The organism is Janibacter sp. HTCC2649 (genome assembly GCF_000152705.1).
GTDB lineage: Bacteria > Actinomycetota > Actinomycetes > Actinomycetales > Dermatophilaceae > Knoellia.
Map to the genome: position 1 here is coordinate 2,060,527 of NZ_CH672413.1, position 55,272 is coordinate 2,115,798.

Annotated in this window: 55 protein-coding genes, 2 tRNA genes and 1 other RNA gene (2 of these 58 cut by a window edge); 20 read left to right on the top strand and 38 right to left on the bottom strand. The window is 69.0% G+C overall.

Going from position 1 to position 55,272, the window contains the following annotated elements:
• Positions 1 to 1,297, top strand: the 3' portion of a protein-coding gene (acs, locus tag JNB_RS09845; protein WP_083784463.1) for an acetate--CoA ligase. It extends 686 nt beyond the left edge of the window; only the last 1,297 of its 1,983 coding nucleotides appear in the window; its start codon lies beyond the left edge, outside the window; its stop codon occupies positions 1,295 to 1,297.
• Positions 1,298 to 1,372: 75 nt separating this feature from the next.
• Here acs and JNB_RS09850 read toward each other — a convergent pair whose 3' ends face one another.
• The 3 genes from JNB_RS09850 to JNB_RS09860 form a co-directional block, all read right to left on the bottom strand.
• The gene (locus JNB_RS09850; RefSeq protein ID WP_009776304.1) at positions 1,373 to 2,905 is read right to left on the bottom strand and encodes a long-chain fatty acid--CoA ligase; all 1,533 of its coding nucleotides are present in this window, start codon (positions 2,903 to 2,905) and stop codon (positions 1,373 to 1,375) included.
• 4 nt (positions 2,906 to 2,909) lie between these two features.
• Positions 2,910 to 4,037: a DUF5938 domain-containing protein gene (locus JNB_RS09855; protein WP_009776305.1), complete on the bottom strand. Its 1,128-nt coding sequence runs from the start codon at positions 4,035 to 4,037 to the stop codon at positions 2,910 to 2,912.
• An 88-nt stretch (positions 4,038 to 4,125) separates the two neighbouring features.
• Positions 4,126 to 4,917, bottom strand: coding sequence for an SDR family NAD(P)-dependent oxidoreductase (locus JNB_RS09860; RefSeq protein WP_009776306.1), 792 nt, complete (start codon positions 4,915 to 4,917; stop codon positions 4,126 to 4,128).
• A 160-nt stretch (positions 4,918 to 5,077) separates the two neighbouring features.
• Here JNB_RS09860 and JNB_RS09865 point away from each other — a divergent pair, with 160 nt between their 5' ends.
• Entirely contained in the window at positions 5,078 to 5,701 is a 624-nt protein-coding gene (locus JNB_RS09865) for a TetR/AcrR family transcriptional regulator (protein ID WP_009776307.1), read from the top strand.
• 78 nt (positions 5,702 to 5,779) lie between these two features.
• On the opposite strand, the gene JNB_RS09870 is transcribed toward JNB_RS09865, so the two are convergent.
• Complete coding sequence (locus JNB_RS09870; protein WP_009776308.1) at positions 5,780 to 6,238, bottom strand: MarR family winged helix-turn-helix transcriptional regulator; 459 nt, start codon at positions 6,236 to 6,238, stop codon at positions 5,780 to 5,782.
• Between the two features lie 142 nt (positions 6,239 to 6,380).
• Between JNB_RS09870 and JNB_RS09875 the strand changes: the two genes are divergently transcribed.
• The gene (locus JNB_RS09875; RefSeq protein ID WP_040884559.1) at positions 6,381 to 7,553 is read left to right on the top strand and encodes an MFS transporter; all 1,173 of its coding nucleotides are present in this window, start codon (positions 6,381 to 6,383) and stop codon (positions 7,551 to 7,553) included.
• Here JNB_RS09875 and JNB_RS09880 read toward each other — a convergent pair.
• Positions 7,519 to 8,322, bottom strand: coding sequence for a glycerophosphodiester phosphodiesterase family protein (locus tag JNB_RS09880; RefSeq protein ID WP_050766698.1), 804 nt, complete (start codon positions 8,320 to 8,322; stop codon positions 7,519 to 7,521). The genes JNB_RS09875 and JNB_RS09880 overlap by 35 nt on opposite strands.
• Positions 8,323 to 8,494: 172 nt before the next feature.
• Between JNB_RS09880 and nhaA the strand changes: the two genes are divergently transcribed.
• Together nhaA and JNB_RS09890 are read left to right on the top strand one after the other, a co-directional pair.
• Positions 8,495 to 9,850 (top strand): Na+/H+ antiporter NhaA, encoded by a 1,356-nt coding sequence (nhaA, locus tag JNB_RS09885; RefSeq protein ID WP_009776311.1) that lies wholly within the window; start codon positions 8,495 to 8,497, stop codon positions 9,848 to 9,850.
• A gap of 47 nt (positions 9,851 to 9,897) precedes the next feature.
• A complete protein-coding gene (locus JNB_RS09890; protein WP_009776312.1) occupies positions 9,898 to 10,284 on the top strand; it encodes a phage holin family protein in 387 nt (128 codons plus the stop codon).
• 135 nt (positions 10,285 to 10,419) lie between these two features.
• Here the strand turns inward: JNB_RS09890 and JNB_RS09895 are convergent, their stop codons facing one another.
• Positions 10,420 to 11,100: a CoA pyrophosphatase gene (locus tag JNB_RS09895; RefSeq protein WP_237700640.1), complete on the bottom strand. Its 681-nt coding sequence runs from the start codon at positions 11,098 to 11,100 to the stop codon at positions 10,420 to 10,422.
• Positions 11,097 to 11,888 carry an endonuclease III gene (gene nth / locus JNB_RS09900; RefSeq protein ID WP_009776314.1) on the bottom strand — a complete coding sequence of 264 codons (792 nt, stop codon included), beginning with the start codon at positions 11,886 to 11,888 and terminating at the stop codon, positions 11,097 to 11,099. Before nth ends, JNB_RS09895 begins: the two co-directional genes overlap by 4 nt.
• 80 nt (positions 11,889 to 11,968) lie before the next feature.
• On the opposite strand from nth, the gene JNB_RS09905 reads away from it, so the two are divergent.
• A complete protein-coding gene (locus tag JNB_RS09905) occupies positions 11,969 to 12,646 on the top strand; it encodes a Crp/Fnr family transcriptional regulator (protein ID WP_009776315.1) in 678 nt (225 codons plus the stop codon).
• Positions 12,647 to 12,649: 3 nt separating this feature from the next.
• Here JNB_RS09905 and JNB_RS09910 read toward each other — a convergent pair whose 3' ends face one another.
• The gene (locus tag JNB_RS09910; protein WP_009776316.1) at positions 12,650 to 13,441 is read right to left on the bottom strand and encodes an MBL fold metallo-hydrolase; all 792 of its coding nucleotides are present in this window, start codon (positions 13,439 to 13,441) and stop codon (positions 12,650 to 12,652) included.
• Between the two features lie 182 nt (positions 13,442 to 13,623).
• On the opposite strand from JNB_RS09910, the gene JNB_RS09915 reads away from it, so the two are divergent.
• A complete protein-coding gene (locus tag JNB_RS09915; protein ID WP_148232374.1) occupies positions 13,624 to 14,526 on the top strand; it encodes a hypothetical protein in 903 nt (300 codons plus the stop codon).
• Positions 14,527 to 14,634: 108 nt separating this feature from the next.
• Here JNB_RS09915 and JNB_RS09920 read toward each other — a convergent pair whose 3' ends face one another.
• The 3 genes from JNB_RS09920 to JNB_RS21140 are packed head-to-tail and all read right to left on the bottom strand — an operon-like array spanning position 14,635 to position 15,983.
• Entirely contained in the window at positions 14,635 to 15,333 is a 699-nt protein-coding gene (locus tag JNB_RS09920) for an NUDIX hydrolase (RefSeq protein WP_083784464.1), read from the bottom strand.
• A gap of 15 nt (positions 15,334 to 15,348) precedes the next feature.
• On the bottom strand, positions 15,349 to 15,822 hold the full coding sequence (locus tag JNB_RS09925; RefSeq protein ID WP_009776319.1) for a RidA family protein: 474 nt from the start codon (positions 15,820 to 15,822) through the stop codon (positions 15,349 to 15,351).
• A 2-nt stretch (positions 15,823 to 15,824) separates the two neighbouring features.
• Positions 15,825 to 15,983: a DUF4177 domain-containing protein gene (locus JNB_RS21140; protein WP_009776320.1), complete on the bottom strand. Its 159-nt coding sequence runs from the start codon at positions 15,981 to 15,983 to the stop codon at positions 15,825 to 15,827.
• Between the two features lie 38 nt (positions 15,984 to 16,021).
• Here JNB_RS21140 and JNB_RS09930 point away from each other — a divergent pair, with 38 nt between their 5' ends.
• Both JNB_RS09930 and JNB_RS09935 read left to right on the top strand, forming a co-directional pair.
• Positions 16,022 to 17,041 (top strand): ArsA-related P-loop ATPase, encoded by a 1,020-nt coding sequence (locus JNB_RS09930; protein WP_009776321.1) that lies wholly within the window; start codon positions 16,022 to 16,024, stop codon positions 17,039 to 17,041.
• Entirely contained in the window at positions 17,041 to 18,201 is a 1,161-nt protein-coding gene (locus JNB_RS09935) for an ArsA family ATPase (RefSeq protein WP_009776322.1), read from the top strand. Before JNB_RS09930 ends, JNB_RS09935 begins: the two co-directional genes overlap by 1 nt.
• A gap of 91 nt (positions 18,202 to 18,292) precedes the next feature.
• Here JNB_RS09935 and JNB_RS09940 read toward each other — a convergent pair whose 3' ends face one another.
• Positions 18,293 to 18,595, bottom strand: coding sequence for a WhiB family transcriptional regulator (locus JNB_RS09940; RefSeq protein WP_009776323.1), 303 nt, complete (start codon positions 18,593 to 18,595; stop codon positions 18,293 to 18,295).
• A gap of 211 nt (positions 18,596 to 18,806) precedes the next feature.
• On the opposite strand from JNB_RS09940, the gene JNB_RS09945 reads away from it, so the two are divergent.
• Positions 18,807 to 21,242 (top strand): penicillin-binding protein, encoded by a 2,436-nt coding sequence (locus JNB_RS09945; RefSeq protein ID WP_009776324.1) that lies wholly within the window; start codon positions 18,807 to 18,809, stop codon positions 21,240 to 21,242.
• A gap of 86 nt (positions 21,243 to 21,328) precedes the next feature.
• Here the strand turns inward: JNB_RS09945 and JNB_RS09950 are convergent, their stop codons facing one another.
• Entirely contained in the window at positions 21,329 to 21,790 is a 462-nt protein-coding gene (locus tag JNB_RS09950; protein ID WP_009776325.1) for a GatB/YqeY domain-containing protein, read from the bottom strand.
• A 42-nt stretch (positions 21,791 to 21,832) separates the two neighbouring features.
• On the opposite strand from JNB_RS09950, the gene JNB_RS09955 reads away from it, so the two are divergent.
• A complete protein-coding gene (locus JNB_RS09955; protein ID WP_009776326.1) occupies positions 21,833 to 22,774 on the top strand; it encodes a metallophosphoesterase in 942 nt (313 codons plus the stop codon).
• Here JNB_RS09955 and JNB_RS09960 read toward each other — a convergent pair.
• A complete protein-coding gene (locus tag JNB_RS09960; protein WP_148232375.1) occupies positions 22,755 to 23,774 on the bottom strand; it encodes a hypothetical protein in 1,020 nt (339 codons plus the stop codon). The two genes, JNB_RS09955 and JNB_RS09960, sit on opposite strands and share 20 nt — an antisense overlap.
• A gap of 96 nt (positions 23,775 to 23,870) precedes the next feature.
• On the opposite strand from JNB_RS09960, the gene JNB_RS09965 reads away from it, so the two are divergent.
• Both JNB_RS09965 and JNB_RS09970 read left to right on the top strand, forming a co-directional pair.
• Positions 23,871 to 23,944, top strand: a tRNA-Pro gene (locus JNB_RS09965).
• A gap of 211 nt (positions 23,945 to 24,155) precedes the next feature.
• Complete coding sequence (locus tag JNB_RS09970) at positions 24,156 to 24,845, top strand: TMEM165/GDT1 family protein (protein WP_009776328.1); 690 nt, start codon at positions 24,156 to 24,158, stop codon at positions 24,843 to 24,845.
• Here JNB_RS09970 and JNB_RS20450 read toward each other — a convergent pair.
• The 10 genes from JNB_RS20450 to JNB_RS10020 all read right to left on the bottom strand — a co-directional run bounded on the left by JNB_RS20450 (position 24,820) and on the right by JNB_RS10020 (position 37,002).
• Positions 24,820 to 25,848, bottom strand: coding sequence for a hypothetical protein (locus JNB_RS20450; RefSeq protein WP_009776329.1), 1,029 nt, complete (start codon positions 25,846 to 25,848; stop codon positions 24,820 to 24,822). The two genes, JNB_RS09970 and JNB_RS20450, sit on opposite strands and share 26 nt — an antisense overlap.
• Before the next feature lie 91 nt (positions 25,849 to 25,939).
• Entirely contained in the window at positions 25,940 to 27,139 is a 1,200-nt protein-coding gene (locus tag JNB_RS09980; RefSeq protein ID WP_009776330.1) for a pyrophosphate--fructose-6-phosphate 1-phosphotransferase, read from the bottom strand.
• Between the two features lie 106 nt (positions 27,140 to 27,245).
• Positions 27,246 to 28,238: a LytR C-terminal domain-containing protein gene (locus JNB_RS20455; protein WP_009776331.1), complete on the bottom strand. Its 993-nt coding sequence runs from the start codon at positions 28,236 to 28,238 to the stop codon at positions 27,246 to 27,248.
• Positions 28,239 to 28,640: 402 nt separating this feature from the next.
• Positions 28,641 to 29,711 (bottom strand): aspartate-semialdehyde dehydrogenase, encoded by a 1,071-nt coding sequence (locus tag JNB_RS09990; RefSeq protein WP_009776332.1) that lies wholly within the window; start codon positions 29,709 to 29,711, stop codon positions 28,641 to 28,643.
• A 28-nt stretch (positions 29,712 to 29,739) separates the two neighbouring features.
• On the bottom strand, positions 29,740 to 31,032 hold the full coding sequence (locus JNB_RS09995) for an aspartate kinase (RefSeq protein WP_009776333.1): 1,293 nt from the start codon (positions 31,030 to 31,032) through the stop codon (positions 29,740 to 29,742).
• 188 nt (positions 31,033 to 31,220) lie between these two features.
• A complete protein-coding gene (locus JNB_RS10000) occupies positions 31,221 to 32,606 on the bottom strand; it encodes a hypothetical protein (protein ID WP_009776334.1) in 1,386 nt (461 codons plus the stop codon).
• A gap of 72 nt (positions 32,607 to 32,678) precedes the next feature.
• Positions 32,679 to 33,290, bottom strand: a complete 612-nt coding sequence (locus tag JNB_RS10005; protein ID WP_009776335.1) for a DUF5063 domain-containing protein — start codon at positions 33,288 to 33,290, stop codon at positions 32,679 to 32,681.
• Positions 33,283 to 33,882 (bottom strand): recombination mediator RecR, encoded by a 600-nt coding sequence (gene recR / locus JNB_RS10010; RefSeq protein WP_009776336.1) that lies wholly within the window; start codon positions 33,880 to 33,882, stop codon positions 33,283 to 33,285. Before recR ends, JNB_RS10005 begins: the two co-directional genes overlap by 8 nt.
• Positions 33,883 to 33,934: 52 nt before the next feature.
• Positions 33,935 to 34,615, bottom strand: a complete 681-nt coding sequence (locus JNB_RS10015; RefSeq protein ID WP_009776337.1) for a 1-acyl-sn-glycerol-3-phosphate acyltransferase — start codon at positions 34,613 to 34,615, stop codon at positions 33,935 to 33,937.
• Positions 34,612 to 37,002, bottom strand: a complete 2,391-nt coding sequence (locus JNB_RS10020; protein WP_040883685.1) for a DNA polymerase III subunit gamma and tau — start codon at positions 37,000 to 37,002, stop codon at positions 34,612 to 34,614. The genes JNB_RS10015 and JNB_RS10020 overlap by 4 nt, the downstream gene beginning before the upstream one ends.
• A gap of 93 nt (positions 37,003 to 37,095) precedes the next feature.
• Between JNB_RS10020 and JNB_RS10025 the strand changes: the two genes are divergently transcribed.
• Complete coding sequence (locus tag JNB_RS10025) at positions 37,096 to 37,743, top strand: ATP-binding cassette domain-containing protein (RefSeq protein ID WP_009776339.1); 648 nt, start codon at positions 37,096 to 37,098, stop codon at positions 37,741 to 37,743.
• Positions 37,744 to 37,748: 5 nt separating this feature from the next.
• Positions 37,749 to 39,140, top strand: coding sequence for a hypothetical protein (locus tag JNB_RS10030; RefSeq protein WP_009776340.1), 1,392 nt, complete (start codon positions 37,749 to 37,751; stop codon positions 39,138 to 39,140).
• An 11-nt stretch (positions 39,141 to 39,151) separates the two neighbouring features.
• On the opposite strand, the gene JNB_RS10035 is transcribed toward JNB_RS10030, so the two are convergent.
• Genes JNB_RS10035 through JNB_RS10045 form a run of 3 tightly spaced genes read right to left on the bottom strand, consistent with a single transcriptional unit; the run spans position 39,152 to position 41,570 of the window.
• The gene (locus JNB_RS10035) at positions 39,152 to 39,586 is read right to left on the bottom strand and encodes a membrane protein (protein ID WP_009776341.1); all 435 of its coding nucleotides are present in this window, start codon (positions 39,584 to 39,586) and stop codon (positions 39,152 to 39,154) included.
• 23 nt (positions 39,587 to 39,609) lie between these two features.
• Positions 39,610 to 40,269, bottom strand: coding sequence for a response regulator transcription factor (locus JNB_RS10040; RefSeq protein ID WP_009776342.1), 660 nt, complete (start codon positions 40,267 to 40,269; stop codon positions 39,610 to 39,612).
• A gap of 5 nt (positions 40,270 to 40,274) precedes the next feature.
• A complete protein-coding gene (locus tag JNB_RS10045; RefSeq protein WP_158306134.1) occupies positions 40,275 to 41,570 on the bottom strand; it encodes a sensor histidine kinase in 1,296 nt (431 codons plus the stop codon).
• A gap of 164 nt (positions 41,571 to 41,734) precedes the next feature.
• Here JNB_RS10045 and JNB_RS10050 point away from each other — a divergent pair, with 164 nt between their 5' ends.
• From JNB_RS10050 to JNB_RS10060, 3 genes are all read left to right on the top strand, one after another.
• Positions 41,735 to 42,361, top strand: a complete 627-nt coding sequence (locus JNB_RS10050; protein ID WP_009776344.1) for a hypothetical protein — start codon at positions 41,735 to 41,737, stop codon at positions 42,359 to 42,361.
• A gap of 98 nt (positions 42,362 to 42,459) precedes the next feature.
• On the top strand, positions 42,460 to 43,668 hold the full coding sequence (locus JNB_RS10055) for an alpha/beta-hydrolase family protein (protein WP_009776345.1): 1,209 nt from the start codon (positions 42,460 to 42,462) through the stop codon (positions 43,666 to 43,668).
• A gap of 57 nt (positions 43,669 to 43,725) precedes the next feature.
• Positions 43,726 to 44,427 carry a DsbA family oxidoreductase gene (locus JNB_RS10060; RefSeq protein WP_009776346.1) on the top strand — a complete coding sequence of 234 codons (702 nt, stop codon included), beginning with the start codon at positions 43,726 to 43,728 and terminating at the stop codon, positions 44,425 to 44,427.
• An 89-nt stretch (positions 44,428 to 44,516) separates the two neighbouring features.
• Here the strand turns inward: JNB_RS10060 and ffs are convergent.
• Positions 44,517 to 44,613: signal recognition particle sRNA small type (gene ffs, locus JNB_RS20940), an RNA gene on the bottom strand.
• Positions 44,614 to 44,687: 74 nt separating this feature from the next.
• On the opposite strand from ffs, the gene JNB_RS10065 reads away from it, so the two are divergent.
• Positions 44,688 to 45,242 carry a hypothetical protein gene (locus JNB_RS10065; protein WP_009776347.1) on the top strand — a complete coding sequence of 185 codons (555 nt, stop codon included), beginning with the start codon at positions 44,688 to 44,690 and terminating at the stop codon, positions 45,240 to 45,242.
• A 74-nt stretch (positions 45,243 to 45,316) separates the two neighbouring features.
• On the opposite strand, the gene JNB_RS10070 is transcribed toward JNB_RS10065, so the two are convergent.
• The 10 genes from JNB_RS10070 to JNB_RS10110 form a co-directional block, all read right to left on the bottom strand.
• Positions 45,317 to 46,270, bottom strand: coding sequence for a BadF/BadG/BcrA/BcrD ATPase family protein (locus JNB_RS10070; RefSeq protein ID WP_009776348.1), 954 nt, complete (start codon positions 46,268 to 46,270; stop codon positions 45,317 to 45,319).
• Positions 46,270 to 47,175 carry an N-acetylmuramic acid 6-phosphate etherase gene (locus tag JNB_RS10075; RefSeq protein WP_009776349.1) on the bottom strand — a complete coding sequence of 302 codons (906 nt, stop codon included), beginning with the start codon at positions 47,173 to 47,175 and terminating at the stop codon, positions 46,270 to 46,272. The genes JNB_RS10070 and JNB_RS10075 overlap by 1 nt, the downstream gene beginning before the upstream one ends.
• Before the next feature lie 48 nt (positions 47,176 to 47,223).
• Positions 47,224 to 48,108 carry a MurR/RpiR family transcriptional regulator gene (locus tag JNB_RS10080; protein ID WP_009776350.1) on the bottom strand — a complete coding sequence of 295 codons (885 nt, stop codon included), beginning with the start codon at positions 48,106 to 48,108 and terminating at the stop codon, positions 47,224 to 47,226.
• Positions 48,109 to 48,117: 9 nt separating this feature from the next.
• Complete coding sequence (locus JNB_RS10085; protein WP_009776351.1) at positions 48,118 to 49,842, bottom strand: serine hydrolase; 1,725 nt, start codon at positions 49,840 to 49,842, stop codon at positions 48,118 to 48,120.
• Positions 49,839 to 51,167: an exo-beta-N-acetylmuramidase NamZ domain-containing protein gene (locus JNB_RS10090; protein ID WP_009776352.1), complete on the bottom strand. Its 1,329-nt coding sequence runs from the start codon at positions 51,165 to 51,167 to the stop codon at positions 49,839 to 49,841. The genes JNB_RS10085 and JNB_RS10090 overlap by 4 nt, the downstream gene beginning before the upstream one ends.
• A 77-nt stretch (positions 51,168 to 51,244) precedes the next feature.
• On the bottom strand, positions 51,245 to 53,050 hold the full coding sequence (locus JNB_RS10095; protein WP_009776354.1) for a glycoside hydrolase family 3 protein: 1,806 nt from the start codon (positions 53,048 to 53,050) through the stop codon (positions 51,245 to 51,247).
• A gap of 152 nt (positions 53,051 to 53,202) precedes the next feature.
• A complete protein-coding gene (locus JNB_RS10100; protein ID WP_148232376.1) occupies positions 53,203 to 53,649 on the bottom strand; it encodes a hypothetical protein in 447 nt (148 codons plus the stop codon).
• Positions 53,595 to 53,780: a hypothetical protein gene (locus tag JNB_RS21510; RefSeq protein WP_009776356.1), complete on the bottom strand. Its 186-nt coding sequence runs from the start codon at positions 53,778 to 53,780 to the stop codon at positions 53,595 to 53,597. The genes JNB_RS10100 and JNB_RS21510 overlap by 55 nt, the downstream gene beginning before the upstream one ends.
• 172 nt (positions 53,781 to 53,952) lie before the next feature.
• Positions 53,953 to 54,040, bottom strand: a tRNA-Ser gene (locus tag JNB_RS10105).
• 43 nt (positions 54,041 to 54,083) lie between these two features.
• Positions 54,084 to 54,950, bottom strand: coding sequence for an AraC family transcriptional regulator (locus tag JNB_RS10110; RefSeq protein WP_202795225.1), 867 nt, complete (start codon positions 54,948 to 54,950; stop codon positions 54,084 to 54,086).
• Positions 54,951 to 55,008: 58 nt separating this feature from the next.
• Between JNB_RS10110 and JNB_RS10115 the strand changes: the two genes are divergently transcribed.
• Positions 55,009 to 55,272 carry the 5' portion of a VOC family protein gene (locus JNB_RS10115; RefSeq protein ID WP_009776358.1) on the top strand. The gene runs 105 nt beyond the window's last position, so only the first 264 of its 369 coding nucleotides appear in the window; its start codon is at positions 55,009 to 55,011; its stop codon lies off the right edge, out of view.

The following is a 55,272-nucleotide window of genomic DNA, read 5'->3' on the forward strand; positions in this document are numbered from 1 at the left end:
CACCGACTCCGAGGTCGAGTGGACCGACGGCCGTGACGTCTGGTGGCACGACGTCGTCGACAAGCAGAGCCCCGAGCACACGGCCGAGCCGATGGACGCCGAGCACCCGCTCTTCATCCTCTATACGTCCGGGACCACGGGGAAGCCGAAGGGCATCCTGCACACGACGGGCGGCTACCTGACGCAGACGGCATACACGAACTCCGTCGTGCACGACGTGCATCCGGAGTCGGACGTCTACTGGTGCACCGCCGACATCGGTTGGGTGACCGGTCACTCCTACATCGTCTACGGGCCGCTGGCCAACGGTGCGACACAGGTCCTCTACGAAGGCACGCCGGACACCCCGCACCAGGGGCGTTGGTGGGAGCTCATCGAGAAGTACAAGGTGTCGGTCCTCTACACCGCACCCACCGCGATCCGCACGTTCATGAAGTGGGGCGATGACATCCCCGCGAAGTTCGACCTGTCGTCGGTCCGCGTCCTCGGCTCGGTCGGTGAGCCGATCAACCCCGAGGCCTGGCTCTGGTACCGCAAGAACATCGGTGGCGGCGAGGCCCCCATCGTCGACACCTGGTGGCAGACCGAGACCGGCGCGATCATGATCAGCCCGCTGCCGGGTGTGACCACGCTCGAGCCGGGTTCGGCGCAGCGCCCGATCCCCGGCATCAGCGCCGAGATCCTCGACGACGAGGGGAAGCCCTTCACGGAGGCCGAGAAGGTCGGCTACCTCGTGCTCACCAAGCCTTGGCCGTCGATGCTGCGCGGCATCTGGGGCGACCCGGACCGCTACAAGGAGACCTACTGGAGCCGGTTCGGCGAGAAGTACTACTTCGCCGGTGACGGCGCCAAGTACGACGCCAAGGGCAACATCTGGCTCCTCGGTCGCGTCGACGACGTCATGAACGTCTCGGGCCACCGCCTCTCGACCGCCGAGATCGAGTCGGCTCTCGTGTCGCACCCGTCGGTGGCCGAGGCCGCTGTCGTCGGCGCCTCGGACGAGACGACCGGTCAGGCGGTCGTGGCCTTCGTCATCCTGCGCGGAGGGGCGCAGGACAACGGGGACGAGACAGTGCAGGAGCTGCGCAACCACGTCGCCAAGGAGATCGGGCCGATCGCCAAGCCGCGCTCGATCATGGTCGTTCCCGAGCTGCCCAAGACCCGTTCGGGCAAGATCATGCGCCGCCTGCTCAAGGACGTCGCCGAGAACCGCGACATCGGCGACGTCACCACGCTGGCCGACTCCTCGGTCATGAACCTCATCCAGCAGGGCCTGTCCAAGGACTCCTCCGACTGAGAAGCCGACTTATTGCGCAATCCGTCGGAGCGAGCGCAGCGAGTGACGACGGATTGCGCAATAAGTCGGTGTAGGTCAGGCGAGGAGGGTGGTCTTGATCTCGGACTTGAGGACCTTGCCGACCTTGGACCTCGGCAGGTCCTCCCAGACCCAGACGTCCTTGGGGGTCTTGACGCTGCCGATCCGTTCCTTGACGAAGGCGATGATGGCGGCGGGCTCAGGCTCGGCGTCGGGCTGGGCCTGGACGACGGCGACGACCCGCTCGCCCCACTTCTCGTCGGGGAGCCCGACAACTGCACAGTCGCGTATGCCGGGGTGCGCCATGAGCGCCTGCTCGACTTCCGTGGAATAGACGTTGAAACCGCCCGTGATGATCATGTCCTTGGCGCGGTCGACGATGAACAGGTAGTTGTCGTCGTCGAGGTAGCCGATGTCACCGGTGTGGTGCCAGCCGTGGCGCGACGCCTCGGCCGTCGCCTCGGGGTTGCGGTGGTAGCCGCGCATGACGAGCGAGCCGCGCACGACGATCTCGCCGCGCTCCCCCGCCGGCAGCAGCGTGCCGTCGTCGTCCATGATCGCGACGGTGACCAGGGGCGCGGGGCGTCCGGCCGAGGCCAGGCGCGACTCCGCGATCTGGCCATCGGGCGTGAAGTGCTCGCGGGGTGGCAGGAGCGAGACCATCATCGGCGCCTCGGTCTGTCCGAAGAGCTGGGCCATGACCGGCCCGATCCGGGTCAGCGCCTCCCGCAACCGGTCGACCGACATGGGCGCGGCGCCGTACCAGAAGCATTGCAACGAGGACAGATCCGCGCCGTCGAGCGACTCGTGGCCGAGCACCATGTAGATCAGCGTCGGCGGCAGGAAGGTGTGCGTCACGCGATGCTTCTCGAGGTTGGTGATGAAGCCGCCGACGTCCGGGGCACGCATGATGACGATGGATCCGCCGCGGCAGAGGATCGGAAAGCACAGGACACCGGCGGCGTGGGTGAGTGGTGCGAGGGCGAGATAGGTCGGCACGCCCTCGAACGGATAGCCCATCAGCGTGATCGCGGTCATCGCCTCGAGGTTGGCCCCGGTGAGGACCACCCCCTTGGGCCGGCCCGTCGTGCCACCGGTGCCGACAATCATGGCGACGTCATCGACAGCGGGGCGATCGACGGTCTCGACCTCGCCACCTCGCCTCAGGAACTCGTCCCAGGTCAACGATTCCGGGACCTCCCCGTCGAAGCACACCCAGGTGTGCACCTCTGGCAGGGAGTCCCGGATGGCCGCCACCATCGGCGCGAACGACTGCTGGTGGATGACCACCACGCAGTCGAACAACGCCAACAGCTCCGCGTTCTCGGCGGCCTCGTTGCGTGGGTTGATCGGACACCAGACACCCCCGGCCCGGCTGATCCCGAACACTGTCGAGAAGCCGAGGGGGTCGTTCGCGGAGAGAATGGCGACGGACTGGCCCGGTGCGACGCCGGACCCGACCAGAGCGGCAGCGACGGCATACGACGTCGCCTGCACCGCGGCATACGACATGGTTGTGTCGTCCGTGACGAGGCACGGCGCAGCCGGGTCGAGCGAGGCGCCCTTGTCGAGGAAGCTGACGAGGCGCATGGGCTCAATCCTGAACTGTGAGAACGGGTTCCGAGACGAGACCGAAGGTCCGGAGCACCCCGAGCAGCTCGCGGTGGCCGAACGCCTGGCAACCCGACGCGAACCCGACGCGCTTGGGCGGAGCCTGAAGGAGGCTGTATGCCGCGTAGGCCTGCAGCAACCCCGTCTGCTTGTAGTTGCTGTTGCCGTGGATGACGCAGTGCGCCCGACCGAGCGGCCCGGAGGCGTGCACCGAGTCGAGGGACTTGTTGACGCGGGGGTTCTCGCGCGGCGGCATCTGGTTCATGACCTGAGCGGCTGTGGCCGTCAGCGCGGCGTCGCGATCCTCCTCGGACATGTCCTTGGTCGCCTCGAGGGCAGCCGCGACGATCTGGGGCACGCCGTGCATGAGGGCCGTGTTGAAGACGCCGCCCTGGGCCTTGACGTTCGCCACCCGAGGGTCGCGCCTGAACCAGATCGGGTGCGACGTGCCACCCCAGGGCAGCGAGAGCGCGAGCTCGTGCTGCCCGGGGACGACGAGGGGAACGAGCCCGGCCGCAGCGTCAAAGGCCACGAGCTGGTTCTGCTCGAGGTAGTGCGCAGTGGACGTCGCGGCGTTGACGAGGATGGTCTGGGTCGAGGCGATCGTCGGGCTGCCACCCCAGAAGACTGCGATGTCGAGGGTGTCCAGTCCCGGCTTCTCGAGGGCGACCTGAGCCGCGATCTCACCGGTCGTGTACATCTGCGCGATGCCCGGCGAGAGCAGCAAACCCTTGTCGGCAAAGGCTTCTCCCCACTTCTCGTCACAGGTGATGAGCCAGTCCTGCTCACCCGTGGTGTCGGTGTAGTGAACCCCCGCGGCGAGAGCTGCCTCGACGACCGGCGGACCCCACTTGCTGAAGGGCCCCACCGTGTTGAGGACGACCTTGGCGCCCTTGAAGAGTTCGGTGAGGGCCTCGACGTCGTGGTCGACGACTGTGACTTCGTAGTCAGCGGTCTCGATGCCGGCGACGTGGGAACTCATCGACTCGTTGAGTCGGTCCTCGTTGCGACCGGCCGCGACGAACGGCACGCCGTATTCGCGGAGGTACTCACAGACGAGGCGTCCGGTGTAGCCGGAGGCGCCGTAGACGACGACGGGCTTGTCACTCATGGTGTGCCTTTCGTGTTGCAAGAGAAAAGAATTCGGGTATGCCGTCCGCCCACCGCGGCGTGTCGCGCACGGTGGGCGGAGGCGTCCTTTACATCCCCATGCCGCCGTCGACAGCGAGGCCGGCACCGGTGATGAACTTCGAGGCGTCCGAGGCGAGGAAGACGACGGCGTCCGCCATGTCGTCGACCTGGCCCAACCGCCCGCTGGGGGTCTGGTCGATGACCGCGGCGACGGCCGCGTCGGCCGACTCGAACAGCCCGATCGCCGCGACGTCGTTGGCCAGGCCGGCGCCCATGGCGGTGGGGACGAGTCCGGGATAGATGCAGTTGACCCGCACGCCGTAGCCGAGCTTGCCGGCCTCCATGGCGGCCACCCGGGTGAGCCGGTCGACCGCCGACTTCGTGGCCGAGTAGACACCGATGCCGGGGAAGGCGATGGTCGCGGCGACCGACGCGATGTTGATGATCGAGCCGCCCTTGCCTGCGGCGCCGTCGGGTCGCATCGCGCGCAGGCCGTGCTTGATGCCGAGCGTGGTGCCGAGGATGTTGACGTTGAGCATCGCGCGGACGTCGTCGGCCTTGATCTCGGTGAAGAGCGACGTGATCTCGACACCGGCGTTGTTGACGAGGATGTCGAAGCCGCCGAGCTGCTCGACGGTCGCGGCGACGGCGGCCTCCCACGCGCCGTCGTCGGTGATGTCGAGCTTGACGAAGCCGTGGCCCTCACCGAGAGCGGCTGCGGTGTCGGCTCCGGACTCCTGGAGGTCGGCGATCATCACGCGGGCACCGGCGGCGGCGAGCGCCTGGGCCATGCCTTCGCCCAGTCCCTGGGCTCCACCGGTGACGAGGGCAACGCGACCAGTGAGGTCGATCGAAGTCATGGGCTTCTCGCTTCTTCAAGAGTTGGCGGTGGCCCGGGTCCATCACGTCGATGGGCGGACCCCGACCCCTCAGGGGGCCGTGGGCTCACCCTTGCCCAAAGTCTTGACACTCGTCAAGACCATCTGGTCAGAAAACTTTGCGCACCGTAGAGTGGCGCCCATGTCCGTCCACGCGACCACGTCGAAGCCAGGGCGCAGCCGTGCCCAGAAGTCGGCCAACCGCCGCGACGAGCTTGTCGACTCCGCCCTCGTCACCCTCGGGGAGCTCGGGTTCGCGCGCACCTCGCTGCGAGAGATCGCGGCCAACTCGACGTTCAGCCACGGAGTCGTGCACTACTACTTCAGCGACAAGGCGGAGCTGATCATTGCCAGCGTGCGCCGCTACAAGGCCACGTGCGTTACCCGCTACGACGACGTCGTCGCCTCGGCCACCACCCCGGACGAGCTGGTCACCGGATTCGCCGCCAAGCTCGCCGAGACCATCGTCGACGACGCGGCGATGCACCGCCTCTGGTACGACCTGCGCACCCAGAGCATGTTCGACGAGGCCATGCGTCACGACGTCCTCGAGATCGACGCGAGCCTCGAGTCCATGATCCAGCGGGTCCTCGCGCGTTATGCAGAGCTCAGCGACACGAGCCTCACCGTGCCCAGCGCCACGGCCTACGCCATGCTCGACGGCATCTTCGAACGCGCCCTGCTCCGGCACATCGCCGGCGTCGACGGCGTCCTCGACGACCTGAAGGCGACGACGATCAAGCTCCTCCCCCGCCTCTTCGCCTGACTCCACCCCCCGACTTCGTGCCCCGCACGGACACGCGAGCGCAGCGAGCGTGTCCGTATCGGGCACGAAGTCGGTCGTTCAGCTGGCGGTCAGCGCTCCGGTGAGCTCGGGGAGGGCGGCGACGAGATCGGTGAGCTCAGGTGTCACCTCGGCCGCCTCCACTGCGGCGGCCAGCGCGCGATCGTGCGTCGGTCGGGCCTTCTTGAGCAGGGCCCGACCGGGCGCCGTGAGCTCGGTGTAGATCCCCCGCCGGTCGTCATCGCAGAGGATTCGTGTGAGCAGTCCGCGATCCTCGAGTCGGTTCACCAGACGCGTCGAAGCGCTCGGCGAGAGTGCCGCGGCGCGGGCAAGCTGGGACATGCGCATGTGCCAGCCGTCCTGTCGCGAGAGCGAGTCGAGGACGCTGAACTCGACGACCGAGAGAGCGTGCTTGTCCTGCAGCGCGCGCTCCAACTCGGACTCGATCATCTGGTGCAGCGCAGCGAGCCGCCGCCAGCCCTGGGACCGGATCTGCACCGCGTCATCGGAGATACCCATGGCCCAATAGTAGCGCTTGCAATATCCCGCGTGTGCAACTAACGTCCTCTTGGTAGTTGCACACGCGCTATATTTCGTTTGGGAAGGAACCGCAGTGGCGTCCACGCTCGCACTGCCCGAGGACACGACCACACAGCGGCGTATGCCGCTCGGCCTGCTTGCGCTCGCCGTCGGCGGCTTCGGCATCGGACTCACCGAGTTCGTCATTGCCGGCCTGCTCCCCGAGGTGGCCCGTGACTTCGACGTCACCGAGACCGCGGCCGGCTGGCTCATCTCCGGCTACGCGCTGAGCGTCGCCGTCGGCGGTGTCGGCCTCACCCTCGCCGCGGCCAGGCTCCCCCGCAAGCAGGTCCTCATCGGCCTCATGGTGCTCTTCATCATCGGCAACCTGCTCTCTGCCGTCGGCACGAACTACACGCTGATGATGATCGGCCGGATCGTCGCCGCCCTGTGTCACGGCGCCTTCTTCGGCATCGGCTCGGTCGTCGCCGCGAGCCTCGTCACCAAGGAGCGCGCGGCCAGCGCCATCGCGCTGATGTTCGCCGGGCTCACCACCGCCAACGTCCTCGGCGTCCCACTCGGCACCCTTCTCGGTCAGGCCTACGGCTGGCGCTCGACCTTCTGGGCCATCACCGCCATCGGCATCCTCGCGCTCGTCGCCATCGCCACCCTCGTGCCCGCCTCGGTCAACGACCACGCCCACGAAGGCGCAGCCGACGGCGCAAGCCAGCCGACCGGCATACGCCATGAGCTGTCTGCTTTTGCGAACCGCCAGGTGTGGTTCTCGCTGCTCGTGACCGTCCTCGGCTTCGGCGGGATGTTCGGGGCCTTCACCTACATCGCGTTCACGCTCACCGAGGTCTCAGGCTTCTCGAGCGGCGCGGTGCCGTGGCTGCTCATCCTCTTCGGGGTCGGCCTGTTCGTCGGCAACCTGCTCGGCGGACGCGCCGCCAACCGCTCCGTGCCGCGCACCCTCATCACGGTGCTCGCGATCCTCACCGTCGTCATGATCGGCTTCGCGCTCACAGCCGAATCGCAGGTCGCCACAATGGTTTCGCTCGTGCTCATGGGTGCCTTCGGGTTTGCCACCGTGCCCGGTCTGCAGCTGCGGATCATGACGTATGCCGGCTCCGCACCCACCCTGGCGAGCGGTGCCAACATCGCGGCGTTCAACGTCGGCAACGCCCTGGGCGCCTGGCTCGGCGGCGTGACGATCGCGGCCGGACTGGGCTACGTGTCGACGATCTGGGCCGGTGCCGCGATGGCTGCGGCCGCCTTGGTCACCCTGCTCGTCGCGGAGCGGGTTCGGACCTGAGGGTGGGAAACGTTGGCATTGGCTCCCAGATGCCGCGGCGAATGTAGTTCTCCCGCAACAGGTCTGGGCGATCGGTGATGATGCCGTCGACACCCGCATCGAGGAGCCGGTCCATGAGCGCCGGCTCGTCGACGGTCCAGACGATGACGCGTATGCCGTGTGCGTGCGCCTTGTCGACGAGCCGGTCGACGAACACCGGCACCCGGCCGAGCGACACGGGCACATGCGCGAACTCCGCGGTGCGCACCCACCGCGGAGCGCTCACGCCGGCCCGGGCACAGGAGATGAGGGTCGTGAGCGAGCGCCAACCCAGGGCAGTGTGCGCATGGGGTGCGAGCTCGCGCAGACGACGCAACCAGCCATCCCATGCCCCCGCGACACAGACACGCTCACCGACGGAGCGGCTGGTGAGCACCCGTGCCATCGGCACGATCGCCTCCGCCTCCTTGAGGTCCACCGTGAACCTCGAGTGAGGGAAGGCCTCCAACGCCTCGGACAGGGTGACGACGGGTTCACCACCGACGCCGAGGCGGCGCAGGTCGGCCATGGTGTGGCCCCGCACCGGACCACGCGCCGTCGTCACCCGGTCGAGTGTCTCGTCGTGGAAGCACGCGAGCTGGCCATCGCTCGTGAGGCGGACATCGGTCTCGAGGTAGCGGATGCCGAGGGCGGTCGACCGCGCGAACGCCGCCAACGTGTTCTCTGGTGCGAGTCCTGCGCCACCGCGGTGGGCGATGGCGAGCGGGCCGACCTGCGAGGGGTACGCCATGACAACCATGGTCGCGAGGCGAGATGGACCACGGATGACGGGCACACGGCATACCGCCGACTGTTCACCCACAGTTCAGCGGAGCAGACCTCGGCGACCCGCCGCTAGAATGGACGTCAGGTGCGCCGGGAAGTCTGGTCGGCAACGTTGCCATCGACCCCGAAAGGGCCTCATGACCACCCGCAAGCACCAGGATCGCCTCTTCCGTCGACCGACCTGGGTCGAGAACCAGGCCGTCACCAAGGCCTTGCGCACCGAGACCGTCGGCGGCGCGATCCTCCTCGTCGCAGCGGTTGCCGCGCTCGTCTGGGCGAACTCACCCTGGCGTGAGGCGTATGCCGCGTTGCGCGAGTTCCGCGTGGGGTTCGAGCCGTGGCACCTCGAGCTGTCGCTCGGGCAGTGGGCGGCGGACGGGTTGTTGGCGATCTTCTTCTTCGTCGCTGGGCTCGAGCTGAAGCGCGAGTTCCTCGTCGGTGACCTGCGGAGTCCGGCCAAGGCGGCCGTGCCCGTCATCGCCGCGGCTGCTGGCGTGGCGGTGCCGGCAATCGTCTTCACCGTGGTCGTGCTCGTCGGTGGCGGCGACGCGGAGGCGCTGCGCGGCTGGGCGGTCCCGACGGCGACGGACATCGCGTTCGCCCTCGCCGTGCTCGCGGTCATCGGGTCACACCTGCCCTCGGGGCTGCGCTCGTTCCTGCTGACCCTGGCCGTCGTCGATGACCTCATCGCCATCACGATCATCGCGATCTTCTACACGTCCGGGCTCGACGTCACCGCGCTGCTCTTGGCGTTGGTGCCGCTGGCGGCGTTCGGGTTCCTCGTGCAGCGGCGGATCGCCATCGCGTGGTTGCTCGTGCCCTTGGCGTTGGCGACCTGGGCGCTGGTCCACGCGTCGGGGATCCACGCGACCGTGGCCGGAGTGCTCCTCGGCCTCATCGTCCCGGTCAAGCCGCGGGCGAGTGTGCCGTCGGTGTCGACGTTGTCGGCGGAGACGGATGTGGCCCAGCGGTTCGAGCACCGGCTCCGGCCCCTGTCGGCGGGGGTGGCGGTACCGGTCTTCGCCTTCTTCGCAGCCGGTGTGACCGTCGTCGGCGGAGGGGTGGGCGAGGTCCTGCGTGACCCGGTCGCGATCGGGATCGTCCTGGCCCTCGTCCTCGGCAAGGTCATCGGCGTGCTGGGCAGCACCTACGTCATGGCCCGCTTCACCCGCGCCGAACTCGACGACGACCTGTCCTGGAGTGACGTCGTGGGGCTGTCGTTGCTCACCGGCATCGGGTTCACCGTGTCGCTCCTCGTGGGCGAGTTGGCCTTCGGGCCGGGGTCGCCGCGTGACGAGCACGCGAAGCTCGCGGTCATCGCCGGCTCCGTGTTGGCGGCTGTCCTGGCCTCGATCGTGCTGCGCCGACGCAACGCCATCTATCGCCGGATCGCGCAGGAGGACACCGTCGATGACGACGGCGACGGCGTCCCCGATGCCTTCCAGGACCGGTCCGAGGTGGACGGCTCACCCCGGCCGGATACCACTCGGTAAGGTCGGGGCAGTCGCACCAGCCCGTCACAACCTGCAAAGGTGAGCGCATGACAACCGAAACCGGACCCGAGCGGACCATCGGCCAGCTCGTCGCCGATGCCACCCATGACGTGCAGGGCATCGTCCGCAGCGAGATCGCCCTGGCCAAGGCCGAGGTCTCCTCCGGCGCCAAGGTCATGGGCAAGGGTGTCGGCCTCCTTGCAGGAGCGGGCTTCATCGGCCTGCTCGGCCTGATCTTCCTGTTCCACACCCTGGCCCGCGTCATTGCCGTGTGGCTGCCCGTGTGGGCCGGCTACGGCATCGTCACCCTCATCATGTTCATCGTCGCGGGAGTGCTCGGCCTCCTCGGCAAGAACGCCCTCGCCAAGGCCAAGCCCGCGCCGAGCCGCGCGATCGCCGAGGCCCAGCAGACGATCGCCACCCTCAAGTCCTGACGGTGCGTGCGGCACTTCGGCGGGTATGCCGTTGAGTCGCCGGACGTTGTCACCGCACCTTCGTCTTCGTGCCCCGCACGGACATGAGGAGCGCAGCGACGACGTGTCCGTGCCGGGCACGAAGTCAGGCTGTGGTCAGGTGCGCTTGCGCATCCAGTCGGACAGGACGTGCTCGGGGATCGGGCGTTCGACCTTCGCGTCCCACGGCTGACTCAGCTCGGCGAGGTCGAAGACCGCACCGAGCAGCAACGCGGTGAAACCCCACACGAACAGCCCGCCCGCCTCGAACCCGGGCCCGCGATAGCCCGACGGGTGCGCCACGGTGAACCTGCGCGCAGGGTCCACCAAATCGGCTACCGGCACTCGCTCGACCCGCTCGACCTCGGCCGGGTCCACGACGCGAACTTCACCGGGTGTCGGCCACCAGCCGAGCACCGGTGTCACGGCGTTGCCGCTCGGGGTGAGGAACAGGGCGGGCATCTCGACCACGACATCGACCGTCGCCGGATCGACCCCGACCTCTTCCTCCGTCTCGCGCAGTGCCGCCTCGACCGGCCCGGCATCCGTGGCATCCACACGTCCTCCGGGGAACGACACCTGCCCCGGGTGGGCGCGCAGGTCACGCGATCGCGCGGTCAGCACGACGTCCGTACCCCCGTCGGTCGAAGGCGCAAAGAGCATGAGCACAGCGGAGCGACGGTCCGGGTCCTCCGGCGGCTTGAACGTGGCGAAGGCCGCGGGCAGCTCGTCGCCGACGGAGGCGAGCACCCGGGCCATCCACTCGGGCCGCGGCGCACCCTCTGGCGCTGCTCTCACGCCGTCTCCACGCGCTGTTCACCAGGCAACGGACCGGGCGGCGGGGTGGGCAGCTCGGCGCCGGGAGCCAGTTCGTACTTGAGCAGCTTCAACGCCGTCGCCGGGTCCGTCTCGCCCTCGCCATAGGACGGGCACCACTGCGACACCGGGCAGGCCCCACACGCCGGCCGCCGGGCGTGACACGTGCGCCGCCCGTGGAAGATCAGGACGTGACTGAGCATGACCCAGTCCTTGCGCGGGAAGAGCGCACCGATGGCGTGCTCGACCTTGACCGGGTCGGTCTCCTCGGTCCAACCAAACCGGCGCACCAACCGTCCGAAGTGCGTGTCCACCGTGATGCCCGGCACCTCGAAGGCATTGCCCAGAACCACATTGGCCGTCTTGCGACCCACGCCGGGCAGAGTCACCAGGTCCTTGAGCCGCGGCGGCACCTCCCCGCCAAAGCGATCCACCAGGGCCTGGCCCAACGTGATGACCGAGTTGGTCTTGGCCCGGAAGAAGCCGGTCGGCTTGAGCACGGCCTCCATCTCCTCGCGGTCCGCGGCCGCGAGCGCCTCGGCGGTGGGCCAGCGTCGGAACAGTTCCGGTGTCACCTTGTTGACCGTGACGTCCGTCGTCTGGGCCGACAACACCGTCGCGAGCAGCAACTGGAGCGGCGTCTCGAAGTCGAGCTCGGCATGCGCGTAGGGATAACGGTCGACGAGCGCTCGGTAGATCTTGCGGGCCCGCCGCGTACGAGCGACAGGTGACTCAGCGGCATACGAAAGGGTGGTGGCAGGCACGCCCATCACCCTACGGCGAGGCTCTGACGACGACCGGACCTCGGCAGACCCCCCGGCACACCCGCCGCTCGTGGCACACTGGCGCCGTGAATCACGACGTCGTGCGCAAAGCCCCGCTCTTCGCGGCTCTCGATGACGAGACCGCCGACAGCCTCATCGCGTCCATGACGCCTCAGCACATGGAGCGCGGTGACGTCCTCTTCCGCGAGGGCGATTCCGGCGACCGTCTGTATGTCATCGGAGAGGGCAAGATCAAGCTCGGCCGCTCGTCGCCGGACGGTCGCGAGAACCTCCTCGCCATCCTCGGCCCGGGTGAGATGTTCGGTGAGCTGAGCCTGTTCGACCCGGGCCCCCGCACCGCCACCGCGACGGCCGTGGCCGAGACGCAGATCGTCGGCTTCACCCACGACCAGCTCAAGTCGTTCCTCGCGGAGCGACCCGGTGTCGGCACCACGTTGCTTGCAGCCCTGGCTCGACGCCTTCGCCGCACCAACGAGTCGCTCGCCGACCTCGTCTTCACCGACGTCCCCGGTCGGGTCGCCAAGGCCCTGATCGACCTGGCCGAGCGGTTCGGTCGTCCGGTCGACGGTGGCGTGATGGTGAGCCACGACCTCACGCAGGAGGAGCTCGCCCAGCTCGTCGGCGCCTCCCGTGAGACGGTCAACAAGGCGCTCGCCGACTTCGCGACTCGCGGTTGGCTCAAGCTCGAGGCCCGCGCCGTGCTCGTCCAGGACATGGAGCGTCTGCAGCGCCGCGCGCGCTGACGCTCACACCCCCAGGTAGTCCAGCTGGGCTCGAATGCTCATACGTGCCGCCGGCCACACAGCCGGCGGCACGTCTGCATACACGCGCGTCAGCACGCCCTCGACCGGGTCTGACTCCTGTGCCGCGCCGTCCCTGAGCGCCTGGCGCACCTGCTCGAGCCGCTCCCGCCGGTGGGTGCGATAGAACGCGACCATCGCTGCTGCGTCGGACACGACGGGACCGTGGCCGGGAAGGATGCTCGTCACCTCTCCGTTGCCCGTCAGGTTCGCGAGCTTTTCCAAAGACGCGAGGTATGCCGTGAGCTCACCGTCCGGGTGCGCCACCACTGTCGTGCCCCTCCCGAGGACGGTGTCGCCGGTGAGCAGGGTGTGGTCCGCGGCGAGGGCGAAGGACACGGAGTCGCTGGTGTGACCCGGGGTGGCGACGACGCGGATCTCGAGACCGCCGGCGGTGATGAGGTCGCCGTCGGCGAGGTCGTCGTGGCCACGGCCGACAGCACGGGTTGGTGCGCCGGTGAGCTCGGCGAAGCGCGGGGCAGCCTCGGCGTGGTCGTGGTGGCCGTGCGTGAGGATCGTGTGCGTGACGCGAGCGCCGGCGTCGGCGACCACACGGCATACGCGCTGGAGGTGGCCCTCGTCGAGCGGGCCCGGGTCGATGACGATGGCCTCGGTGGAGCCGGGCTCGAGCAGCACCCACGTGTTCGTGCCGTCAAGTGTCATCGGCCCCGGGTTGGGCGCGAGGACACAGTGGGCCCGGGTCGTGATCTGCCCACCGGCCCAGCTCAGTTCAGCCATGCCCCCACCCTGCCACCCTCGCCGCGTCGCCCACGAGCACCATGCGCAGCAATGGACACCATGCACCTCACCGCTGAGCGTGGGTTCCGCGGCCATCGGACCGCTTGCTGCGCATGGTGCCCGCGTTCTTCCTCTGTGGAAAACCAGACAGTCGATTCCGGCGATTCGGTCAGGCTGAGCAGGTGACAGTGGGACGGACGGTGGAGCGACTGGGCGGCTTCGCGACATGGCGGGAGCTGCGCCGTCAGCATTCTCGTCGCGCCATCGAACGCGGCATGCGCGAAGGCTCAGTCATCCGCGTGGCGCACAACAGCTACACCGTGCCCGGCACGGTCCAGGCCGTGCAGACGGCATTGCGCGTGGGCGGCATCGTGAGTCACCTCAGTGCGGCCCTCCACCACGGCTGGAAGGTCAAGACGGTCCCCGAGCAGACCTGGATCACGCTGCCACGCACGCGAGGAGCGCTGCGGAAGAGCACCCATGGCGTCCATGTCCACCACAGCGATCTGCCCGCCGACCAGATGCGGGACCGTGTCACCACACCGCTCAGGACGGTCATTGACTGCGCCCGGACCCTTCCCTTCGACGAGGCTCTGGCGGTCGCGGACTCGGCCCTGCGCTCGCGCAAGGTGTCCCGGTCGGAGTTGATCGCCGCTGGCGCCGCCGCTCGTGGGCCGGGGTCAGTTGCCGTGAAACTCGTCGCCAAGCACGCGAGCGACAAGGCCGACAACCCGTTGGAGTCCGTGCTGCGGGCACTGACGATCGAGGTGGGGCTCGAACTGACGCCGCAGCTCCACGTGGCCGAGCCGGGGGTGTTTGCCGTGGTCGACCTGGGCAGCGAACACCTGCGACTCATCATCGAGGCCGAGGGGTACGAGACCCATGGGACGCGCAAGGGGTTGAGGCGGGATTGCTGCCGGCACACCGAGTTCGCCATCTTCGGCTGGACGTCCCTGCGCTATGCCTACGAGGACACGATGTTCGAGCAGGACTGGGTGCGCTGGACGTTGTTGGCCTGGTTGGCCCACCGAGCCGGAACGAAGATTCCCGCCTGCCCGAAGCACGTTCTGCCGCGCGCCGCCTGAGCACCCTGCGCAGCAAAGGCCCGACGACCCGCGCTTCCCGCCAGGTTCTGGGCACGAATGCCCGTGTGGCGCGACTGTTTGCTGCGCACCGTGCCCGGGCGGACCGCGTCAGGGGATGTGGGAGCGCATGACGAGGCGGTCGCCGAGGTCGACGAGCTCGGGTGCGACCAGGGTCAAGGCTGGACGATCCATCAAAAACGCGGCCGCCGTGGCGAACTGGGCCAGCTGCTCGAGCATCACGACGGTCGGCGGCAGCATCACGGCCCTGCCTTCGGCGTATGCCGCGAGCAGACTTTGCGGGGTCACCCACGCATCGTGGTCGGTCTCCCCAGAGACCCCCACCGGAGTTTGCCCCTCCGGCATGAGGGCCGCGAAGAACCACGTGTCGTAGCGCCGCTTCTCGAACGCAGGCGTCACCCAGTGGGCACGTGGTACGAGCTCGGTCACGGACAGCTGCAGCCCGCACTCCTCCTCGACCTCACGGATTGCGGCTGCCACCAACGGTTTCGCGTCGATGGCCGGCAACTCCATCCGCGCAGCCAACGCCTCGAGCGCACCGGCGTCGAGATCGACGTCGGCATCACCGGCATCGACGCCACCGCCGGGGAAGACGTACATCGACGGTGCGAACTCCATCGTGGGCACCCGCCGCTGGACGAACACCGACGGGCCATCGGACGTGTCGCGCACGACGAGCACCGTGGCGGCCCTCCGGGGCACCAAGGGCTCACCCGGCGACGCGAGCCAGGCCCGGGCGTTCTCCACCCACGCACTCGAGAGGGGAGCAGGGAACTCGCGTAGCGGCATACCCGAACGGTCTGGTCAGTTAACGACGTGGACGATGACCTCGACCTCGACAGGCGCGTCGAGGGGAAGCACCGCGACACCGACGGCGGAACGGGCGTGGATGCCCTTGTCGCCGAAGGCATGGCCGAACAGCTCACTGGCGCCGTTGATGACACCCGGCTGACCGGTGAACGACGGGTCGGACGCGACGAAGCCGACGACCTTGACCACGCGCTCGACCTTGTCGAGGTCACCGACGATGGACTTCACGGCGGCGATGGCGTTGAGGGCGCAGATCTGGGCGAGCTCCTTGGCGCGCTCGGGCGACACCTGCCCGTCGCCCTCGCCCACCTTGCCGGTCTCGGCGAGCGCACCCGACACCATCGGCAGCTGGCCCGAGGTGAAGATGCGCGACCCGTCCTGGATGGCCGGCACGTAGGCCGCAACGGGCGCAGCCACATCCGGCACGGTCAGGCCCAGCTCGGCCAGACGATCCTCGACAGCACTCATGGTCAGGCTCCCTTCGGGCGCTTGAAGTAGGCCACGAGACCATTGCCGTCCGGACCTGTCACCACCTGGACGAGCTCCCAGCCGTCTTCACCCCAGTTGTCGAGGATCTGCTTCGTGGCGTGGATCATCAGCGGCACCGTTGCGTACTCCCACTTCTGCATGTGGCCCACCATAGTGCCGGTCACCGTACGCTGAGCCCGTGCCCTCACCGACCCTTCCCGCCGAGTTCGCGGGCGCCCGACTGCACGTCGTCACGGGCAAGGGAGGCGTCGGCAAGACCACCGTCGCTGCCGCCCTGGCCCTCGCCCTCGCGAGCACCGGCAAGCGCGTGCTCATCGTCGAGGTGGAGGGGCGCCAAGGGCTCTCGCAGACCTTCGACGTCCCGCCGCTCGGCACCGGCGAGGTCCGCCTCGTCGCCCACAAGAGCGGCGGTGAGCTGTGGGGGCTGTCGGTCGACGCGAAGGCTGCACTGCTCGAATACCTCCAGATGTTCTACAAGCTCGGGCGCGCGGGCTCGGCCCTCGAGAAGATCGGCGCCATCGACTTCGCGACGACGATCGCGCCGGGCGTGCGCGACGTCCTGCTGATCGGCAAGGTCTACGAGGCGGCCGGGCGACCCAGGGGCGGGCGCGGCAGTGGCAAGAGCAGCGGACTGCACTACGACGCCGTCGTCCTCGATGCGCCGCCCACGGGCCGCGCCGTGCGCTTCCTCAACGTCAACGCGGGGGTCGCCGATGTTGCCAAGATGGGCCCGATCAAGACCCAGGCCGACTCGATCACCCGGATGCTGCGCGACAAACGCACTCTCATCCACATGGTCACGCTGCTCGAGGAGATGCCGGTCCAGGAGAGCCTCGACGGACTGCGCGATCTCGCCGACGTCGGCCTCCACATCGGCGCGCTCATCGTCAACCAGATCCGCGAGCCGCGCCTCACGCCCGCCCACGTCGAGGCCCTCAGCGGCAGCGATGCCGAGCTGGACGAGCTGCTCCGCACCCAGCTCACCGCCGCCGGCCTGCGCCCCACCAACCCCATGGTGCGAGGGCTCATCAGCGAGGGCCGCGACCACGCCCAACGCCTCGCCCTCCAGGACGACATGGCGCGTGAGATTGCTGGCGCCGGGCCGCCCGTCATCGAGCTGCCCGCCCTCGTCGGCGGCATCGAGGACGGCGGCGTCGCGGTCCTGGCCGACGAACTCCTCGAGCAAAGGATCGTCTGATGGCCACCACCAAGAGTCCCGAGCACCCGCGGCTCGACATCGACGCGCTGCTCGCCGACCCCGGCGTCGGCATCATCGTGTGCTGCGGTGCCGGCGGCGTCGGCAAGACGACGACCGCCGCAGCGCTGGGCATCCGCGCTGCTGAGGCCGGTCGCAAGGTCGTCGTCCTCACCATCGACCCCGCCCGCCGCCTCGCCCAGGCCCTCGGCCTCACCGAGCTCGACAACACGCCCCGCCCGGTGGCCGGAGTCGACCTCTCCAGCGGTGGCTCGCTCGACGCGATGATGCTCGACATGAAGCGGACCTTCGACGAGGTCGTCGAGGCTCACGCCACGCCCGAGAAGGCTGCGCAGATCCTGGAGAACCCCTTCTACCAGGCGGTGTCGAGCTCGTTCGCGGGCACGCAGGAGTACATGGCGATGGAGAAGCTCGGCCAGCTCCGCGCTCAGGCCGAACACGAGGGCACCTGGGACCTCATCGTCGTCGACACTCCCCCGTCACGCTCGGCGCTCGACTTCCTCGACGCACCGAAGCGGCTCGGCTCCTTCCTCGACGGTCGCTTCGTCCGGCTGCTCATGGCGCCGGCCAAGGTCGGCGGTCGCGCCTATCTCAAGGTGTTCAGCGTCGGCGTCGACCTGGCGCAGCGCACGCTCAGCCGGGTGCTCGGTGGCCAGATGCTGCAGGACGTGCAGACGTTCGTCGCCGCGCTCGACACGATGTTCGGCGGGTTCCGCGAGCGCGCCGACGTCACCTACGCGTTGCTCAAGGAACACACGACGGCCTTCGTCGTCGTCGCCTCCCCCGATCGGGATGCGCTGCGCGAGGCGGCGTTCTTCGTGGACCGTTTGGGCGAGGAGCGTATGCCGCTCGCCGGGGTTGTCGTGAACCGTCTCCAGTCGCTCGGGGCGGCTGCGTTGTCCGCGTCGCGCGCGGAGGATGGTGCCCAACAGCTGGCCGACGATGGTGCCGACGACGCCCTCACGGCTGGCCTGCTGGCCCTGCACGCCGACCTGGCTTCGACTGCATCGCGCCAGCACGCCGTCGTCACCCGCTTCGCGGCGGCCCACCCCGACGTCGAGCTGTCTACGGTGGCCGCGTCGGCGACGGACGTGCACGACCTCGACGGACTGCGAGAGGTCGGTCGACTGCTCGCCGGCTGACCCGGCACACGCCGGTTGTTTCTTTGCCCAGACACGCGAAAACCGGGCCTTCACCACGAAGGTGACGACCCGGCATACGCAGCAGAATGTGTCAGAGCGGCGGACGGCCCATCGTCTTGCTGAGGACCTCGCGCCAGGAGCGAACTCCGGGGTGGCGACGCAGCAGAGCGCGGCGCTCACGCTCGGTCATGCCGCCCCAGACCCCGAACTCGGTGCGGTTGTCGAGGGCGTCGGAAAGACATTCGAGAGCAACGGGGCACTCGCGGCACACGACCTTGGCCGTGCGCTGTTCCTTCCCCTGCACGAACAGCGCGTCCGGGTCGGTTCCGACGCACGTGCCGCGCGTGGACCAGTCGGATGAGCTCTGGGCGAGTGGTGCTGTGGTGATCGTCATGCGTATTTTCCCTTTGGCTGGTGGCCGGTCCCTCCCGACTGGCGCTAAACGAAAACTAGGCAGTTGGTGAAATCGACACCATGACGAATTTGGGACTAGTTATATGGCTAAAAGTAACTAGTTATTGGGCTAGACACCACCCCAGACCCCGCCCGGACCGCCTCCGGTGCGGCTCGGTAGCCCTCACGGATTCGGCGGTTACCCTGATGGTATGGAAGGTCGCGCCCACAACTTGCCCCATGTCCTCCGTCTGCTGACGGGGCTCGTCGTCCTGAGCGCGCTCATGGGCCTGCTCATGGCCGGGCTGGCGATCCCCGCGATCGGGGCCGGCGGCAGCGCGACCAAGAGCGGGGTCCAGGCCTTCAACGACCTGCCGAGCGAGTTCACCGTCTCGCCCCTGGCGCAGCAGTCGCGGATCGTCGACGCCAGCAACAAGCTCATTGCGAACCCCTACGACGAGAACCGCATCATCGTTCCGCTCAAGAACATCTCGCCGTGGATGCGCAAGGCGCAGATCGCCATCGAGGACTCACGCTTCTACGAGCACGGCGGCCTCGACGTTCGCGGCTTCACCCGTGCGATGGTCTCCAACTTCTCCAGCGGTGACGTCCAGGGCGCCTCGACGATCACGCAGCAGTACGTCAAGATCACCGTGCAGGAGAACGCCCTGCGCCGAGACGACAAGGAAGCCGCCAAGGCCGCGGTCGAGAAGACCTACACCCGCAAGCTCCAGGAGCTGAAGTACGCCCTGGATGTCGAGCGCAACTACACCAAGGACCAGATCCTCACCGGGTACCTCAACCTCGTCTACTACGGCGACCAGGCCTACGGCGTGGAAGCGGCGGCGCAGAACTACTTCGGGATCAGCGCCGGCAAGCTCAACCTCGGCCAGGCCGCTCTCCTCGCCGGCATCGTGCAGCAGCCGACCAAGTTCAACCCGGTCCTGAACCCCAAGGACTCGCAGGCTCGACGCAACGCCGTGCTCGACCGCATGCAGGTCGTCGGCTCGGCGACAGCCGCCGAGGTCGCTGCTGCCAAGAAGGTCCCAGTGGCCGCCATGCTGGGCAACCGCAAGCCACCCAAGGGCGTCTGCCAGCGTTCGAGCGAGCCGTTCTTCTGCGCGTACATGATGGAGTACCTCCAGAAGTCGCCGCAGATGGCCGTCCTCGGCAAGACGCCGGCGGAGCGTCTCAAGAACATCAACCAGGGCGGACTCGTCATCAAGACGACCCTGAACCCCACCCTGCAGAAGGCCACTCTGGCCGAGCTCACCAAGGCCGTGCCCATCGGCAACAGGAGCAACCTCGGGGCCGCCTCGACCGTCCTCGAGCCCGGCACCGGCAAGATCCTCGCGATGGCCCAGGCCACCGACTTCGCCAAGAGCCAGCTCAACCTCAACGTCGACCAGAAGTACGGCGGTAGCCAGTACGGCTTCCAGTTCGGGTCGACGGCCAAGATGTACGCCCTCGTCACCGCGCTGGAGTCGGGAATGCCGCTCAGTGGCACGGTGGATGCACCGACGGCGTCCCCCAGCAGCCCCTACCTCTTCACGCCCAGTGTGATGAAGGACAAGTGCGGCACCTCCCCGCCCGGGTGGAAGGTCGAGAACGACTACAAGAGTGGCGGCGACCTGTCCTTGGCCAAGATGACGGCCGAGTCCATCAACACCGCGTTCGCCCAGCTCGTCATCGACCTCGGCGGCTGCAAGGTCCACGAGACGATGAACCGCATGGGCCTGCACCAGGGTGATGGCAAGCCGATCGACACGGCGATCCCGGCCATCGCCCTCGGCGCCGGCGTCGTCACGCCGATGACGATCGCCAACTCCTACGCCACCCTTGCCGCACGCGGCAAGTTCTGCGAGCCGACCCCGATCGACTCGATCACCACGTCGAACGGCAAGGCCATCAAGGTTCCGCCGACCACGTGCAAGCAGGTCATCCAGGCCGATGTCGCCGACGGCGTCAACGCGCTGCTGCAGGGCCCCCTCCGCGACCCCCGCGGCACGGCCAAGGGCTCGTGGACGAGCAGCCGTCCGGCCGCCGGCAAGACCGGCACGACCAACGCCCACAACCAGTCGTGGTTCGTCGGCTACACCCCGCAGCGCGCCGCGGCAGTGTGGGTCGGAAACCTCAAGATCAGCAAGCCCAATGGCGATCTCACAACCCTCAACGGCAAGTGCTTCGGCACCTACGGCTGCAAGAAGAGCGTCTTTGGTGGCACGATCGCCGGTCCGGTCTGGGGCAAGATCATGACGGCCGCGACCAACGGGCTGCCGATCGTGCCGTTCACGACCCCGTCGGAGCGGGTCAAGAACGGCAACTACGTCGCGATCCCCGACGTCATCGGCAACAGCATCGGCACCGCCACCTCCAAGCTCGAGGGCGCCGGCTTCAAGGTCAAGGTCGGCTCGCGCGTCGACAGCTCCGTCACGGAGGGCCGCGTCGCGAGCACCAGCCCCGGCAGCCGGGCCATGGCGGGCGGCACGATCACCCTGCTGATCTCCCGCGGATTCACGGCGCAACCGCAGACCCAGACGCAGTCGAAGCCGCGGACGAACACGCCCAAACCCACGGTTGCCGTCCCGACGATCCCGACCTTCCCCAAGCCCACCAAGGGGCCCAAGCCACCCAAACCCACGGGCTGAGCCGCAGCGCAGGAGCGACGGGCCGGAGTGACTCACCTGAGTCCCTCCGGCCCGTCGCTCGTTGTCAGGGTTTGCGTGCCAGGCGTTCAGCCTGCGAGGACCTGCTTGACGATGGCTGCGACCCGGCCACCGTCGGCGCGGCCGGCGATCTCGCCCTGGGCGGCCTTCATGACCTGCCCCATCTGCGCCATGCCCGTCGCCCCCGTCGACTCGACGGCGGCCCGCACGATGCGCTCGAGCTCGGCATCGTCGAGCTGCTTCGGAAGGTAGGCCTCGAGGATGACCAGCTCGGCCTCCTCGATGGCGGCCAGCTCGGGCCGATCCGCATCCGTGTATGCCGTGAACGACTCCTTGCGCTTCTTGGCCTCCTTGGCGATGACCTTGAGGACCTCGTCGTCGCTGAGCTCCTTGGCCTCGACCCCGGCCACTTCGGCGTTGGTGATGGCGGTGAGCGTCATGCGCAACGTGCCGGCGCGGACCTTGTCCTTGGTGCGCATGGCGTCGTGGAGGTCGCTCCGGAGCGTGCCCTTGAGAGTCGTGTCGGTCATGGCTCCAGTCTCGCACTCAGGGTCAACCGGGATACTGGGTCGATGACGTCGACGACCCGGGCAGTCCTGCAGACCCTTGCCGGGGTCACGGCCGCCGGAGTGGCGGGCGTGGCGTATGCCGGGCTCGTCGAACGCAACCTCTTCACCCTGCGTCGCTTCGAGGTGCCGGTCCTGCCGTCGGGTTCCGCTCCGTTGCGCATCCTGCAGGTGAGCGACTTGCACCTGACACCGGGCCAGCGCCGCAAGATCGAGTGGGTTCGTGAACTCGCCTCTCTCACACCGGATTTCGTCGTCAACTCCGGAGACAACCTGGCCGCAGTCGACGCCGTCCCCGGGTTGCTCCGGGCCATGGAGCCGCTCATGGACTTCCCCGGAGCGTTCGTCCTGGGGTCCAACGACCGCTACGGCCCCGTCCCCAAGAACCCGGCCCGCTACCTCACCCGCGACCACGCCCGCGCTCCGCGCGCGACCCGGCCGAACCTCCCCGTCGACGACCTCACTGCGGGCCTGCGCGCCGGCGGATGGCTCGACCTCGACAACGCCAGGACCACCGTGGCCGTCGGCCCCCACCGCATCGAGCTCGTCGGAGTCGACGACCCACACATACAACGCGACAGGTATGCCGCGGTGTCGGCTCCCGCTGCCGCGGACGTTGCGCTCACCCTGGGTCTCGTGCACGCGCCCTACCAGCGGGTCCTCGACGCGATGACCGCCGACGGGGTCGGTCTCATCCTCGCCGGGCACACCCACGGCGGGCAGCTGGCGCTCCCCTTCTACGGCGCACTCGTGACCAACTGCGATCTCGACACGGGCCGGGCCAAGGGACTGTCCCGGTGGTGGCCCGGAGCGGGAGGCGACGTGCCGACGCAACCGGAGCGGGCGGCATACCTCCATGTTTCTGCGGGTCTGGGGACCTCGCCGTACGCGCCGGTGCGCTTCGCGTGCCGCCCCGAGGCGACCCTGCTCACCCTGGTGTCGTGCTGACGGGCACCGCGTCGGGGAAGCGTTGGCGATAGGCGGCTTCCCAGTCGGCTGACCCGCTGCCGCCGTCGACGAGGTCCCCGTCGCCGGACCCGCCGTTCTGCTCGCCCCTCTCGGAGCGGCCGAGCTCGAGGTCGAGCCTGTGGCCGGCGGGCATGGCGTCGTTGATCGCCTCGACGATGGGCCAGATCGCAGCGCCATGCGCGGTCTCGGTGAGGGGGCCGCTGACGGCCGGGAAGGAGACCTGGACCCGGACCTTGCGGACATCCGCGACGTCCTCGACCACGACCACGCGCGCGATGGATGCGGCACCGGTGTCACCGGCATACGTCGTCTCGATGGCCTTCCAGTCCGCGACCATGGACGCGGTGAGGGGCCGACCGGGGGCAAAGCGGACGTAGGGCGTGCCCGGGGTCTGGTACTCGGCGATGTCCCAGTCGAGGTCGGTGAGCTCCGTGGTGAGCGCCCAGGTGAGCGATTCGCCGACGGGTTCATGGGTGGAGATCGACGCCCGCGGGGTGCGGGGTGCCGGCCAGACCTGGACGCGGAGTCCGCCGGTGGAGGAGGTCGCCACGGCGTTGGCCCACCTGGTGGCGAGACCGGGCGGGGTGAGCTCCGGGCCGAACGCAAGGCTGGCTCCCACCGTCGCCGCCTCAGCACCCTCGGCGGGGCGCACCGTGATGACGAACTCGTCGTAGCCGTCGGCATTCTTGATGCCCCGCAGGGAGGTGGGGAGGAGGCGAACGAGGTCCTCGACCTGCTGGGCGTCGGGTGGGCTCGCGACCTCGACCTCGAGCGACTGGTCCCCTGCCCCACCGAGACTCGTGCCTGTGAAGGACGCATCAACGGCCACGACGCCGGATAGTTTGCCGACGGCAGCAGCGACGCGTTGCTCGTCAGGTTCGGGCTGCGAGCAGCCCGAAGTCGCCATCAACAGGGCTGCACATCCGACGGCTGCGAGTCCGCTCCTCAGGCTTCGACCGGTCCCCGCTGTCCGTCGCATGGACCCCAGCCTGCCCTGTTTGCGGAACGGATTTCGGGAGGTGGGTCGGCGTCGGCTATCCTCTGGTGTCGCTGCCTGCAAGGGCGGTGACAGCCACGGGGTGTGGCGCAGCTTGGTAGCGCGCTTCGTTCGGGACGAAGAGGTCGCAGGTTCAAATCCTGTCACCCCGACAAAAATGAGTGGGCCTGCTGGATCGACGAGAATCGAGCGGCAGGCCCACTCTCATGTCAACGACCTCCCCCACCTCGAGCGCCGCTCCCACGGTTGAGACGGATTTCTCCGGACCGCCGCCCGTCGGTAGTCTGGAGGCACGAAAGGGAGTAGTCCCCAATCAGCGCGTCGACATACTGACCCCGGGTCCGGTGCCTGAGCCACGTTCTCGTGGCGGACGAGACTTTCGACCAGATTCACGACCCATCCAACGGACGTGCCTGGTCGAAAGGGACGTCCTACTCCGTTCTCCTTCGGCCGGGCTGCGAGGAGAACACCCAGATGTACGCCTTCCTGCTCAGCACCGCCGTCATCTTCGTTGCCGAACTCGGCGACAAGAGCCAACTCATGGCCATGACGTTTGCGACCCGCTACACCGTCCGACAAGTCCTCATCGGGATCACGGTCGCCACCGCCATCGTGCACCTGGCATCCGTGGGCATCGGCCGCCTCGTCGGCGCCCAGTTCGCCGACAGCCAGTGGATCATCAACATCGTCGCGGGCGTCGCCTTCCTCGCCTTCGCCGCCTGGACCCTGCGCGGAGACGAGCTGACCGACGACGAGGCCGCCAAGGCGGGCCGGAGCAAGGGTGCCGCGATCGTCGCCGTCGGTGTCGCCTTCTTCCTCGCCGAGCTCGGCGACAAGACCATGCTCGCGACCATCACCCTCGCCACGAAGGAGAGCTGGTTCGGGACGTGGGTCGGAAGCACCCTCGGCATGGTGCTCGCCGACGCCCTGGCCATCGCGGTCGGCGCGATGCTCGGCAAGAAGCTCCCGGAGCGGGTCATCAAGATCGGCGCGACCGTCGCGTTCGTCGTCTTCGGCATCGTCCTCATCATTCAGGGGCTGGCGGCACGCTGACGGACGCTGCCCCTGACCCGGGTCCCGGCGTCGGTGTCGGCGCCAGGGCTGGCGTCGGCGCCGGGGCTGGCGTCGGCGCCGGCGTCGTCGCAGCCTCCTCGGGGAGACCGTCTGCCCAGTAGTCGAAGGTCTGCGTGATCCAGAAGGTCGCGAACGCCACGAGCAGGATGACCTCGACCCACAGCACCCACTCGGTCGGTGTGCCGCCACCCAGGAACTGGTCGACGATCACGAGCACGATGGCCACGGCGAACGTCACCGCCATCACTCCTGCGACGGCGCCATAGACGGCGGTGTACGTCCTGGCCTCCCTGGTGGGCACACCCTCACGCCGCGCCGACGCCCGACGAGCGTTGACGTAGGCGACGCCGGTGATGAGCCCGAACAACGGCACGGCGGCGCCGAAGTGCGCACCCCCGAGGAAGGACTCCCGCCCGAACACGAACCACCCCACGAACGCCACCCACGTCAGGGCAGCGACGACGAATCCGATCCGGGTCCCCCGCGACGTCTCCGGCCGACGGAGGATCGTGACGGCGCCGAGCCCCAGAGCCGCCACCCCCAGCCCGATGAGGCACCACACGTTGTTGACGACCGACGGCACGAACTCCGGCGGCACCGAGCAGCGCCCGTCCGGGTCACATGGCGCTCCCCCGGCACCGCGCGGCGTGGGGACGAACGCGACGATCGGCGCGAGCATCCCGGCGATGTTGAGCGCCGAGTCCTCGAAGCCGCGCCGACCCACGATCGCGGCGAGGCTGATCCCGACAGCGACGAGAGCTCCGACGAAGACGCTGCGAGCGGGCGTGTAGTAGTAGGCACTGATCGAGCCGAGGTGCTGGTTGATCTCGACGCCAGTGAGCCGTTCGAGCCACACGGACCCGAGCAGCAAGAGCACGAGCCCGACGAGGCTCAGCCGCAGGTAGCGGTAGGTCCGCACCGCCGCGCTGGCGCGCACCCGGGGTGGAGTGATGGTGGCGACGATCTGGGTCGTGTCGTGCATGGCGATCTCCTCTGCGTGACGGTGTCACCCAGGAGGAGGCGCGAGGATCCGCCCAAATACCTGCGGCGTATGCCGCCCGCTCGCCTTTCGCTCAGCCGTGACCGATCGAGGTGCGCAGCTCCGCGAACCAGGGTGCGGCGACGTCGAACTTCTTGCCTCCGGCGACGCGCGGGAACTCGACCGCGCGCAGCTCGTTGCCGCGCTCCTCGTCCTCACCCACGAGACCGGACTCGCCCCGGAGAGCGGCGTCAACGGCATACTCCGTGCATTGTCTGATGAGCGCGAGGTCCTCGTCGCCAGCAGCGGCCGAGCGGGAGAAGTAGCCGGACTTCTGGACCATGACCTTCTCGGCACCGAGGAGCTGCGCGAACTGCTTGCCGAACCACGCGCCGGGGTTGACCTTGTCGAGCTGGACGTGGCCGAACGGGTCGACCGGCACCTCTTGCCCGGCGGCTTCGAGCTCGGCGACGACCTCGGCCACGCCAGCGCCCTCGGACAGGAAGATGTTGACGCAGCCGACCTCGTCCATGATCGCCTTGAGACGCTCACTCTCGCCGGCGAGGTCGATGTGGAGCTCGGGCACGAAGACGGCGTGGACGTCCCAGCGGCGGGAGTCGAGCCCGACGCCGGGCAGCCATTCCTGACCGGCGACCCACGCGTGGTGGCGGCGGGCGGTCTCGGCCGTGAGCCAGCCACAGTGACGCCCCATGACCTCGTGGATGATCAGCATCCGCGGGTTGGACGAGTGCTCGGCGAGGATGTTGCGGGCAAAGATCGCACCCTGCTCGGCGGCGGTCCAGGCGCCGAGCGACTGCCGGATCGGGATGATGTCGTTGTCGATCGTCTTGGGCAGTCCGACGACCGTGAGCGGGTAGTCGTGCTCGGCGAGGTAGGCCGCGAGGTCGGCTGCGGTGGTGTTGGTGTCGTCGCCGCCGATGGTGTGGAGCACGTCGACGCCATCGGCCGTGAGCTGCTCGGCCGCGACCTGCAGCGGGTCCTGACCCTCCTGGACGAGGCCGCGCTTGACGCAGTCGGCGACGTTGGTGAGCTTGACCCGGCTGTTGCCGATCGGCGAGCCACCGAACTTGTGCAGCAGTGCGGCACCGGCGCGGACCTCGGGGGTGACCTCGACCGAGCGGCCGGTGAGCAGACCGGCATACCCGTTCTGATAACTGATGATCCGCACGTCCGGCGCCAGCTCGGTGTAGCGCTCGATGAGTCCACCCACCGCTGACGAGAGGCAGGGCGCGAGGCCACCAGCGGTGAGCAGGGCGACGGTCTGGACGGGCATGGGCTGCTCTCCTGAGATCACGGGACGGACTGGGCGTCAGTCTCTCAGTGTGAGCGGCGACACAGGCAGCACTCGACCGACAGGTGGACGCTCGGCGCCCGAAGTGTCACTCGCAGGGACGCGAGACGGTGGGCGGCGGGTCCTTGCGCACGGCCTGCTTCGGGGGCATCTCAGCCGCGGGAATCACCCCGTTGTAGAGGTTGCCGAGGATGACGTCGATCGTCATGTTGTCGCGCGGAACCTCTTTGAGGACGGCGCCCTTGATGTGGCTCTGCACCTGGGCGGCCGCGAGGTCGGCTTCCGGGCCATGGAGGATGACCGCGACGTCGTTGGGCAGGAACGACTTGTCCGGGTCGTTGCCCTGCTTGCCGGGCGAGAAGCCGCGCGCGGTGAGCTCGGTGAGAGTCGCCTTGGCCAGGCCCGAGCGCCACGTCGCGTTGTAGACGTTGACCTTGTAGGACTTCTGGTCCGGCGGCTTGGGCGGCGGGGCCGGAAGCATCTTGGTGAAGTCGGCTCCCACGACAACCGTGACTCCCGTGCCAGCGCGGCCATCGTTCTCGAGCTCGGCCCCGTCGATGGTCTGCGCCACGAGCAGGGCCTGGTCGAGGCCTGCCTTGCCGTGGTAGATCCGGGCAGGAGCCTTGACGTAGAGGGTGCGCGGCGCGCTCGACACGTCGCCGACGGCGAAGCCACGGCGACTGAGGTCGCGACCGACGGTGTGCCCCGCGCCGTTCTGACCGGAGGAGTTGAGGACGGTCACCTTGAAGGACCCGATGGCAGGGGCCAGGACGACGAGCGGCTGGCAGACCACCTTGGGCTGCTCGCCGCGCATGAGGCCGGTGCCGTAGGCGGCCGCGATGCTGGCCGTGCCGAGCAGCAGGGCCGGGATGGTGATGAAGGCCGCGAGGTGGCGGAACTGGTAGCGGCGCCAGATCTGGTCGTCGCTCAGCGCCTCCTGGGACTTGGCGCGCTCGAGGAGCTCCTTGTGCACCGTGTCGCGGGTCATGTCGACACCACGACGGGCGAGGTCACCAGCAGCAGATGCGGCGCGCAGGGGCAGCGGCGAGCGCTCGGGCTCTGGTGCTGACTTCCTGAACACGACTTCTCCTCATGGCTCGACCTGTCGCAGCGGTCCCACAACCGCTGAACGCATTGCACCATGAGTCACACCCGTCACACTAGTAACACGCCGAATACCGTCACCTGATCGATATCCCCGCTGACTCGACCGGCCCCTGCCCCACTGCCCCGCTGGTTCGCACCGTGGCAGAGCCACATGGACGGAGTCTGTCCACGAGGTCACGTCGGTGTCACGCAGGGCGTGTCTCCCTGCGCGGCGAACCACGACCGGGGTATGCCGCCCGCTCAGGCTGAGTGCGCCGCGAACCATTCGTGACCAATTAGACGAGAACGGCGGCGGCAGGCTCCGGCGGCTTCGGCTGAGGCGACCATTCGTGACCTATTGGGCGAAAAGTGATGGCGCGGTCAGAGAGTGGCTCGGTCAGAGGGTGTTGGCGACCAGCTCGGCGGTCTGCAGCATGTTGAGGGCAGCACCCTTGCGCAGGTTGTCGCCACAGACGAAGAGGTCGAGGGTGCGCGGGAAGTCGATGGCCTGCCGCAGCCGACCGACGAAGCGCGGGTCCGCGCCGACGATGTCGACGGGTGTGGGGTACTCCCCCTGGTCCGGGTCGTCGAGGACGACGACGGCCGGCGCCTCGACGAGGGCCTGGCGCGCCTTGGCCACCGTGATCGACTTCGCGAACGTCGCGTGCACCGACACGGAGTGGGTCGAGACGACAGGGACCCGCACACACGTCGCCGACACCTTGAGGTCGGGCATCCCGAGGATCTTGCGGGTCTCCTGGCGGATCTTGGACTCCTCCGAGCTCCACCCGTCACCGACGTGGGACCCCGCGAAGGGCAGGACGTTGAGTGCCAGCGGCCCGCCGAAGATGCTCGGGCCGAGCTCGTGGTCGATCGCCCGACGCACGTCGCCCGGGCGCATCCCGAGCTCACGGTCACCGGCGACGACGGCGATCTCGTCATGGAGCCGGCTCATGCCTGCCCGGCCGAGTCCTGAGGCCGCCTGGAAGCTCGTGACGACGAGCTCGGTGAGCTGCCACTGCGCGTGCAGCACGGCGAGCACGTCGATCATCGTCATGACGGTGGCGCCGGGGTTGGCGATGACACCCTTGGGCCGATCGTTGACGGCCTCCGGGTTGATCTCCGGCACGACGAGAGGCACAGCGGGGTCGCGGCGGAACGTCGGGCTGTTGTCGATGACGATGGCCCCACGCTCGGCCGCGATCGCCGCCCACTTGGCGGAGATCTCCGGCGGCACGTCCACCACGGCGACATCGACGCCGTCGAAGAACTCTGGGGTCAGGGCCTGGACGACCAAGTCCTCGTCAGCCACACGGCATACCTTGCCGACGTCCTCGGCCCCAGCGGCAAGGCGCACCTGGCCCCAGATGTGTCGTCGCATCGGCAACACGTCGAGGACAACGGTGCCCACGGCTCCAGTCGCTCCGACGATGGCCAGGGTCGGCGGTGCTGTAGTCACAGCGGTCATCCGATCATCGCCACCTGTACGCCACCTGTCAGCGGCCTGTACCGGCGTAGACGACCGCTTCACCGTCCTCGGAGTCGAGCCCGAAGGCGGTGTGCACCGCCCGGACGGCCTCTTCGAGGAGCTCACTACGGGTGATGACCGAGATGCGGATCTCCGACGTCGAGATCATCTCGATGTTGACGTCGGCGTCTGCCAGAGCGCGGAAGAAGGTCGCCGAGACGCCCGGGTTGGAGCGCATGCCGGCTCCGACGAGGGAGAGCTTGCCGACCTGGTCGTCGTACTGCAGACCCGTGAAGCCGACCTGCTCCTGGATCGCGGTGAGCGCCTCCATCGCGGTCTGGCCGTCGGTCTTGGGCAACGTGAACGAGATGTCGGTGAGGCCCGTGTCCGTGGCCGAGACGTTCTGCACGATCATGTCGAGGTTGATCTCGGCATCGGCGACGGCATGGAAGATCTGGGCGGCCTTGCCGGTTGTGTCGGGGACCCCGACAACGGTGATCTTGGCTTCACTGAGGTCGTGCGCGACGCCGGCGATGATCGGGGCTTCCACGGCTTCTCCTTCTGTGCCTTCGGCGCCTGCGGGGCCGGGCTGGTCACTGACGATGGTGCCTTCCTTCGGGGTGAAGGAGGACCGGACGTGGATGGGGATGTCGTAGCGACGGGCATACTCGACGCTGCGCAGGTGCAGGACCTTGGACCCGCTGGCCGCGAGCTCGAGCATCTCCTCGGCGGAGATCCGGTCGATCTTGCGAGCCTTGGGGACGATGCGCGGGTCGGCGGTGAAGACGCCGTCGACGTCGGTGTAGATCTCGCAGACGTCGGCGCCCAGAGCAGCCGCGAGCGCGACGGCGGTCGTGTCCGTGCCACCGCGGCCCAGGGTGGTGATCTCCTTGGTCGTCTGGCTGACGCCCTGGAACCCGGCGACGATGACGACGTGTCCCTTGCCGAGGGCCTCGGTGATGCGGCCCGGCGTGACATCGATGATCTTGGCCTTGCCATGCGCTTCATCGGTGATGACGCCGGCCTGGCTGCCCGTGAACGAACGCGCGCTGATGCCGAGGTCGTGGATGGCCATCGCGACGAGCGCCATGCTGATCCGCTCACCGGCGGTCATGAGCATGTCGAGCTCGCGCGGCGCCGGCACCGGGCTGACGTCCTGGGCGAGGTCGACGAGCTCATCGGTCGAGTCCCCCATCGCGGACACGGCGACGACGACGTCGTTGCCGGCCTTCTTGGTCTCGGCGATGCGACGCGCCACGCGCTTGATGCTCTCGGCATCGGCGAGCGAGGAGCCGCCGTACTTCTGGACGACGATGGGCACGTGTGCACTCCCATGCGGTGGTTCGCGGGGTCGGTTGAGCGGTCGCCAGCGAGTCTAACGACGGGGTCGGGTCCTTGGACTGACGCCCGTATGCCGGTCGCTCGCCCGATCTCGGTGCGCTTTCCCATGGACATGCACCCTTCGTTCTGATGGGTGGTGGCCGTGCTCAGGTTGTGCGCTGCACCCGACTACTGCAGGTCCGTTGGCGCGCCCAGCTCGGCGAGGCCCGCCATTCCCGCAGGGGTGTGGGTGGCGAGGCGCTCGCGGGCGTCGTCCAAAGCGGGCGACGCTGGATAGCCCGCAGGGACCCGGGTGGGGTTGAGGGAGATCCCGTCGGCCCAGGCCTTGATGTCGGGTTCGGCGGAGAACGTCATGGCCGCCCGGTTGCCCCGGTAGAACATGCGCGCCCAGTCGGCCCTGGAGTTGCCGTAGTTCGACGGCGGACAGACCCTGTTCTTCTCGTCGTCGTCCCTGTGGGTCGTCTCGACGAAACCGGCGATGGCCGCTCCGAATGACGGGAAGCCGGGCCTGACCGGTTGCAGCGTGATGACGTCGGGACGCCACACCGGGACGAGTGGCGGGTACTTCAGCCCGTCCGCGGCGCAGTGCACCACGAGGGCATCGTCGGCGACCCGGACCGACCCGTCGGCGAAGTGGAGCTGGCCACGGTCGACGGCCTTGATGTGCCCGCCCCGCACGACGTTCTGCAGGGTTCGCAGCTCCTCGAGCTCCCACTTCGCCAGCGTCGGCGCCTTGGCCATCATCGGCATGACGGACCGGTCGATCCGCATCATCACGTCGGCGTCCTCCAGGCGGAGGAACAACTCGTCGTGGGTGCTGGCCCCCGCCGCCGACTGCATGATGTCGGCCGCGAGACCCAGGAAGATCGCCGGGTCGGGCTGGACCCGAGCCCGGTTGAGCATCCACGGCTCGCGGGGCCGAACCCAGCAGATGGCGTCCGGGTCGACGCCTCGTGCCATGAGCCAGATGCACGTGTCGGTGGCGGTCTTGCCGGAGCCGACGACGACGTACTCGCTCGGTGCCTCGTCCAGGCGAGCGAGGTCGTTGACCGGCAGTACCCGGGCACCCTCGCCGACGACGAAGGGCGCCGGCTTCTCGGCCGGGATGCTGGGAGCGAGATAGCGCGCGTTGACGATCCGGCACGACTCGGGCACCTCGAAGCGGTCACCCGAGATGCGTGACACGACCGTGCGGTCGCCGACGTAGTCGCTGTTCGAGAAGAACTCGAGCCGACCCGTCTGCACCATCCGATCCAGTGCCCGCGCGTAGTACGCAGTGATCTCCGGTTGGGTCGCTCGCTCCTGCAGCCCTGCCTCAGGTCCGCTCTCCTGCAGCTTGCCGCCGCCGAGCATCGTGGACGCGACGCCGTAGAACGCCGACGACTGGTGCAGCCGGACGAACGGATAGGCCTCGAGCCAGTGGCCACCGACGCCATGTCGGCGGTCGACCATCACCACCCGCGCGTCCGAGTGGTCGATGACCGCGTCGGAGAACGCCATCCCCATGGCACCGGCGCCGACCACCAGGTAGTCGGCTTCGACAGTGCGAGTCATGGGTCAACGGTGGCACCACGCAGGTGGCGCCGTCCACATCCATTCGGGTGGGCCATTGACCACGAACCCTGACTACGGGTGGAGGGCGTCGAACTCGGCTTCGGAGACGGCATCCGCGTCCGCGTCGAGGCGGATGTGCGCGAGCAGCGCCTGGAGGACGCGCAGCGCGCTGGCCGCGCGCTCGCCCCAGTCGGAGAGGTAGCTGAACTGCCACCACCACAGGGCTTCGAGGATGCGACCCTCCTCATGGTGACGCAGGCCGTGGGCGAGCGCGGACGCCACGACAGTGAGGTCGTTGGACAGCGAGCCGGTCGTGAGCTCAGGCTCGGTGACGGGGTCGACGACGTCGGCGTAGTCGTCGAGGCCCTCGAGAAGGTTGGTGAGGTTCTCGCGCAGCGGATCGAGCTCGACGTCCGGGCCCGGGTCCACCTCGAAGCGGTCCTCGGGGACGATGTCCTCGATCGCGCCGAGACGGGCACCCATGACGAGGACCTGCGAGAGGGCGAGGAGTCCGAGCGGCAGGGCGGCTGCGGGGTTCGCACCGGAGGCGATGTCCGTGACGGTGGCGAGGTAGACGCGGGCTTCCTCGGCGGAGTCCGCCGCGAGGGCACGCAGGTCCGAGAGGTGCTCAGGATCGGCCGCACCAGAGGCTGCGGCGGTTGCAGGCGTGACCTGGTCAGGCATCGAGCAGTCTCCGCCCTTCGAAGGCACGGCCGAGGGTGACCTCGTCGGCGTACTCGAGGTCGCCACCCACGGGCAGGCCGGACGCGAGGCGGGTGACCTTGATGTCCATGCCCTTGAGGAAGCGCGCGAGATAGCTCGCCGTCGCCTCACCCTCGAGGTTGGGGTCGGTCGCGATGATGATCTCGGTGACGTCGGAACTCGCGAGGCGGGTCATGAGCTCACGGAAGGTCAGGTCGTCGGGTCCGATGCCGTCGATGGGGCTGATCGCGCCGCCGAGCACGTGGTAGCGGCCGCGGAACTCACGGGTCCGCTCGATGGCGACGACGTCCTTGGGCTCCTCGACGACGCAGATGCTCGTGAGGTCGCGGCGGGGGTCGGCGCAGATGCGGCACTGCTCGGACTCGGCGATGTTGAAGCAGGTCACGCAGAAGCGCACCTTGACCTTGACCTGGGTCAGGGCATCGACGAGTCGCTGCACATCGACCGCGTCCTGCGTGAGCAGGTGGAACGCGATCCGCTGCGCGCTCTTGGGACCGACGCCCGGGAGTCGTCCGAGTTCGTCGATGAGGTCCTGCACTGCGCCTTCGTACACACCATGAGACTAGGCCACTCGACCGTCAGTGGCTCGCGGCTGGCCCGGGCTGTCAGTCGTCGGGGTCGGTGGCGGGGCGTTCGTTGTAGCTGTCCACCCGTTCCTGCCCGGTGAGGGCGGCGATCGAGTCCATGACGTCGTCGGTGAGCTGGCGACGGGCACGCCCGGCGGGCAGGCCGGCATACGCCGAAGGCAGGATCGGCTTCCCGAACGCGATGGTGACGTCGGCGAATCGCAGCCCGCGCCTGTCGGCAGGCTGGACCCTGTCGGTGCCGATGAGACCCACAGGAACGACGGGGACGTCTGCGGTGAGGGACAGGAACGCGACGCCGGTCTTGCCGCGATAGAGGCGGCCGTCACGCGAGCGCGTGCCCTCGGGATAGATGCCGAATGCCTTGCCGTCGCGCAACACCGTGAGCGCGAGGTCGAGCGAATCCTTGGCACCACCAGCGTCGTCGCGGTCGACCGGGATCGCGTCGCCAGCCTCCATGAAGCCGCGAACGAGTCGTCCCTTGATGCCCGTGCCGATGAAGTAGTCGTGCTTGGCGAGGAACGACACCTTGCGCGGTGCGGCGACCGGGATCGCGAAGCTGTCGATGAAGGAGAGGTGGTTGCTCGCGAGGAGCACGCCGCCCTCCTTGGGGACGTTGTCCTTGCCGAGGATCTTCGGGCGCCAGATCGCGTGCGAGAGCGACATCATGGCGGTCCGGCCGACCCAGTAGTACGTGCTCATGCGTCCTCTTCGTGGATGACTTTGCCGCCGAGGACTCGCTCGATCACGGGAACGCCAACCTCCCCGAGGCCTTCCATGTCTTCGTCGTCGTCGCTGCGTGCGGAGTCGTCGGCGACCTGCGGCTCGTCGGGGTCGGGTTCGGACGCGACGGCCACCTTGGCGCGTGCGAACGGGCTCACCGCCTCGTCCGTGGCGCCTCCGCTGGCCCACGCAGGGGCGGTTGCGCCGTCGGCGGGTCCGCTCCCCCACTCGGCTTGCGCTGTGGGCGGCTGACTTGGCACGTATGCCGCCTGCTCGCCTTCGCGGTCCGCCTGCCCTTGCGCTTTGGCGCCGTTGGCCTCGGCCCGGGCCTGCGCCGACTGCTGGTTCTGGGCCGGACGGGCCTGCTCGGTGCGGGGTGCGGCCACGGGCTCGGGACGGTTGGGGTCGATGGTCGCGACCCCGGGGACGCCTCCGGCGGGAGCGGAGCCATCGGCGGGCACACCCTCGACGCGGGTGTCGATGCCGAGGACGTCGATGAGCGCCTGCTGCACGTAGGTCGCATGCGGTCCGCGGCGGAAGGTGTTGGCGAGACCGGTCGTCGAGATGCCGAGGAGCAGCCGCTCCCCGTCGTAGTCGAGGACCTGGGCGTGCTCGGACACGAACGTCCACGTCGTGCGGCGGAGCTCGAAGACCTTGGCGAGGACGTCGGGCCAGGAGCGCCGGATGGCCGCCGTGTCGAGTCCGGCCGGGCGTGCGGCAGGGGCTTGCTGGGGCGGGGCATCGACCGGGTCCTGAGCCACAGGGGCCGCGACAGGCTCCGAAGTCTGCTGGGCAGGCTGCTGCGGCGGGGACTGCGGTTGTTGCTGGGGCGCTTGGAACTCGGGAGCCTGAGGCGCGGACTGCTGCTGCGGCTCTGGCGCGCGTTGCGGCTCTCGGGGCTGCTGGTAGTGGTCCTCGGGCTCGATGAACTCGGGCTCGTCCAGCTCGGGCGGCTCGTCCATGGACTGCTCGGGAACGACGGACGCAGGGGCGGGAGCGGCGACGTTCTGCCGGGGCGGCTGGAGATCCTGTTCGGTCTTCGGTTGGACCGCCGGGGCGACCGGCTGCACCGGCGCCTGGACGGGCTGAGCCTGCGCCGGCTGCTGCACCTGAACCGGCTGCGACTGCTGCACCGGCGGACTGGGCGGACTCGGCTGGCGCACCTGCGCCGAGGGCGGAGCGGCAGCCGCACCCGTCGGAACTCCGCCGACGTCAAGGCGACGTTCGAGACGATCCAGGCGAGCGGCATACCCCGCTTCTCCGGCAGCGCCGGGCAGCAGCAGGCGAGCCGCGATGAGCTCGAGCTGGAGGCGCGGCGCCGTCGCACCGGTCATCTCGGAGAGTCCGGCGTTGACGATGTCGGCGGCGCGCGAGAGGGCGCCGGGGCCGAACGCGGCCGCCTGCTGGCGCATGCGCTCGAGCTGGTCCGGGGGCAGGGCACGCAAAACAGCAGAGGCGCCATCGGGCACCGCCGCGACGACGATGAGGTCACGCAGCCGCTCGAGCAGGTCCTCGATGTAGCGACGAGGGTCGAGCCCGGTCTCGATGACCCGCTCGATCGACGAGAAGGCGCCCGCACCATCGCCCGCGGCGAAGGCATCGATCGCGGCGTCGAGGAGCTCGCTGTCGGTGAAGCCGAGGAGCGCGGCGGCCGACTCATAGGTCAGTCCCTCGGCGCTCGAGCCGGCGATGAGCTGGTCGAGCACGGAGAGCGAGTCACGCACGGACCCGCCACCGGCGCGCACGACGAACGACAGGACACCCGGCGCCACCGCGACCTTCTCGGAGACGCAGAGCTTCTCCATGTATTCGGTGAGCTGCCCCGGCGGCACGAGGCGGAACGGGTAGTGGTGGGTGCGGGAACGGATCGTGCCGATGACCTTCTCGGGCTCGGTCGTCGCGAAGATGAACTTCACGTGCTCCGGCGGCTCCTCGACGATCTTGAGCAGCGCGTTGAAGCCCTGCGGCGTCACCATGTGCGCCTCGTCGATGATGTAGATCTTGTAGCGACTCTGCGCCGGGCCATAACTGGCGCGTTCGCGCAGGTCACGGGCGTCGTCGACACCACCGTGGCTGGCCGCGTCGATCTCGATGACGTCGACCGTGCCGGCGCCACCGCGGGCCAGCGCCACGCAGGAGTCGCACTCGCCACACGGGGTCGGCGTCGGGCCCTGCTCGCAGTTGAGGCAGCGGGCGAGGATGCGGGCACTCGTCGTCTTGCCACACCCGCGCGGTCCGCTGAAGAGATAGGCGTGGTTGACGCGTCCCGTCCGCAGCGCCTGCATGAGCGGCTCGGTCACGTGCTCCTGCCCGATGACGTCGACGAACGTCTCGGGGCGATAGCGGCGGTACAGGGCGGTGCTCACGGCGTCCAACCTAGTCGCCGTGAACGACAGCCGGTATGCCGCGTTCACCAGCCTGTGGAGGGGCTCGCGGCAGCGGGTCGCTAGCGTGGCGCCATGGATGTCCGAGCCGAAGACGTGTCAAAGGTGATCGGCCCGGCGACCCTGCTCGCGCCCGTCACCGTCACCGCCCCGAGTGGGTCGTGCCTCGTGCTGCGCGGCCCCAACGGCTCTGGCAAGACGACGCTGTTGCGCATCCTCATCGGGATGATGCCGGCGACGACCGGTCAGGCGTTCATCGGCGAGACGAAGGCGGACGAGCGCGACCCTGCCGTGCGGGCGGCCGTGGCTGCTCTCGCCGGAGCGCCTGCCACCTATCGCGACCTCACCCTGCGCGACCACCTCGTCCTCCTCGACGCGACCTGGGCCGGGGATGCCGACACGACGGACGAACGTGTGGCTGCGGCGCTCTCGTCCCTGGGGATCGGGGCGCTCGGTGGCAGGTTCCCGCACGAGCTGTCGTCGGGGCAGACACAGCTGTTCCGGTTGGCCCTGACGTTGTTCAGGCCGAGTTCGGTGCTGGTCCTCGATGAGCCCGAGCAGCGGCTCGACACCTCCAAGCGAACCCTCGTCGCCGAGCTCATCGCTGCCCGGCGCGACGCGGGGACCACCGTCGTCCTCGCCTGCCACGACCCGATCATCACGGAGCGCGTGACGGCAGGCTCGGCAGATCAGGTCGTCGACCTCGTCGCCGCCGAGGGCTGACGCGCATGTCCGAGACCCACGCGAGCGATGCCGAACGGCTCGCCGACACCGTCCACGTCCTCCACGGATCGGGTGGCAATCCCGCCCGCAAGGAAGTGGCGTATGCCGCGTACGTCGCCGTCATCGTCGTGGGGCTCTACGGCTTCCCGTTGCTGCGCGCTCTCGTCATTGCGGCCGACCGGGACACCATGGCGTCGGCGCTGCGCTCGCCCTGGTCGGCGCTGGTCCTGATCGTCGCCGTGGCGGCTGTGGCGCTGGCTGCGCGAGAGGCCGGGCGGGTGCGCGGGCCGATCGTTGCTCCTGTTCCGTGGATCGACCATGTCGTGGCGTCGTCCATCGACCGGTGGGCGAGCTTGCGGTCGTGGTTCGGATACTCACTGTTTGCAGCGCTTTTCGCGGGTGGTCTGGCTGGGTTGGCAGTCGGCGGCGGGTTCGCCGGCGCACATGCCGCCGGGTGGTGGATCCTGCCGGTCGGTCTCGTCGTGGGGTTGCTCGTCGGACTGCTCGCCGGCACCGCGTGGCTCGTCGGCCAGAGTCGCCTCTCTCCCCCGCCGCCGCCCGGGAGCGGGCCGTGGTGGGTGCGCGAGGTGCGACGACTCGGGGTCCACGACCTGCGCACGCAGTCGTCCCGGTCCAACCGCATCGTCGGTGGAGTCCAGGCCGGTGACCTGCGCGCCGTCCGGCTCGAGGCCGCTCGGCCCGTCACGCGCGGTCGCGATCTGCGGCTGCGGCATCGTGGGCCGATCATGACGTTGGTCGCGAGGGACGTTCTGGGACTTCGGCGCTCGCCCGGCGCCGGTCTCGTTGGCTTGCTCCTGTGCGCTGCCGCTGGTGGCGGAATGGGCGCGACCCTCGGCAGCACCGCCGTCCCGCCGCTCGTCGGATTTGTGGCGGGGCTGGTGAGCCACCTCGGCTTCGGCGCGCTGTCCGAGGGGCTGCGTCTTGAGGCCGACACCATGGGGACGCCTCCTCTGTTCGGTGCGCCTCCGGTGCGGGCGGCTGCAGCGCACCTGCTGGTTCCCGGCGCGATCCACCTCGTCACAACCGTTCTCGTGGGCTGCATCACGGGGGTTTCCCTGGGCGCCGACCTCGGCTCGGTCCTGCCCTGGCTCGTCATGACCACGGTGTTCCTCGCGGGCGGAGCTCTCCTCGCGGCCTACCGTGGGCGTCCGCCGTCGAGCCCGTTCAACCCGGTCCCGAGTCCTCAGACCGTCGCCATCTGGTACGCGTTCCCACTACTCCTCGGCACCCTGCTCATCGGCGGGATGGTCTGGGGCGCAACGCAATTCCCCACCAATGGCTACTTCGTCATCGCGACCTGGGTCGCTGGTTTCTGGCTCGTGTACGCCGGCCTCAACCGGGTGCAGCGAGAGAACCTCGCCCACCGCGACGTCTGAGTCGCCCGGGGCTACGACGACTTGGCCGCGCGGCGGCGCTCGGGCAACCCAGCGGCATACAGGGCTGCGCCGACGAGCACGGGCTGGAAGAAGAGGCGGATCAGCCGCTTGGTGTCCGTGTCGAGGCCGAACGCGCTGACACCGTCGACGTACTGCGCGATGTTGCCCGGGAAGATCGCGACATAGAACGCGGCGAGCGCGAGGCCGGTCGTGCGGCGGTACTTCGGCAGCGCGAGCAACGCCAGGCCGAGCCCCACCTCGGCGACACCGGATCCGAGCACGACAAGGTCCTCATCGACAGGCACCCAGCTCGGAACCTGCGCCCGGAACTCATCCCGGGCAACGGTGAGGTGCGTGACCCCAGCCCCGGCCATGAAGACGCCGAGCGCGAGACGGGTGAGGTTCTGCGAGAGCGTGGCCGGAACCTTGCGCGTGAGGAAGCCCATGCCGTCACCGTAGACCTGCAGGCTCAGCCGGCGTTGACGACTCCGTGCTCGTAGGCGAACACCACGGCCTGGGCCCGATCGCGCAGCCCCAGCTTGGCGAGCACCCGCGACACGTGCGTCTTGACCGTCTGCTCCGCGACGAACAACCGCGTCGCGATCTCGACGTTGGACAGTCCGCGGGCGATGAGTTCGAGCACCTCGAGCTCGCGCGGCGTCAGTTCGCGCAGCCGCGGCGAGTCCTTGGGCACACCCGACCGCGACTTGGTCACCTCAGCAATGAGCCGTTTCGTCACCGAGGGCGCGAGGAGCGAATCCCCCGCCGCCACAACGCGTACGGCCCGCGCGAGCTCCTCCGACGGCGCGTCCTTGAGCATGAATCCGCTCGCCCCGATGCGCAACGCCTCATAGACGTAGTCGTCCACGTCGAACGTCGTCAGCATCAACACGTGCGGGCGATCCGGACTCGGCGACGCAAGAATCGTGGCGGCTGCGTCGAGACCGTTGACCTCCGGCATACGCACATCCATCAGGACCACGTCGGGCTTGAGCCGGGAAACTTCGCGCACGGCCTCCGCCCCGTTGGCCGCCTCACCGACGACATGGAGGTCCGGTTGGGCATTGAGAAGGGCGCCGAGCCCCTGCCGCACCATCGCCTGGTCGTCGACGATGACCACTGTGATCATGCGGTTCAACCTAGTCCGCTGACCTGCGGGCGGCCCGTCAGCGGCACCGTCGCGATGACGACGAACCCTGCGCCCACCGGCTCTGCCTCGAACGTTCCGCCGACTGCGCGGACCCGTTCGAACATGCCGGGTATGCCGTTCCCTCCGCCTTCGTCGTCGCCGCCAGTCCCAGCGCCCTCGCCGTTGCGTCCGCGCGGATGGTCGGGTTCGCGACCAACGGCGCGGACGTTGTGAGTGGGCGGCGGGGAGTTGCGGACCATGAGCCGGGCCCAGCCGGAGTCCTCTTCAAGCGTCAGCTCGACCGCGGCACCCGGCGCGTGACGGGCCGCGTTGGCCAGCGACTCCTGGGCCACGCGATAGAGCACGAGCGCGGTCCCGGGCGGCACCTGGGTCGGGTCGAGACGCAAACGGGAGGTGAGCGGCATACCCGCCGCCTTCGAAGCCTTGACCAGCGCTGGGAGCTGGGTGAGATCCGGCAGGGGGGCGGTCTTGACAGGGCCGCGTTCGTCGCGCAGGACGCCCAGGACCGAGCGCACCTCGGTGAGGGCCTGACGCGCTGACCCCTCGATGGCCGAGAACTCCGCGACAACCTCGGGATCGGTGACCCCGTGGCGGATCGGGGCACTCTGCGCCTGCACGACGATCATCGACATGTGGTGCGCGACGACGTCGTGGAGCTCACGGGCGATGCGACTGCGCTCCTCGACGACGGCTCGGCGGGCGCGTTCGGTCTCGACCTCGTCCTTCTGGACGGCGAGCTGGCGGCGCGAGATGACGAGCCAGCGCACGAGGAGTGCGACGCCCATGACGAGCGCCTGACCGAGCGCCCACGGCTTGAGGTCGTCGGGCATGGCGACCACGAGGAGGACGCCGGTCGCGATGATGACGACGGGGATCTCGCGCCACCGACCCCACAGGCCCACGGCCACGATCGTCGCGAGCAGCACGAGGAACTGGACGACCGGCCACGGCATCGGTGAGTCGAAGAACGCTGGAACGACCGCCCACCAGAGCACCGACACGGCTGCCGCGATCGCCCAGCCGACGAAGGGCGCCCGCCTCAGCAGGACCAGGGGCACGGCCTCGGCCAGTGCGAGGACCGGCAGCAGCGACACCGGCACGTCGTGGGTGAGGGAGATCGTGGACCAGCCGATGATGAACATGACCAGGGCGAGAAGGCCGAGCACGGCGTCGTTGTGACCGGCGACCCACCGCAGCCCATGCCACAGAGGTCGCCACAACGGGCGCATCAGCCGACGGACTGCACGCCCGCTGGCTCCGATCACTCTGCCTCCGACCATGCCCCCAACAGTAGGCAGCGAGCGCGGCCGCGTCGTCATACGACGGAGTGAACCCGGGGTCACTCCTGGGTATCACCCGGCTTCGCTGGTCGCCCTCCGGTGCCGCCCGTGAACCGCTCCCGAGGGCGACGACCGCGAGTGCTGCCGACTCCGAGTGTTGCCGCATGTTCACGAGACACCACGCACTTCGAGTCGTCGTCGTCACCGGCCTCGCCACGGCAGCCGGCCTCCTGCTCGCCCCGACCGCGTCGTCACGGCCAGTGCCGGACCGTGCGGCCGAGCAGGCCCTCACCGCACTGGTCTCGCAGCCCGCAGCCGCAGCGAACTCCGCTGTGCCGCAGGATTTCGAGGCCCGCTTCGGCTACCGGCCGACCGTCGCCAACGGGCTCCTCGGGGACCCGTCCGGTGAGTGCTCATCGCCCGTCCCGCTGCCGGCCGAGTTCACGGCCGCGTGCCGTCAGCACGACCTGGGATACGACCTTTTGAGGTATGCCGGCCGGTCCGGTCGCGCTCTCGCTCCCGACGCGCGCCGGTCCGTCGACACCCAGCTGGGCATGAATCTGGCGACCTCGTGCTCGACGCGCGAGGAGTCCCTGAGCCGGGCCACGTGCCTTGCCTGGGCCGACATCGCCGAGGGGTTCGTGCGGATCAACAGCGCCCGCCAGGGCTACGACGTGCCCGAGTCGGAGACGGCCAGGTCGATCGCGCCGGGGGTCAGCCTCGGCGTCGCCGCAGCCGGAGGCGTGGTGCTGCTCGTCCCGGGCCTGCGACGCCGGATCGGGGGTGCGTGATGACCGCCCTGACTGGTCGCCCCCAGGGCCGACTTATTGCGCAATCCGTCGGAGGGAGCGCAGCGAGTGACGCCGGATTGCGCAATGAGTCGCGGGTTATGGGCGCGTTGACGTTCCGCCTGCCCCGCGCGTCGTCCGCCCTCGCCACGCCTGTCGCCCTCGGTGCCGCGACGTTCCCGTCGTTCCTCCCCCAGCAGTCGATCGCCCTCGGCATCCTGGGCGCCCTGTCGTTCCTCGTCGTGCTCGGCCTCACCCGCCGCATCGCCGGCCCGCGCCAGCGTTTCACCGGTCGGACCCACCACCTGGCGGTTGGACTGGGAGGTGCGCTCACGGCATACATCGCCGTTCTTTCCGTCTCGACGCAGAACGGGATGCGCGCCCGGATCGGCATGGATGCGTTGTCGCTCAGTGATATTGGCGTCGCCGCGGCGACCACTCTGGCCATCGTCGGGTTCGTCCGTGGGGTGCGCTGGGCGTGGCGGCGACGGGCCCGGGTGTCACGTCGCCTCGTCGCGGTCGTGGCCGGCCTGTCGTTGCTGAGCTTCGCGCCGAGCGCCCAGGCCGATGCCGGCACAGTCGCGCCGGCGTCCGACCAGGTCCTGCTCACGGCCTCCCCCGTCGGTGCCGTTCGGGCATATGCCGGCATGGCCGATTCCGCGGACAGCGCGACGCGTGCGCGAATCGCGGTCGAACGCCTCGTCGCCGCCGGAGGCCTGACGCGCAAGCACCTGCTCGTGGCCATCCCGACGGGCTCGGGATGGGTCAACCCGGCGTTCGTCGAAGGAACCGAGCGTCGGTTCGGTGCCGACGTGGCGACCGTGTCGATGCAGTACGACACGCGCCCGAGCTGGGTGGCGTTCCTCGTGAACCGCGACGGCGCCATCGACGGGGCCAGCGCTCTGCTGGAGGCCGTCGCCGCCGAGGTGGCCACCCTGCCCGAGCCCAAACAGCCACAGGTCCACGTCGTCGGCGAGAGCCTTGGTGCGACGGCGGGACTCGCGGCGCTGCGCGACCCGGCTGCGGCCGACGTGCGCGATGTCGTGTGCTCGACGTTCTGGCTCGGGATCCCGGGAGGTGACGGTCGGACCGGGCTGCCCCGCGAGACCATCGCTGCGAACGCCGACGACCCAGTGGTCCACGCGAGCCCGTCGATGTTGTTCACGCCGACGGGCGAGGGTCGGCCCTGGTTGCCGGTCGTGTCGTTCGTGCACGCAGGGGCTGACTTCGTCGAGTCGCTGGCCGTGCCGGCCGGCTCGGGTCACCGCTACGGCTCCGACCAGCCGGAGCGGCTGCAGACCTGCGACTGATGTGCGATCGACAGTGCTGAGTGAAGGGTGCAGGCCGGGTCGACCTATCGTTGATGCATGCGCATCGATGTCTGGTCCGACCTGGTCTGCCCCTTCTGCCACATCGGCCGTCGCCGTCTCGAACTCGCCCTCGAGCAGTTTGAGCACGCGGACGAGGTCGAGGTGACCTGGCACAGCTACCAGCTCGACCGGTCCGCCCCGCCCGTCCTCGAGGGCTCGAACGTCGACCGGATCGCCGCGAAGTACGGCAAGTCGCGCGAAGAGATGGTGGCCCAGCACGAGGCCATGGCAGCCGAGGCGGCCGAGGTCGGGCTCGACTTCCAGTGGGAGAAGGTCGTCAGCGGCAACAGCTTCGACGCCCACCGCGTCATCCACCTCGCCCGGGCCCGTGGCCTCGAGGCGCCGGTGACCGAGCGGATCATGCGCGGCTGGTACTCCGAGGGCGCCGCGATCGGCAACACCGACACCTTGGTCGGCCTGGCGGTCGACGGCGGGCTCGGCGAGAAGGACGTGCGCGAGATGCTCGGGTCCGACGCCTACGGCTATGACGTGCGTGCCGACGAGGCGACCGCCAACCAGATCGGCGTCACGGCCGTGCCGACGTTCGTGCTCGACCAGAAGTTCGCCGTCACCGGCGCCCAGCCCGTCGACGGGCTGCTGCGCGCGCTCGAGCTGACGTGGGAGGACCGGGCCAACCGTCCCGAGGCCGCCGCGGGTGGCTGTGGCGGGTGCGAGGGCGGCTGCGGCTGCGGCGCCTGACCCACCTTCGACGGCCCCATAGCGGAAGAAGGTCCCACACCTCGCGGTCTCTATGCCGCGTTCCGTGGGACCTTCTGTGCTGCCGGGACAAAGAAGACACCCCGCGTACCTGGAAGAGCTCACCTGCCCTTGCTGCATTCCTGCCCTGGGGGAGTTCGGCGAGGTACCACCACGCGGGGTGCCGGGTCCAAGTCTAACCCGGCAGTCGGGACCGACTCCAACTCGGTGGACATGCACCAGGGCGGTGGCACGATGCCCACATGCTGCCGTGGGTTGTCGAAGGAACAGAAGCCAAGTGGGGCACAGCCGACGACCCCGAATCCCAGATCAGCACCGGCCCCGACGGAATCCGGACCGAGAGTGCCTTGATCCCGTGGGACGACGTGCTGTCCCTCAGAATCGAGGTGCCGACCACCTCGCGTCGAGTGGCCCATGGACTCCAGTGGCTCGACCTGCTGCTGGGCCAGGGCGAGAGCGAACTCCCCGTTGAAGCCATCACGTTCACCCTGTCGCGACGCAGGCAGGAGCAAGTGTTGACCGTTCCATCGCAGGAATTCGACTGGCGAATCAACATTGCGTTGCGCGAACTCCTCGACGTCCTCGGCCGGCAAGTGCGCCTCATGGGCGATGTCCATGTCCTCGACGCTGCAGTGCGAGCCACGTACCGGCAGATCCCGCGGCGAGCGCGGATGTTGATGCGCACCGATCTGTTCGGGCTCGAGCGCCAGTTCGGAGGTTGGGCAAGCACTCGCCGAGCCATCGAAAAGGTCGTCACCGATGTCACTCCCTGTCGACCGGCGGACGATCAACCGTGAGGTTTGAAATCGCGACACGCCGAGTGGGGTTGCCGGGAGAGATGGGTTGATAGTCGGCCGGTCGGCGACCGCCTTCAGGAGAGATGGACGTATGCCGGGTGCCTGGGGATTGCGCCCGTCTCACCGAGCATCTCGGCCAGGAGGAGAGCTCCCTCGAGTGCGCCACCCGCGGCCGGCGTCAGGGTCGCGCCGGCAGCGGCAACCGCCGACTCGAGCGCCGAGCGCACGGGCGCCGCGTTGAGCAGCCCACCCGTGGCCACCAACGTGGGCGACGGGATGCCCGCGGCGGCGGACAACAGCGACTGCGCCAGCGACTCCCCCGCCTCCTGACAGATCTGCGCCGCCACTGCGTCCCCTGCCAGGGCAGCCTCGACGACCTGCGGCGCGAAGGACGCCAACAGTTCAGGTGCGTTGGTGCCGGTCATCACCCGACGGGGCCAGCGCGACGTCGCACCGAACGCCAGCTCCCCCGACACGAGCAGCCGCTCCGACCCGTCGCGGAGACCGTCATGACGACGCAAGCCCGCCCGCAACCCGGAGAGCCCGACCCATGCGGCGGAACCCCGGTCGCCGAGCACGTGACCCCAGCCATCTACGAGCCGCCAGACCGAGGTGGCCTCCCCACCGAAGTCCGTCCCGAACGCCACGGCACCCGTGCCCGCCGCCACGACCGCCCCCGGCCGCACCGACCCCAGCGCGCCGACGAGCGAGGCGACGGCGTCACTCACGACAGCCGTTCTCGCAGCACCCAGCCCGGACGCCACCGTCGAGACGACCTCGGCCGGATCCGACAGGAAGAGCAACCCACGCTGGGACCAGCAGACCGCGTCGATCGCGACCTCAGACCCTGCGCCGACCCCGCCCTCGGCCAGCAGCCCGGCCGCGTCTGCCGTCAGCGCGGCCACGTCCACGCCTCGCTCCACGATGCGAGCGCCAGGTGCGGTGTGCACGGGACTCAGCTCACCGGCATACGCCCATTGCAGTCGCAGTCCGGAACCGCCCACGTCGACGCCGACGACGGCGCCCATCAGGACGTCAGCGAGGTGAGCGCGACCGCGACGGAGTCGTCGTGGGCACCGAGCGCGGCGACCGCGGCTTCGACGGGTACGCCAGCGAGGAGCGAGAGGAGCGCCGGTTTGAGCTGGCCATCGGAGGCCTCGAGAGCAGCGCGCGCATCGGTCTCGCTGGCGCCGCTGGCCTCCTGCAGGATCCGGACGACGCGCCCGCGCAGCTTGGCGTTGGTCGCGACGACGTCGACCATGAGGTTGGACCAGGTGCGGCCGAGGCGAATCATCACCGCAGTCGAGAACGCGTTGAGGACGAGCTTCTGAGCCGTGCCGGCCTTGAGCCGCGTCGAACCGGTGAGCACTTCAGCGCCGGTCTCGGGGGCCAACAGGTGATCGGCGTATGCCGCCAGCTCGGCTCTCGGGTTCGCCGTCACGAGCGCTGTGCGCGCTCCCCGCTCGCGGGCGCCCGCGAGTGCGCCTTGGACGTAGGGGGTGCGGCCGGAGGCGGTCAGGCCGATGGCGATGTCGTGTGAGGTGAGGGTGGAGGCCTCGGCGCGACCGAGTTCGACATCGTCCTCGACGTTCTCGACCGCACTCACCAGGGCGGCGGACCCACCGGCGTGGTGCGCGACGAACAGCCCGGGCGGCGCGTTGAAGGTGGGCAGCAGCTCGGCTGCGTCGAGCACCGCGAGGCGCCCGGACGTCCCGGCGCCGAAGTAGTGGACGTGCCCCCCGGCGCGGATCGCCTCGACGGCGTGGTCGACGAGGCGGGCCAGCTCGGGAAGGACCTCGGCGACGGCGTCGGCCACCGTGCGATCCGCATCGTTCATCAGGGTGAGGATCTCGAGCGTCGATGCTGTGTCGATGCCGGTCGTGCCCGGATGCCGCTCTTCGGTGGGTGCGCTCACCCGGACGTCACTGACCATTTTCGTAGGTTAGTTTCTCACGTCGTCAGCGTCAATCATGTGAATTCATTACGCGAGGTGATGGCCCGACACGGCCTTGCGGCTCTCGACCACGGCCTTGCGGGCTCGGGGCAGGTCGCGCTGGGCCACGGCGATGAAGAGGCAGTCCACCACGGTGAGGGCGGCGATGCGGCTCGCCGTCGCTCCCGACCGCAGCGACGTCTCGCGGGCGGCCGTCGTCAGCACGATGTCGGCCCCCTTCGCGAGCGGTGAGAGCGGGAAGTTGGTGATGGCGATCGTCGTGGCGCCTCGCTCACGCGCGGCTGCCAGCGACTCGATCGTCTCGCTCGTCGCCCCCGAGTGGGAGATGCCGATGGCCACGTCCTTCTTGGTGAGCAACGTGGCGCTCGTGAGGGCGATGTGCGGGTCGTTCCAGGCGAACGAGACCACGCCGATGCGGTGGAGCTTCTGCTGCAGGTCGCTCCCCACGATCGCGCTCGCACCGATGCCGTAGATGTCGACGCGGGTCGCACCGGCCAGCCCGTCGGCCGCCTTCTTGAGCGCTTGGCGGTCGAGCTGCTGCGCGGTCTCCTCGACGGCGCTGGAGTCGAGGGAGGCGACCTTGGCGATGATGTCGTCGATCGTGTCCGTCGCGCTGATGTCGCTGCCCGCCATGCGCTGCTCCCGCGGCAGGGCCGACTCGGCAGCCAGGCCGAGGCGGAGCTGTGGGTAGCCCTTGAGGCCGAGTCGCTTGCAGAAGCGCAGCACCGTCGTCTCGGACGTCTGTGCTGCCTGAGCCAGCTCGGTGATCGTCAGGTCGGATGCGCGCCGGGCATCCGCCAGGACCTGCGCCGCGACCCGGTCCTCGGCTGGCGTGAGCGTGGGGCGGATCCCACGCAGGCGAACGAGGAGTGGCGCGTCAGCCACGTCGGACAGCGGAATCGGTGATGACATGGCCCAAAACTACGACCTCGATCGCTTCGTCCAGCCCGAAGCCGAGAATGTGTTCGAGGAAGCATCGCTGTCGACGACCACGCCACCCTGGCCAACGACGCGAATCCTGCTCACCGCGACGCCGCGCCCCAGGGTGTTGCCGTCCGTCGTGTAGCGCCATCTCAGCGTCTGCTGGCCGCCAGCGAGCTCGGCGCGCACCTGGGACCAGCGTCGCTCACCGGGAGTCCCGCTCACGGATCCGTCCTCTTCGCCCGTGCGCGTATCGCCCGGGTGGCGGATCTCCATCGGGACGAGCGTCCACGTCGTGCCGTCGGTCGAGGACTCGAGACGGAGGATGTCGGTCTCCTCGGTCTCGGCGATGAGGTCGAAACCGAGACGTGCCCCAGCCGCCGGGACAGCGAGCGGCACCGACAGGACCGCGTTGGTCGCGTGGAGCGCCTGTGCCTCCCACTCCACGTGGCTGCCACGCGGCGTGATCGGCAGCGCCCTACCCAGGCCGCCGGCCCATTCCTGGCGAGCGACGTTGATGCTGCCCCACGCCCGCGACGGGTGAACGCGGTTGGTGAGCAGGACGGCGAAGGACCGCGACGTGAAGTCGATGACGATCGACGTTCCCGTGTAGCCCGTGTGGCCAGCAGTGCGCGGCCCGCTCAGGGCATCCATGTACCAGGTCTGGTTGAGCTCGAACCCGAGTCCGTGGTCGTCGCCGGGGAAGGCCTGGTTGAAGTTCGTGATGAGCAGCGAGACGCTCTTGCGGTCGAGGATGCGAGCGCCGCGATGGGTGCCACCGTTGAGGAGGGCCTGAGAGAGGACCGCCATGTCGTCCACGGTCGAGAACACTCCGGCGTGACCGGCGACTCCGTCGAGGGACCATGAGTTCTCGTCGTGCACCTCGCCCCAGACCATGCCGCGGGCGGGCACCGCCTGGTACTCGGTCGCTGCTGTGCGCTCCTTGACCGCGGGGTTGTAGCCCGTGTCCTTCATGCCCAACGGCCGGGTGATCCGCGCGCCGACGACCTCGTCGAGCGACTGGCCCCGCAGCCGCTCGACGAGAACGCCGAGTGTGATGAGGTTGAGGTCGCTGTAGAGATAGACCGTGCCCACGGGGTTGGTGAGCGGCTGGTTCATCACGGCAGCGATGCGTGAGGCCTTGTCGGGGTACTTGCTGTAGAGCGGGAGCCACGCGACGAACCCGCTCGTGTGGGTCAGCAGGTGCCGGATCGTCACCGCTTCCTTGCCCGCGGCCCCGAACTCCGGGAGGTACTCCGCGACCGCCGTCTCCAGCCCAACCCGCCCCTCCTCGATGAGCTGGACGACGGCGATCGAGGTGAACAGCTTTGACACGGAAGCCATGTCGAAGATCGTGTCGCGCTTCATGGGGAGCCACTCGCTCTGAGGCAGCTCCTCCGTCGCGTTGCGGTAGCGGAGCGCGTAGCCATCGGCCTGCGTGGCGACGACGACCCCGTCGTGGGCCATGAGCCCGACGTGTCCGGGATAGAGGGGGTGGCCGCCAGCCGGCGCGGTCTGGTGGCCGATCACCTGTGCCTTGGCGACCTCGATGGGAGCCGGGTCGAGACCGACCGACGCGGGGGTCCCGTCGCGCAACACCGTCGACGGCGGGGCGAACCCGGTGAACGGCTTGTCGAAGTCATCAGCCCTGGCCACGCCTGGTGCGAAGAACGCTGTGCCAGCGGCCAATCCGCCACCGAGGACCACGCGTCGCGAGAGGTTCATCGGGTCGGACCCCCGTAGATGAGGAACGGCTGTCGCGCCGCGTCGAACGCCGCCAGCTCGTCCTTCCATGCGCCGATGACGGTGTCGGCGTCGGCGCCGGCCGTGATCTGGTCGCGCAGTCGGGTCGAGCCAGAGAGCTTGTCGATCCAGTACGGCCGCGCCGGGTCGTAGGTGTCGTAGCGCCACTGGAACGCGCTGTAGAGCGCCTTCGCCGCGACGAGCATCTCGACGCCCACCCGCGTCGGGTCGATGGCGGACGGCTCGAGGATCTGGACCTGCACGCCGCCACACACCAAGCCGACGTGCTTGTTGAACGTCGGCGTGAAGTAGGCCTCGCGGAAGCCGACTCCGGCAATCCCGCGGCCTGCCAGACGATCGGCCCACTTGTGGTCGATGTAGGGCGCGCCAATCAGCTCGAACGGCCGCGTCGTCCCGCGACCCTCCGAGAGGTTCGTGCCCTCGAACATGCCCGTCCCCGGGTAGACGAGTGCGGTGTCGGGAGTCGGCATGTTGGGACTGGGCATGACCCACGGAAGTCCCGTCCCGGCATACGTGACATCACGTCGCCAGCCCTTGACCTCGACGACCTTGAGCTCGGAAAGGTGACCACCATTGGTGTCGGTCGGCAGGATGATCGCGTCGAGGTACTTCGCGAGCTCGCCAACGGTCATACCGTGCGCCTGGACGATCTTCTCGGCGCCCACACCCGAGGTCCACGCGTCGGTCATCATCGGCCCAAAAGCCTTGCCGCCAATGGGGTTCGGGCGGTCGAGCACGACCATGGAGGCGCCGGTCTCCACGCACGCCTTCATCGCCGTGTACATCGTCCAGATGTAGGTGTAGAACCGCGAACCGACGTCCTGGATGTCGAAGACGACCGTGTCGACGCCAGCAGTGCGAATCATCTGCGCGAACTTCGCGGTCGTCGCGCCATAGGCGTCATAGACCGTCAGGCCGGTGCGCTCGTCGACGTAGGTGTCCTCCGCCTCGCCGGCCTGAGCCGTGCCGCGGAAGCCGTGCTCGGGCCCGAAGACGCCCTTGATGTCGACGGCACCGGACTCGTGCATCTCGTCGACGATCGTGCGCAGGTTCATCAGGATGCCGGTGGGGTTCGTGATGATGCCGACCTTGCGTCCGGCCAGGACGGACCAGTTCGCGGCGGCGGCGACATCCGCACCGGGCGTCACCTTGCGCTTGGGGTCATTCACGACGGAGGGGTATGCCGCTGGGCTGGCAAACGCTGCCGGGGCACCGAGGGTGAGGGCGGCGGCTCCGGCGAGCCCGGCCCCGCCCGTGAGGAGCTGGCGACGGTTGGGACTGGTCATGGTTCTCTCCATTCATCACGCCTTGTGTGCCTGACGCCACGTCAGGGCGTGGGCTCACACACACAAGGCCAGGGGTTTCAGTAGGCGAGGCTGTGGCCGAACGGGTAGAGCACGGTGTCGGGGTCGTCCTTGGTGGGGATGTCGACGGGGAGCTTGCCGGTCGGTGCGACCGCGCCGGTGATGATCTTGGCGGCCGACTCCATCGAGACGGCGTTGTAGGAGTACGTCGCGAGGTAGGTGCGCGTCCCCGGCAGGTAGGCGATGTCGTAGGGGTCGCGCGTTGCGACGACGATGACGGGAACTCCGTTGTCCTGCAACGCCTTCACGAGCCGCTGCTGGCCTGCCTTCTTGTCGGTGACGGCGGTGTCCCACGCCTTCATCGTGGTGATGACGACGTAGTCCTTGCCGGCCGCGGCAGCGACGGAGGCAGCGATCTGGGCATCGGTGGGGGCGGCGCCGGTCGTGACGCGTGTGCTCGTCGTGCCGGCCCTGTCGAGGGCCGCAGCCAGGGTCGTCGTGGCCACGTCGCCGTAGCCGGTGACGAGGACCTTCTTGCCCGCGGCCGCGATGGGGAGGACGGCGTCGTCGTTGCGGACGAGGGTGCCGGTGCGGTTGGTGATGTCGTCGGCGGCCGCGAGGTGCTCGGGCGTTCCGACGATGCTGCTGATCGTGTCCGCGTCGACCATGGGATCGCTGACGATCCCCCGACGCACCTTTTGCTCGAGCACTCGACGCACCTTGGCGTCGAGGTCGGCCCGGCTGATGCGCCCGCTCTGCACCGCGTCGACGACTGCAGGGAAGGCCGTGGTCATCACCGGGGTCATGAGGAGCTGGTCGGCGCCAGCCTCGAGAGCACGCACGGCCACCTCGGCGTCGCCGTAGCGGTCCCGCACACCCTGCATCTCGAGGGAGTCGGTGATGATGACGCCCTTGTAGCCGAGCTCGTTGCGGAGCAGGTCGGTGAGGATGGGCTTGCTCAACGTCGCAGGGTCACCGGAGTCATCGAGGGCCGGGAAGTTGAGGTGCGCCGTCATGATCATGTCGATGCCCTGCTCGATGGCCGCCTTGAACGGCGGGGCGTCGATGGCCTCCCACTGCTCGCGGCTGTGGGTGATGATCGGGAACGCGACGTGGCTGTCGGTGGCGGTGTCGCCGTGGCCGGGGAAGTGCTTGGCGCTCGAGGAGACGTTGCCGTCCTGCTGGTAGCCCGCGACCTGGGCCGCCACCAGCTCGGCGGTGAGCGCGGGGTTGCCCGAGAACGACCGGGTGCCGATGACCGGGTTGAGCGCGTTGACGTTGACGTCGGCGACCGGCGCGAAGTTCGTGTTGATGCCCAGCGCGCGCAGCTCCTGGCCCGTGATCCCTGCTGCTGTGCGGGCGTCCGTGGCTGACCGACCCGCACCGAGCGCCATGTTGCCGGGGAACTGGGTGGCTGGAGGGCCGACGCGAGTGACGACACCCATCTCCTGGTCGGTGGAGATGCCGAGCGGGATGTGCACCTTGGACGGCTGGGTGAGCGAAGCCTGCTGGAGCCCGTTGGACAGGGCCGCGATCTGCTGCGGGTTCTGGACGCTGCCGGTCCATGCGAAGTAGATGACACCACCGAGGTGGTACTTCTGCACGGCCTCGGCAGGGGTGGCCACCCCGAAGATCGGGATGTTGCGGCTGTCGGCGGTGGTGGCGTCCTTGCCGTAGGCGTACTGGACGAAGAGCTGTCCGACCTTCTCCTCGAGCGTCATCCGGGCCAGGGTCGACTGAACCCAACCAGTGGGGCCGGCAGGGACCGCGGCATCGGCCGACATGGCCGGCAAGGCCCCCGCGGCAAGGGTCGCAGCGACCGCCGAGGCGATCGCGGTGCGGCGGGTGACGGACGGACGGGGCATGCGGGGCTCTCCGATGTGTCGGCGTGTCACAGCACTGTGAACAATTGACGCACTAGGTCTTCCTAGTGGAACTTAGCCACAGAGAAGGGTCCGCGCAACCGCTATCGAGTGGTCATTTCGGAACGGGAGCGGACGGCATACGCCGCCTGTCGTCAGAGCAGGAGGCCCAGCAGCGGCGGCAGGAAGAGGCCGCCGACGACCGCGGCGAGGAAGCCGTGGGTCCAGCGCAATCGGTGCCCCTCCGGCCCGGCATGAGGCTCAGTCGCGAGTTCACGAAGCGCATAGGCCAGCACCCCGAGTCCGGCGAAGACGGTGGCGACGAGCACCCAGAACGGGCGCGTGCCCCTGCGCGGTGGCCAGGCCACGAGACTTCCGATGACGAGCACCAGCATGAGAAGACCCGGGTATGCCGCCCAGTCCCGATTCGGGGGCGCTGTCGCCGGCGTGAACTGGCCGGCACCCGATGCGCGCAGTGCCTCATAGGGGTCAGGTCCGTTGACGAGCAGGTCAACCACACGGGTGCGTCCGCCGTCGACGGTGTAGATCACCTGCGAGAGCGCCACTTCCTCGGGAAACCCGTCGGCGCCAGCTGCGGGCACGCCGGGACCGCCCACGCCAGCCAGGAGGCAACCATGAGCAGCGCCAGCAGACGACGGACCGTCGGCCGGTCACGGGGGGCAGCGAGCTCCGGGGCTGGAGCGTCAGCGGCCGGCGTGACGTCAGCGGTCATGCCCAGATGCTCCCACTGCGCGGCCTGACGTGGCGCGAAGTCTGCAGGTCTCGCCCATCCACGTCGGTCTCGCTGGGCCATGGCGCCCTGGGGACATGGCCCAGTGAGAACGCCATGGATGGCGCGGAGGGGATGCAGCAAGGGCCCCGACACGTGGTCGGGGCCCTTGATCTGGCGGAGGATAGGGGATTCGAACCCCTGCGGGTGTTACCCCAACGCGCTTTCCAAGCGCGCGCACTAGGCCACTATGCGAATCCTCCAACGGAGGAGATTACCCGAGCGCTGATGCCCCACGAAATCCGCTCATTTCTGGCCCCGGTAGCGGCTCGGCGGCACGCCCACCAGGGCGGTGAAATCGCGGGTGAAGTGGGCCTGGTCGTACCAACCGTGGCGCAGCGCGAGATCGGTCAAGGACCCGTCGTATCCACCGTCAAGAGCCGCCACGACATCGTGCATCCGGTAGCGCCCGAGCACCCACTTCGGCCCGACCCCCACGTAGTGGAGGAAGTCGCGTTGCAGGGTCCGGGCCGAGACACCGTGCCGTTCCTCGAGGTCGGCCACGGCCAGGATCGAGCGGTCCTCCAGCATGTCGGCCACCACCCGCAGCACCCGGTCGTAGCGCGCGTCCCCGCCCACCGGCGCAGCCGGGAACGCCTCCTCGACCGCACTCATCCCCGCCTCCAGAGCACCGTCGTCGCCCTCCACGTCGAGGCCCGCGAGCGCCGTGACAACCCCCGAGGGCACGACATCACGAGCAGCGACCGTGCGATCGGTCCATGCCCTCGCCGACAGCCCACTGAGCGCCGCGAGCCCACCGGGCCGGAACCGCAACCCCGCGACCCGCCCACTCCCCCGGATCTCTACATCGAAGCGGCGCGTCACGACCCCGGTGACCACGACCTCTTCACCCGCCGCCTCGGGCCGCGGGTGATCGCCGCGCTCGACCGTCAGCGAACAGGTTGGATGAGGCAGCACCTCACTGGCGAATGACGCACCCTCAGGCAGGTCCCACCGCAGCGACCAGTGGTTCTCGACCCAGTGGGACACCCGGGCCGAGGCCGGCCACCGCCGCACCTGAACGAACTCCGCCAGCTGCTCGGGTCGCAGGATCCCGGCGAAGGTCGCCGTGGCTGTCGTCGACACCGGTGGCGGATTTGTCCTATCGGGCACCGGCCCAGCCTAGGGAGACTCGGTGACAAGCAACCCGATCCGACCAAGGAGCCCTCACATGGCCATCGCCACCCTCAAGATGCTCACCCTCGACAGCTCGGACGCGAGCCGCGACGCGAAGTTCTGGTCGGCCGTCCTCGGCTGGGACGTTGCCGCCGACGGCGACGGCTACGCCATGCTCACCGGCCCCGACCACGCCCTCGGTTTCGGCACCCTCCCCGACCACGAGGAGCCCGGCTGGCCCAACGAGCACGGCACCAAGCAGTTCCACCTCGACCTCGCCGTCGACGACCTCGACGCTGCCGCCGCCGAGATCGTCACT

What these genes read in the sequence shown, in the direction of transcription:
- JNB_RS09850 (WP_009776304.1), bottom strand. Translation starts at nt 2,905, where the DNA reads ATGCGCCTCGTCAGCTTCCTCGACAAGGGCGCCTCGCTCGACCCGGCT.
- JNB_RS09855 (WP_009776305.1), bottom strand. Translation starts at nt 4,037, where the DNA reads ATGAGTGACAAGCCCGTCGTCGTCTACGGCGCCTCCGGCTACACCGGA.
- JNB_RS09860 (WP_009776306.1), bottom strand. Translation starts at nt 4,917, where the DNA reads ATGACTTCGATCGACCTCACTGGTCGCGTTGCCCTCGTCACCGGTGGA.
- JNB_RS09865 (WP_009776307.1), top strand. Translation starts at nt 5,078, where the DNA reads ATGTCCGTCCACGCGACCACGTCGAAGCCAGGGCGCAGCCGTGCCCAG.
- JNB_RS09870 (WP_009776308.1), bottom strand. Translation starts at nt 6,238, where the DNA reads ATGGGTATCTCCGATGACGCGGTGCAGATCCGGTCCCAGGGCTGGCGG.
- JNB_RS09875 (WP_040884559.1), top strand. Translation starts at nt 6,381, where the DNA reads ATGCCGCTCGGCCTGCTTGCGCTCGCCGTCGGCGGCTTCGGCATCGGA.
- JNB_RS09880 (WP_050766698.1), bottom strand. Translation starts at nt 8,322, where the DNA reads ATGGCGTACCCCTCGCAGGTCGGCCCGCTCGCCATCGCCCACCGCGGT.
- nhaA (WP_009776311.1), top strand. Translation starts at nt 8,495, where the DNA reads ATGACCACCCGCAAGCACCAGGATCGCCTCTTCCGTCGACCGACCTGG.
- JNB_RS09890 (WP_009776312.1), top strand. Translation starts at nt 9,898, where the DNA reads ATGACAACCGAAACCGGACCCGAGCGGACCATCGGCCAGCTCGTCGCC.
- nth (WP_009776314.1), bottom strand. Translation starts at nt 11,888, where the DNA reads ATGGGCGTGCCTGCCACCACCCTTTCGTATGCCGCTGAGTCACCTGTC.
- JNB_RS09910 (WP_009776316.1), bottom strand. Translation starts at nt 13,441, where the DNA reads ATGGCTGAACTGAGCTGGGCCGGTGGGCAGATCACGACCCGGGCCCAC.
- JNB_RS09920 (WP_083784464.1), bottom strand. Translation starts at nt 15,333, where the DNA reads ATGCCGCTACGCGAGTTCCCTGCTCCCCTCTCGAGTGCGTGGGTGGAG.
- JNB_RS09925 (WP_009776319.1), bottom strand. Translation starts at nt 15,822, where the DNA reads ATGAGTGCTGTCGAGGATCGTCTGGCCGAGCTGGGCCTGACCGTGCCG.
- JNB_RS21140 (WP_009776320.1), bottom strand. Translation starts at nt 15,983, where the DNA reads ATGCAGAAGTGGGAGTACGCAACGGTGCCGCTGATGATCCACGCCACG.
- JNB_RS09935 (WP_009776322.1), top strand. Translation starts at nt 17,041, where the DNA reads ATGGCCACCACCAAGAGTCCCGAGCACCCGCGGCTCGACATCGACGCG.
- JNB_RS09940 (WP_009776323.1), bottom strand. Translation starts at nt 18,595, where the DNA reads ATGACGATCACCACAGCACCACTCGCCCAGAGCTCATCCGACTGGTCC.
- JNB_RS09945 (WP_009776324.1), top strand. Translation starts at nt 18,807, where the DNA reads ATGGAAGGTCGCGCCCACAACTTGCCCCATGTCCTCCGTCTGCTGACG.
- JNB_RS09950 (WP_009776325.1), bottom strand. Translation starts at nt 21,790, where the DNA reads ATGACCGACACGACTCTCAAGGGCACGCTCCGGAGCGACCTCCACGAC.
- JNB_RS09955 (WP_009776326.1), top strand. Translation starts at nt 21,833, where the DNA reads ATGACGTCGACGACCCGGGCAGTCCTGCAGACCCTTGCCGGGGTCACG.
- JNB_RS09960 (WP_148232375.1), bottom strand. Translation starts at nt 23,774, where the DNA reads ATGCGACGGACAGCGGGGACCGGTCGAAGCCTGAGGAGCGGACTCGCA.
- JNB_RS20450 (WP_009776329.1), bottom strand. Translation starts at nt 25,848, where the DNA reads ATGCACGACACGACCCAGATCGTCGCCACCATCACTCCACCCCGGGTG.
- JNB_RS09980 (WP_009776330.1), bottom strand. Translation starts at nt 27,139, where the DNA reads ATGCCCGTCCAGACCGTCGCCCTGCTCACCGCTGGTGGCCTCGCGCCC.
- JNB_RS09990 (WP_009776332.1), bottom strand. Translation starts at nt 29,711, where the DNA reads ATGACCGCTGTGACTACAGCACCGCCGACCCTGGCCATCGTCGGAGCG.
- JNB_RS10000 (WP_009776334.1), bottom strand. Translation starts at nt 32,606, where the DNA reads ATGACTCGCACTGTCGAAGCCGACTACCTGGTGGTCGGCGCCGGTGCC.
- JNB_RS10005 (WP_009776335.1), bottom strand. Translation starts at nt 33,290, where the DNA reads ATGCCTGACCAGGTCACGCCTGCAACCGCCGCAGCCTCTGGTGCGGCC.
- JNB_RS10015 (WP_009776337.1), bottom strand. Translation starts at nt 34,615, where the DNA reads ATGAGCACGTACTACTGGGTCGGCCGGACCGCCATGATGTCGCTCTCG.
- JNB_RS10025 (WP_009776339.1), top strand. Translation starts at nt 37,096, where the DNA reads ATGGATGTCCGAGCCGAAGACGTGTCAAAGGTGATCGGCCCGGCGACC.
- JNB_RS10030 (WP_009776340.1), top strand. Translation starts at nt 37,749, where the DNA reads ATGTCCGAGACCCACGCGAGCGATGCCGAACGGCTCGCCGACACCGTC.
- JNB_RS10035 (WP_009776341.1), bottom strand. Translation starts at nt 39,586, where the DNA reads ATGGGCTTCCTCACGCGCAAGGTTCCGGCCACGCTCTCGCAGAACCTC.
- JNB_RS10040 (WP_009776342.1), bottom strand. Translation starts at nt 40,269, where the DNA reads ATGATCACAGTGGTCATCGTCGACGACCAGGCGATGGTGCGGCAGGGG.
- JNB_RS10045 (WP_158306134.1), bottom strand. Translation starts at nt 41,570, where the DNA reads ATGGTCGGAGGCAGAGTGATCGGAGCCAGCGGGCGTGCAGTCCGTCGG.
- JNB_RS10050 (WP_009776344.1), top strand. Translation starts at nt 41,735, where the DNA reads ATGTTCACGAGACACCACGCACTTCGAGTCGTCGTCGTCACCGGCCTC.
- JNB_RS10055 (WP_009776345.1), top strand. Translation starts at nt 42,460, where the DNA reads ATGGGCGCGTTGACGTTCCGCCTGCCCCGCGCGTCGTCCGCCCTCGCC.
- JNB_RS10060 (WP_009776346.1), top strand. Translation starts at nt 43,726, where the DNA reads ATGCGCATCGATGTCTGGTCCGACCTGGTCTGCCCCTTCTGCCACATC.
- JNB_RS10065 (WP_009776347.1), top strand. Translation starts at nt 44,688, where the DNA reads ATGCTGCCGTGGGTTGTCGAAGGAACAGAAGCCAAGTGGGGCACAGCC.
- JNB_RS10070 (WP_009776348.1), bottom strand. Translation starts at nt 46,270, where the DNA reads ATGGGCGCCGTCGTCGGCGTCGACGTGGGCGGTTCCGGACTGCGACTG.
- JNB_RS10075 (WP_009776349.1), bottom strand. Translation starts at nt 47,175, where the DNA reads ATGGTCAGTGACGTCCGGGTGAGCGCACCCACCGAAGAGCGGCATCCG.
- JNB_RS10080 (WP_009776350.1), bottom strand. Translation starts at nt 48,108, where the DNA reads ATGTCATCACCGATTCCGCTGTCCGACGTGGCTGACGCGCCACTCCTC.
- JNB_RS10085 (WP_009776351.1), bottom strand. Translation starts at nt 49,842, where the DNA reads ATGAACCTCTCGCGACGCGTGGTCCTCGGTGGCGGATTGGCCGCTGGC.
- JNB_RS10090 (WP_009776352.1), bottom strand. Translation starts at nt 51,167, where the DNA reads ATGACCAGTCCCAACCGTCGCCAGCTCCTCACGGGCGGGGCCGGGCTC.
- JNB_RS10095 (WP_009776354.1), bottom strand. Translation starts at nt 53,050, where the DNA reads ATGCCCCGTCCGTCCGTCACCCGCCGCACCGCGATCGCCTCGGCGGTC.
- JNB_RS21510 (WP_009776356.1), bottom strand. Translation starts at nt 53,780, where the DNA reads ATGACCGCTGACGTCACGCCGGCCGCTGACGCTCCAGCCCCGGAGCTC.